Annotated in this window: 33 protein-coding genes and 1 riboswitch (1 of these 34 running past the window's edge); of the genes, 19 read left to right on the top strand and 14 right to left on the bottom strand. The window is 67.1% G+C overall.

Annotated features, from left to right (window positions below; all coding sequences use genetic code 11):
* Together PI990_RS19210 and PI990_RS19215 are read left to right on the top strand one after the other, a co-directional pair.
* Window positions 1-15,178, top strand: the 3' portion of a protein-coding gene (locus tag PI990_RS19210) for a retention module-containing protein (RefSeq protein WP_271658144.1). Its footprint begins 545 nt before the window's first position; the window shows 15,178 of its 15,723 coding nt (coding positions 546-15,723); its start codon lies off the left edge, out of view; the stop codon is at window positions 15,176-15,178.
* 136 nt (window positions 15,179-15,314) lie between these two features.
* Window positions 15,315-15,653: a tryptophan synthase subunit beta gene (locus PI990_RS19215; protein WP_271658145.1), complete on the top strand. Its 339-nt coding sequence runs from the start codon at window positions 15,315-15,317 to the stop codon at window positions 15,651-15,653.
* A gap of 41 nt (window positions 15,654-15,694) precedes the next feature.
* Here PI990_RS19215 and PI990_RS19220 read toward each other — a convergent pair whose 3' ends face one another.
* The 5 genes from PI990_RS19220 to PI990_RS19240 form a co-directional block, all read right to left on the bottom strand.
* Entirely contained in the window at window positions 15,695-15,913 is a 219-nt protein-coding gene (locus PI990_RS19220; protein WP_271658146.1) for a hypothetical protein, read from the bottom strand.
* A 63-nt stretch (window positions 15,914-15,976) separates the two neighbouring features.
* Window positions 15,977-17,926, bottom strand: coding sequence for a cyclic di-GMP receptor LapD (lapD, locus tag PI990_RS19225; protein WP_271658147.1), 1,950 nt, complete (start codon window positions 17,924-17,926; stop codon window positions 15,977-15,979).
* A 10-nt stretch (window positions 17,927-17,936) separates the two neighbouring features.
* Window positions 17,937-18,569, bottom strand: a complete 633-nt coding sequence (lapG, locus tag PI990_RS19230; RefSeq protein ID WP_021218073.1) for a cysteine protease LapG — start codon at window positions 18,567-18,569, stop codon at window positions 17,937-17,939.
* A 499-nt stretch (window positions 18,570-19,068) separates the two neighbouring features.
* The gene (locus PI990_RS19235; protein ID WP_271658148.1) at window positions 19,069-19,314 is read right to left on the bottom strand and encodes a DUF1145 domain-containing protein; all 246 of its coding nucleotides are present in this window, start codon (window positions 19,312-19,314) and stop codon (window positions 19,069-19,071) included.
* A 123-nt stretch (window positions 19,315-19,437) separates the two neighbouring features.
* Window positions 19,438-21,225, bottom strand: coding sequence for an alkyl/aryl-sulfatase (locus PI990_RS19240; protein ID WP_271658149.1), 1,788 nt, complete (start codon window positions 21,223-21,225; stop codon window positions 19,438-19,440).
* A gap of 96 nt (window positions 21,226-21,321) precedes the next feature.
* Here PI990_RS19240 and PI990_RS19245 point away from each other — a divergent pair, with 96 nt between their 5' ends.
* Window positions 21,322-22,227, top strand: coding sequence for a LysR family transcriptional regulator (locus tag PI990_RS19245; protein WP_271658150.1), 906 nt, complete (start codon window positions 21,322-21,324; stop codon window positions 22,225-22,227).
* Window positions 22,228-22,355: 128 nt separating this feature from the next.
* Here the strand turns inward: PI990_RS19245 and PI990_RS19250 are convergent, their stop codons facing one another.
* Window positions 22,356-22,892: a hypothetical protein gene (locus PI990_RS19250; protein WP_031287252.1), complete on the bottom strand. Its 537-nt coding sequence runs from the start codon at window positions 22,890-22,892 to the stop codon at window positions 22,356-22,358.
* 320 nt (window positions 22,893-23,212) lie between these two features.
* Window positions 23,213-23,312: riboswitch (guanidine-I (ykkC/yxkD leader) on the top strand.
* Window positions 23,313-23,378: 66 nt separating this feature from the next.
* Between PI990_RS19250 and PI990_RS19255 the strand changes: the two genes are divergently transcribed.
* From PI990_RS19255 to PI990_RS19295, 9 genes are all read left to right on the top strand, one after another.
* The gene (locus PI990_RS19255) at window positions 23,379-24,446 is read left to right on the top strand and encodes a putative urea ABC transporter substrate-binding protein (RefSeq protein WP_271658151.1); all 1,068 of its coding nucleotides are present in this window, start codon (window positions 23,379-23,381) and stop codon (window positions 24,444-24,446) included.
* A gap of 104 nt (window positions 24,447-24,550) precedes the next feature.
* Window positions 24,551-25,366 carry an ABC transporter permease gene (locus PI990_RS19260; RefSeq protein WP_263401918.1) on the top strand — a complete coding sequence of 272 codons (816 nt, stop codon included), beginning with the start codon at window positions 24,551-24,553 and terminating at the stop codon, window positions 25,364-25,366.
* Window positions 25,363-26,163: an ABC transporter ATP-binding protein gene (locus tag PI990_RS19265; RefSeq protein WP_271658152.1), complete on the top strand. Its 801-nt coding sequence runs from the start codon at window positions 25,363-25,365 to the stop codon at window positions 26,161-26,163. The genes PI990_RS19260 and PI990_RS19265 overlap by 4 nt, the downstream gene beginning before the upstream one ends.
* Before the next feature lie 13 nt (window positions 26,164-26,176).
* Window positions 26,177-26,905 (top strand): urea amidolyase associated protein UAAP1, encoded by a 729-nt coding sequence (locus tag PI990_RS19270; protein ID WP_184491786.1) that lies wholly within the window; start codon window positions 26,177-26,179, stop codon window positions 26,903-26,905.
* A 10-nt stretch (window positions 26,906-26,915) separates the two neighbouring features.
* Complete coding sequence (locus PI990_RS19275) at window positions 26,916-27,551, top strand: urea amidolyase associated protein UAAP2 (RefSeq protein WP_184491788.1); 636 nt, start codon at window positions 26,916-26,918, stop codon at window positions 27,549-27,551.
* 268 nt (window positions 27,552-27,819) lie between these two features.
* Window positions 27,820-31,461, top strand: coding sequence for an urea carboxylase (gene uca, locus PI990_RS19280; protein ID WP_271658153.1), 3,642 nt, complete (start codon window positions 27,820-27,822; stop codon window positions 31,459-31,461).
* A gap of 650 nt (window positions 31,462-32,111) precedes the next feature.
* Window positions 32,112-33,185 (top strand): DUF2157 domain-containing protein, encoded by a 1,074-nt coding sequence (locus PI990_RS19285; RefSeq protein ID WP_271658154.1) that lies wholly within the window; start codon window positions 32,112-32,114, stop codon window positions 33,183-33,185.
* Entirely contained in the window at window positions 33,182-34,009 is an 828-nt protein-coding gene (locus PI990_RS19290) for a DUF4824 family protein (protein WP_271658155.1), read from the top strand. The genes PI990_RS19285 and PI990_RS19290 overlap by 4 nt, the downstream gene beginning before the upstream one ends.
* Window positions 34,010-34,088: 79 nt before the next feature.
* Window positions 34,089-35,573 carry a sensor domain-containing diguanylate cyclase gene (locus PI990_RS19295; RefSeq protein WP_021218086.1) on the top strand — a complete coding sequence of 495 codons (1,485 nt, stop codon included), beginning with the start codon at window positions 34,089-34,091 and terminating at the stop codon, window positions 35,571-35,573.
* Window positions 35,574-35,610: 37 nt separating this feature from the next.
* On the opposite strand, the gene PI990_RS19300 is transcribed toward PI990_RS19295, so the two are convergent.
* The 4 genes from PI990_RS19300 to PI990_RS19315 form a co-directional block, all read right to left on the bottom strand.
* A complete protein-coding gene (locus tag PI990_RS19300) occupies window positions 35,611-35,799 on the bottom strand; it encodes a YjfB family protein (RefSeq protein WP_021218087.1) in 189 nt (62 codons plus the stop codon).
* 334 nt (window positions 35,800-36,133) lie between these two features.
* On the bottom strand, window positions 36,134-39,781 hold the full coding sequence (locus PI990_RS19305; protein WP_271658156.1) for a translocation/assembly module TamB domain-containing protein: 3,648 nt from the start codon (window positions 39,779-39,781) through the stop codon (window positions 36,134-36,136).
* Window positions 39,778-41,508, bottom strand: coding sequence for an autotransporter assembly complex protein TamA (locus PI990_RS19310; protein WP_271658157.1), 1,731 nt, complete (start codon window positions 41,506-41,508; stop codon window positions 39,778-39,780). The genes PI990_RS19305 and PI990_RS19310 overlap by 4 nt, the downstream gene beginning before the upstream one ends.
* A 37-nt stretch (window positions 41,509-41,545) precedes the next feature.
* Entirely contained in the window at window positions 41,546-42,199 is a 654-nt protein-coding gene (locus PI990_RS19315) for a GNAT family N-acetyltransferase (protein ID WP_271658158.1), read from the bottom strand.
* Window positions 42,200-42,333: 134 nt separating this feature from the next.
* On the opposite strand from PI990_RS19315, the gene xthA reads away from it, so the two are divergent.
* Window positions 42,334-43,146 carry an exodeoxyribonuclease III gene (gene xthA / locus PI990_RS19320; RefSeq protein WP_271658159.1) on the top strand — a complete coding sequence of 271 codons (813 nt, stop codon included), beginning with the start codon at window positions 42,334-42,336 and terminating at the stop codon, window positions 43,144-43,146.
* A 72-nt stretch (window positions 43,147-43,218) separates the two neighbouring features.
* Here xthA and PI990_RS19325 read toward each other — a convergent pair whose 3' ends face one another.
* Window positions 43,219-43,545 (bottom strand): YegP family protein, encoded by a 327-nt coding sequence (locus PI990_RS19325; protein WP_184491802.1) that lies wholly within the window; start codon window positions 43,543-43,545, stop codon window positions 43,219-43,221.
* A 301-nt stretch (window positions 43,546-43,846) separates the two neighbouring features.
* Between PI990_RS19325 and PI990_RS19330 the strand changes: the two genes are divergently transcribed.
* From PI990_RS19330 to PI990_RS19345, 4 genes are all read left to right on the top strand, one after another.
* The gene (locus PI990_RS19330; RefSeq protein WP_184491804.1) at window positions 43,847-45,217 is read left to right on the top strand and encodes a substrate-binding domain-containing protein; all 1,371 of its coding nucleotides are present in this window, start codon (window positions 43,847-43,849) and stop codon (window positions 45,215-45,217) included.
* A 521-nt stretch (window positions 45,218-45,738) separates the two neighbouring features.
* Window positions 45,739-46,734 carry a TerC family protein gene (locus PI990_RS19335; RefSeq protein WP_021221226.1) on the top strand — a complete coding sequence of 332 codons (996 nt, stop codon included), beginning with the start codon at window positions 45,739-45,741 and terminating at the stop codon, window positions 46,732-46,734.
* Window positions 46,735-46,740: 6 nt separating this feature from the next.
* On the top strand, window positions 46,741-46,947 hold the full coding sequence (locus PI990_RS19340; protein ID WP_021221225.1) for a hypothetical protein: 207 nt from the start codon (window positions 46,741-46,743) through the stop codon (window positions 46,945-46,947).
* 85 nt (window positions 46,948-47,032) lie between these two features.
* A complete protein-coding gene (locus tag PI990_RS19345) occupies window positions 47,033-48,061 on the top strand; it encodes a MerR family transcriptional regulator (RefSeq protein ID WP_271658160.1) in 1,029 nt (342 codons plus the stop codon).
* Window positions 48,062-48,132: 71 nt separating this feature from the next.
* Here the strand turns inward: PI990_RS19345 and PI990_RS19350 are convergent, their stop codons facing one another.
* Window positions 48,133-49,362 (bottom strand): acyl-CoA dehydrogenase, encoded by a 1,230-nt coding sequence (locus PI990_RS19350; protein ID WP_021221223.1) that lies wholly within the window; start codon window positions 49,360-49,362, stop codon window positions 48,133-48,135.
* Between the two features lie 161 nt (window positions 49,363-49,523).
* Between PI990_RS19350 and PI990_RS19355 the strand changes: the two genes are divergently transcribed.
* Both PI990_RS19355 and PI990_RS19360 read left to right on the top strand, forming a co-directional pair.
* On the top strand, window positions 49,524-50,459 hold the full coding sequence (locus PI990_RS19355) for a LysR family transcriptional regulator (protein WP_043244817.1): 936 nt from the start codon (window positions 49,524-49,526) through the stop codon (window positions 50,457-50,459).
* 21 nt (window positions 50,460-50,480) lie between these two features.
* A complete protein-coding gene (locus PI990_RS19360; protein ID WP_271658161.1) occupies window positions 50,481-52,562 on the top strand; it encodes a TonB-dependent receptor family protein in 2,082 nt (693 codons plus the stop codon).
* A 743-nt stretch (window positions 52,563-53,305) separates the two neighbouring features.
* Here PI990_RS19360 and PI990_RS19365 read toward each other — a convergent pair.
* Together PI990_RS19365 and PI990_RS19370 are read right to left on the bottom strand one after the other, a co-directional pair.
* Entirely contained in the window at window positions 53,306-56,368 is a 3,063-nt protein-coding gene (locus PI990_RS19365) for an efflux RND transporter permease subunit (RefSeq protein WP_271658162.1), read from the bottom strand.
* Complete coding sequence (locus PI990_RS19370; protein WP_271658163.1) at window positions 56,365-57,384, bottom strand: efflux RND transporter periplasmic adaptor subunit; 1,020 nt, start codon at window positions 57,382-57,384, stop codon at window positions 56,365-56,367. The genes PI990_RS19365 and PI990_RS19370 overlap by 4 nt, the downstream gene beginning before the upstream one ends.
* Window positions 57,385-57,671 lie beyond the last annotated feature (287 nt).

A 57,671-nucleotide genomic window follows, 5' to 3' on the forward strand; every position in this document is an offset into this window, starting at 1 on the left:
CAACCTGGTCACCGACGAAGACATCCCGCTCAGCGGCACCTTCACCAGCCGTGACGCCAACGGCGACCTTGTGACCTTTTCCGTCACCCGTGTACCGGCCAACGGCACCCTGGCGCTGAACCCGGACGGCACCTGGACCTACACCCCGGGCCAGGACTACAACGGCAGCGACAGCTTCGAAGTGACCGTGAGCGACAGCCGCGGCGCCTCCACCCCGCTGACCGTCAACGTCGGCATCAACCCGGTGAACGACGCCCCGGTCGCCAGCGGCACCTATGAAGCCAGCGTCGACGACACCGCCGCCGCCGATACCTTCGCCGACATCAAGGGCCAACTGACCGCCACCGACGTCGACGACACCGTTCTGACCTGGAGCGGCAGCGCCAAGGGCGCCTACGGCGAGCTCACCGTCAACGCCGATGGCAGCTACACCTATGTCGTCAATGCCGATGCCGTGAACGGCCTGGGCCTGGGCGAGAACGCCAGCGAGAACTTCACCGTCACCGTGAAGGACCCCTCCGGCGCTAGCGATACCCGCGTCATCACCATCAACTTCACCGGCACCAACGACACCCCGATCGCCACCGCTACCACCGCGGCCGTGACCGAAGACCAGAGCATCACCGGCAACCTGGTGGCCACCGACGCCGACAAGGGCGCGGTCCTCTCCTATGCGGTGGATGGCAAGGCCCCGGCCGGCTTCACCCTTAATGCCGATGGCTCCTGGGCCTTCAACGCCGGCGACGCCGCCTACCAGTCCCTGGCTGAAGGCGAGACCACCACCGTCACCATCCAGTACATCGTCACCGACGAGCACGGCGCCCAGGCCACCAACACTCTGACCGTCACCGTCACCGGCGTGAACGACCCGGCCATCCTCGGCAGCGCCAACGTGCAGCTGACCGAAACCAACGCCCCGCTGAGCACCGCCGGCACCCTGTCCATCAGCGATGTCGACAGCCCGAACACCTTCGTTGCCCAGAGCAACGTTGCCGGCACCTACGGCACCTTCAACATCGACGCCAACGGCAACTGGAGCTTCGTCGCCAACTCGGCCTTCAACGAGCTGAACGTCGGCCAGTCCTACAGCGAATCCTTCAAGGTCGTCTCCGCCGACGGCACCGAGACCAGCGTCACCGTCACCATCAATGGCACCAACGACGCGGCCGTCCTCAGCAGCGCCAACGTGCAGCTGACCGAGACCAACGCCCCGGTGACCGCCAACGGCACCCTGACCATCAGCGACGTCGACAGCCCGAACACCTTCGTGGCGCAGAACAACGTCGCCGGCAACTACGGCACCTTCAGCATCGGCACCGACGGCAAGTGGACCTTCGTCGCCAACTCGGCCTTCAACGAGCTGAACGTCGGTGACAAGCGCACCGAAAGCTTCGAGGTCTCCGCTGCCGACGGCACCAAGACCAGCGTCACCATCACCATCAACGGCACCAACGATGCCCCGGTGGGCGTGGCCGACAAGATCACCCTGGACGAAGACACCACCGCCACCGGCAATGTGCTGAGCAACGACACCGACGTCGACAGCAGCAGCCTGACCGTCACCAAGTTCAGCCTGACCAACCTGCCCTTCGTCAGCTTCAAGGCCGGCGAGACCGCCGACCTGGTCATCGGCAAGCTGACCATCAAGGCCAACGGCGAATTCACCTTCGTGCCGGCCAAGGACTACAACGGCCCGGTGCCGTCCATCACCTACACCCTGAGCGATGGCAGCGCCACCAGCACCGCCACCCTCACCTTCGACATCACCCCGGTCAACGACGCCCCGGTCAACACCGTGCCCGGCGCCCAGAGCCTGAACGAAGACAGCAGCAAGAGCTTCAGCCTGCTGACCGGCAACAGCATCGCGGTCCGCGACATCGACGGCGACCAGCTGACCACCACCCTTTCCGTCGAACACGGCGCGCTGACCCTCGGCCCGCTGAGCGGCGGCGTTTCCTTCAGCGGCAACGGCACCGGCAGCATCACCCTGGTGGGCAGCCAGGCGGCCATCAACGCCGCCCTGCAGGGCCTGAAGTACGTTCCGGCCAAGGACTATAACGGCCAGGACACCCTGACCATCAACACCACCGACGGCAAGCTGAGCGACAGTGACAGCGTCACCCTCACCATCAAGCCGGTGAACGACGCGCCGGTGGCCACCCCGACCACCGATGCCACCACCGAAGACGCCCCGGCCATCGGCGGCAAGCTGGCCGCCACCGACGTCGACGGCGACACCCTGACCTACAGCGCCAAGGGCACCCTCCCCGGCGGCTTCACCCTGAACACCGATGGCACCTGGACCCTGGACCCGAGCCACGCCGACTACCAGCACCTGGCCGAAGGCGCGTCCACCACCCTGACCATCAACTTCACCGCCACCGACGGCAAGCTGTCCAGCAGCAGCACCCTGACCATCACCGTCACCGGCGTGAACGACAAGCCGACCATCACCGCCGCCACCGCTGCCGCCAGCGAAGGCGACGGCCAGATCAACGGCCAGATCGCCGCCAATGACGTCGACGACGGCGCGGTCCTCGCCTTCAGCACCACCACCAATATCGCCGGCCTGACCCTGGGCAACGACGGCAAGTGGACCTTTGACGCCAGCAACGCCGCCTACGACTACCTGAAAGGTGGCGAGCAACTGGTCATCAAGGTGCCGGTCACCGTCACCGACGAGCACGGCGCCAGTGCCGACAGCACCCTGACCATCACCCTCACCGGCACCAACGACGCACCGGTGGCCAATGCCGTCAGCGCTTCGGGCAACGAAGACCAGGCCGCACGCATCCAGGTGAACCTGTCCGGCAGCGATGTCGACGGCAGCGTCACCGGCTTCACCATCGGCTCCGTGCCCGCCAACGGCACCCTGTACGCCGGCGCCAACGGCGGTACCGCCCTGAAGGCCGGCGACAGCGTCACCGGCCCGGTGTACTTCGTCCCGGCCAAGGACTGGAACGGCACCACCACCTTCGAATACAGCGCCGTCGACAACAACGGCGCCGTTTCCGCCGACAAGGCCACCGCGACCATCACCGTGGCCCCGGTCAACGACCGCCCGGTCGGCGTCAACGACAGCGTCACCCTGAACGAAGACCAGACCGCCACCGGCAACGTCCTGACCAACGACAAGGACGTGGACGGCGATACCCTGGTGGTCACCAAGTTCAACATCACCGGCTTCCCGCTCGTCAGCGCCAATGCCGGCGGCACCATCGACCTGCTGGGCACCGGCAAGCTGACCATCAAGGCCAACGGTGACTTCACCTTCGAGCCGGCCAAGGACTACAACGGCCCGGTCCCGAGCGTCACCTACACCCTGAGCGACGGCAGCCTCACCAGCACCGCCACCCTCAAGTTCGACATCACCCCGGTCAACGATGCCCCGGTCAACAGCACCCCGGGCGCCCAGACCCTGGCCGAGGACGGCAGCAAGGTCTTCAGCCTCTTCGGCAACAACAGCGTCGCCGTGAGCGACGTGGACGGCGACAAGCTGACCACCACCCTCAGCGTCGACCACGGCGTGCTGAGCCTCGGCCCGATCCTCGCCAACGGCCTGACCTTCAGCGGCAACGGCACCGGCAGCATCACCCTGTCCGGTAGCCAGGCGGCCATCAACGCCGCCCTGCAGGGCTTGAAGTACGTCCCCGCCGCCAACTACAACGGCCAGGACACCCTGACCATCAGCACCAGCGACGGCAAGCTGAGCGACACCGACAGCATCACCCTGAACATCACTCCGGTGAACGACGCCCCGGTGGCCAGCGCCAGCAGCGCCACCACCGTCGAAGACGCCCCGGCCATCGGCGGCAAGCTCGATGCCACCGACGTCGACGGCGACACCCTGACCTTCACCCTGAACAACCCCGCCCCGGCCGGCTTCAGCCTGAACGCCGACGGCACCTGGACCTTCGACCCGAGCAACGCCGCCTACCAGGCCCTGGGCCAGGGCGAGCAGTTGATCATCCAGATTCCCTTCACCGCCACCGACGGCTCGCTGTCCAGCGGCAACACCCTGACCATCACCGTCACCGGCGTGAACGATGTGCCGGTCGTCAGCGGCGCCATCACCTACGGCACCAACGAAGACGCCGCCGGCCAGGTGATCGACCTGCTGGCCAAGGCCAGTGATGCCGACGCCAAGGACGTGCTCAGCGCCGTCAACGTCAGGGAAACCAGCGGCAACGACGCCGCCGGTGTCACCGTCCAGGGCAACACCCTGGTGGTCGACCCGTCCCGGTACAACTACCTGGCCAAGGGCGAGAGCGTCGTCCTGACCTACGAATACCAGGTCAGCGACGGCAAGGGCGGCCTGGTCACCACCAGCGCCACCGTCACCATCGACGGAGTCAACGACGCGCCGGTGGTCAGCAGCGCCATCGCCGTGGACAGCAACGAAGACGCCGCCTCCTTCAGCGTCGACCTGCTGGCCAACGCCAGCGATGTCGACCTCAGCGACGTGCTGGGCATCAGCAACTTCAAGCAGGTCGGCAGCGGCGACGCTTCGGGCGTGACCCTCAGCGGCAACGGCCTGCAGGTGAACCCGAACGCCTACAACTACCTCGCCGCCGGCGAGAAGCTGGTGCTCACCTACAGCTACGACGTGGTCGACAACAACGGCGGCGTCACCCCCACCACCGCCACCCTTACCATCGAGGGCCGCAACGACGCCCCCGTACTGGAAAGCACCGTACAGAGCGGCAGCATCACCGAACGCGCCGACGGCGTGCCCGGCGAGAACGCCGGCAGCCTGACCGCCAGCGGCGACTTCGGCTTCAGCGACGCCGACCTGAGCAACACCCACACCGTGGGCACCGAGCTGGTCAGCGCGAAGGACGGCAACGGCCAGAGCGTCAACGTGCTGGGCAACCTCAGCGCCAGCATCAGCGATGCCGCCCAGGGCGACGGCCAGGGCTCCGTGCACTGGAACTACAGCGTCGCCGCCGGCGCGCTGGACTACCTGGGCGCCGGCGAGACCGTGACCCTGGTCTACCGCGTCACCGTCACCGACAGCAGCGGCGCCCCGGTCTCCCGTGACGTCACCATCACCCTCACCGGCAGCAACGACGCCCCGGTGGTGAGCGGTGTCGCCACCACCCTGACCCACGAAGACGCGTCCGCCTACAGCCTCGACCTGCTGCAGCACGCCTCCGACGAAGACGCCAACGACGTTCTCAGCGTCGGCAACGTCCAGCAGGTGGGCAGCGGCGATGCGTCCGGCGTCAGCTTCGACGCCGCCAGCAACAGCCTGAAGATCGACCCGTCCAAGTACGACTACCTGGCCGTGGGCGAGAAGGTCGTCCTCACCTACAGCTACGAAGTCAGCGACGGCCACGGCGGCGTCACCAGCGCCAACGCCTCGATCACCATCGAGGGCCGCAACGACGCCCCGGTGGTCACCGACACCAGCGTCACCGTCGATGAAGAAAGCACCGGCACTCCGCTGAACATCGCCGCCCCGACCGACGTCGACACCAGCAACGTCCTGACCATCACCGTCAGCGGCCTGCCCACCGTCGGCACCGTGACCCTGGCCAATGGCACCCCGGTGACCAACGGCCAGACCCTGACCAGCGCCGAGCTGCAGGGCCTGAAGTACAACGGCCCGGCCGACTACAAGGCCGGCGACCCGGTTGGCGACTTCAAGTACAGCGTCAACGACGGCACCACCACCGTCGAAGGCAAGGTCACCCTGGGCGTCAACCCGATCAACGACGCGCCCGATGCCAACGACGACTTCGGCGTCATCGCCGGCCTCAAGGGCAACTACTACGCCTACCGTGAAGGCACCGACGGCGGCAACCTGGAGAACCTCGCCGGCGTCACCGCCTTCATCGCCGGCCGCACCCCCAGCGCCACCTTCACCGCCACCCAGCTCAACTACGGCAACGGCGTGTCCACCGACCTGGGCGGCGACCAGCAGCTGCAGAAATTCCTCGGCGCCGATGCCGGCTCCCTGAACACCGACCCGGCGAACAGCTCGGACGCCATCATCCAGCTCACCGGCCAGATCAGCCTCGCCGCCGGCACCTACCAGTTCAAGGTCACCGCCGACGACGGCTACAGCATCGTCATCGACGGCAAGGTGGTCGCCGAATTCAACGGCAACCAGGGCCCGACCGCGCGCGAATCGGCCACCTTCACCATCACCGAAAGCGGTGCCCACAACATCCAGATCGTCTATTGGGACCAGGGCGGCCAGGCCCAGCTCAAGGTCGAACTGCGTCCGGAAGGCGGCAGCTACACCGTGGTCGGCGGCAGCCAGCTGACCCAGGCCGGCAACGACGTACTGACCACCAACGAAGACCAGCCGCTGACCATCGAGCCCTCCACCCTGCTGGGCAACGACACCGATGTCGACGGCGACAGCCTCACCATCATCAGCGTCCAAGGCGCCAAGAACGGCACCGTGGAACTGGTCAACGGCAAGGTGGTGTTCACCCCTGCGCCGAACATCAACGGCACCGGCTCCTTCACCTACACCGTGAGCGACGGCCATGGCGGCACCGATACCGCCACCGTCACCGTGGGCGTCAAGCCGGTGAACGATGCACCGGTGGTCGACAGCACCTCCCTCACCGTGGCGGAGGAAAGCGTCGGCACCAACCTGGGCCTGAAAGCCCCGACCGACGTGGACGGCAACCCGCTGACCATCAAGGTCGCCGGCCTGCCGACCCTCGGCAGCGTGACCCTGGCCGACGGCACCGCCCTCACCAATGGCCAGACCCTCACCAGCGCCCAGCTGCAAGGCCTGAAGTACAACGCCCCGGCCGACTACAGCGCCGGCCAGGCCGTTGGCAGCTTCACCTACAGCGTCAACGATGGCACCGCCACCGTCAGCGGCCAGGTCGCCCTGGGCGTGAACCCGGTGAACGACCTGCCGGTGATGAACAACGCATTCGTCAACGTGGACGAAGACAGCAGCCTCACCAGCCAGCTGAACGCCACCGACGCCGACGGCGACACCCTGACCTACAGCCTCAAGTCCGGCACCAGCAACGGTACGCTGGTACTGGATACCGCCACCGGCGAGTACACCTACAAGCCCAACGCCAACTACAACGGCCCGGACTCCTTCACCGTCACCGTCAACGATGGCAAGGGCGGCGTGGTCGACGCCGTGGTGCGCATCACCGTCAACCCGATCAACGACGCACCGACCGCCAACCCGGCCAACCTGAGCGTTGCCGAAGACACCCCGGTGAGCGGCAAGGTGGATGCCCACGACGTCGACGGCGACACCCTCACCTACCGCATCGCCAGCGGCAACGGCCCGCAGAACGGCACCCTCACCCTCTACACCGACGGCAGCTACACCTACCGGCCGAACAAGGACTACAACGGGCCCGATGCCTTCACCGTCACCATCAGCGATGGCAAGGGCGGCACCACCACCAGCCTCATCAGCATCGACGTGACCCCGGTCAACGATGCACCGGTCACCGCTGACCAGGCCAAGGAAACCGACGAAGACCAGAGCGTCAGCGGCAAGATCGTCGCCACCGACGTGGAAGGCGACAAGCTGGCCTACGTCATCCAGTCCGGTGTCGACCACGGCTCGCTGCTGCTCAACACCGTCACCGGCGAGTACACCTACACGCCGAACAAGGACTACAACGGCAACGACACCTTCACCATCCGCGTCTATGACGCGAAAGGCGCCTACGCCGACTCCGTGGTGAGCGTGAAGATCAACCCGGTCAACGACGCACCGGTGAGCAGCCCGTCCAGCATCAGCACCAACGAAGACACCCCGATCGACGGCCAGATCGTCGCCCGCGATGCCGATGGCGACGCCCTCACCTACAGCATCGCCAACGGCAACGGCCCGCAGCATGGCACCGTCACGCTCAACGCCGACGGCACCTACACCTACAAGCCGGGCAAGGACTTCAACGGCAGCGACGCCTTCACCGTCACCATCGACGATGGTCACGGCGGCACCACCACCAGCCTGGTCAGCGTCACCGTCAAGCCGGTCAACGACGCCCCGGTCACCGCCGACCAGGCCAAGGAAACCGATGAAGACCAGAGCGTCAGCGGCAAGATCGTCGCCAGCGACGTGGACGGCGACAAGCTGACCTACGTCATCCAGGCCGGCGTCGACCACGGCTCCCTGCTGCTCAATACCGTCACCGGCGAGTACACCTACACGCCGAACAAGGACTTCAACGGCACCGACACCTTCACCATCCGGGTCTACGATCCGAAGCTCGGCTATGCCGACTCCGTGGTGTCCATCAAGGTCAACCCGGTCAACGATGCACCGACCAGCAGCCCGTCCAGCGTCAGCACCGACGAGGACACCCCGGTCGAAGGCAAGGTCACCGCCCGTGACGTCGACGGCGACACACTCACCTACAGCATCGCCAACGGCAACGGCCCGCAGCACGGCACCGTGACCCTCAACGCCGACGGCACCTACACCTACCAGCCGGCCAAGGACTTCAACGGCAGCGACGCCTTCACCGTCACCATCAGCGATGGCAACGGCGGCACCACCACCAGCCTGGTCAGCGTCACCGTCAAGCCGGTCAACGACGTGCCCGTCGCGCCCGACAGTACCGCCAGCGTGGACGAGGACGGCACCCTGATCAGCCGCATCACGGCCACCGACGTGGACGGCGACAGCCTCACCTACACCCTGAAGACCGGCACCGCCAACGGCAGCCTGGTGCTCAACCCGAACACCGGCGAGTACACCTACAAGCCCAACGGCGACTACAACGGGCCGGACAGCTTCGTGGTCACCGTCAGCGACGGCAAGGGTGGCGTGGTCGATACCGTGGTCAACATCACCGTCAACCCGGTCAACGATGCCCCGACTGCGGCCAACGACACCGCCAGCACCCTGGAAGACACCGCCGTCACCATCGACGTGCTGGCCAACGACCGCGACGTCGACGGCGACAGCCTGACCCTGATCGGCGCCAACGCGCAGCACGGCAGCGTCAGCATCGTCGACGGCAAGCTGGTCTACACCCCCACCGGCGACTACAGCGGTGCGGACACCATCACCTACACCGTCACCGATGGTAAGGGCGGCAACAGCACCGCCACCGTCCAGGTCGGCATCCAGGCCGTGGCCGATGCCCCGAACCTCGGCGCCCAGGCCCCAAGCGGCAACCCCGCGGCCACCGGTCTGCTGCAACAGAGCTGGAACAACCTGCCCCTGGGCAGCGGCGGCAACGGTGCCAACCCGGCCACCCTGAAGAGCACCATCGACGCCGCCGGCACCCCCGCCAGCAGCGGCAACCTGGCCGATGCCCACATCGACAGCGTCAACGCCGGCGTGGCCAACAAGCTCAGCGGCCTGATCTACCTCGAAGCCGGTCAGACCTACACCTTCAGCGGCTCGGGTGACGACAGCGTGCTCGTCTCCGTGGGTGGCACCACCGTGGCCAACGCAACCTGGGGCGGCTCCACTGGCCAGTTCAGCGGCAGCTACACCGCCCAGGAGAGCGGCTACTACACCCTGGACATCTACCAGCACAACCAGAGCGGCCCGGGCACCCTGGACGTCAACGTCAAGGTCGGCAACGGCCCGGTGCAGGACCTGTCCAGCGCCAACGTGCAGCTCTACACCAAGCCCAGCGACCTGGCCGGCAACGGCCTGCACCTGTCGGAGCTGCATGGCAGCGACGGCAAGGGCTACTACCAGCTCTACAACGTCAACGAAGGTGACGAGGACAGCAGCATCCCGCTGTCGCGCCTGACCGCCTCGCTGAAGGACACCGACGGCTCGGAAAGCCTCTCCGTGGGCATCTCGCAGATCCCCGAGGGCGCCACCCTGACCGACGGTGTGAACAGCTTCACCGCCACCAGCGGCAGCACCAGCACGGACATCAGCAGCTGGAACCTGGGCAACCTGAGCATCACCCCGCCGGCCAACTACAACGGCACCTTCGACCTGAAGGTCACCGCGACCGCTACCGAAGGGGCCAACGGCGACAAGGCCAGCACCAACCTGACCCTGCCGGTGACCGTGCACGCCGTGAATGACGCGCCCACCAGCGCCGACAACACCGTCAACACCAACGAAGACACCCCGCGCAGCTTCACCAGCGGCGACTTCGCCTTCAACGATGTCGATACCGGCGATAGCCTCAAGGGCATCCGCATCAACAGCCTGCCGGCCAGCGGCAGCCTCAGCCTGGGCAACGAAGCCGTCACCGTCGGCATGATCATCACCGCGGCGCAGATCGCCTCCCTGGTCTACACCCCGGCAGCCAATGCCAACGGCAACAGCAGCTTCAGCTTCTCGGTGCAGGACCAGAGCGGCGCCTTCTCCACGTCCAACACCATGACCATCCAGGTCGCGGCGTTGGACAGTGCCCCAGGCCTGGCCAACAGCACCGTGAGCTTCGCCGAGAACATCGCCTCCGGCAGCACCATCGCCGACCTCAGCGACCGCTTCACCGGCACCGACCAGGACCGTGATGGCGAGCCGCTGTTCTACAGCATCACCGGTGGCAACGACGCTGGCCTGTTCAGCATCAACTCCAGCACCGGCGTGATCACCCTCGCCAACGGCAAGACCCTGGACTACGAGACCGCCACCCAGCACCAGCTGCAGGTCAGCGCCACCGACGGCAAGACCCCGGTCACCGCCACCGTCACCATCGACGTCACCAACGTCAACGACAACGGCGTGGTCATCAGCGACAGCAACGCCGCGGCCAACACGGTTGCCGAGAACGCCACCAACGGTTCCACCGTCGGCCTGACCGTACTGGGCACCGACGGCGACGCCGGCGCGACCATCACCAAATACGAGCTGACCGACAACGCCGGTGGCCGCTTCGCGATCAACGCCACCACTGGCGTGGTGACCGTGGCCGATGGCAGCAAACTCGACTACGAGGCGGCTACCAGCCACAACATCACCGTCAAGGTCACCAGCTCCGATGGCAGCACCAACACCCAGGTGTTCACCATCAACCTGAGCAATGTGAACGACAACGGCGTGGTCATCACCGACAGCAATGCCGCGGCCAACACGGTTGCCGAGAACGCCACCAACGGTTCCACCGTCGGCCTCACCGTACTGGGCACCGACGGCGACGCCGGCGCGACCATCACCAAGTACGAGCTGACCGATAACGCCGGTGGCCGCTTCGCGATCAACGCCACCACTGGCGTGGTCACCGTGGCCGATGGCACCAAGCTCGACTACGAGGCGGCTACCAGCCACAACATCACCGTCAAGGTCACCAGCTCCGATGGCAGCACCAATACCCAGGTGTTCACCATCAACCTGAGCAATGTGAACGACAACGGCGTGGTCATCACCGACAGCAATGCCGCGGCCAACACGGTTGCCGAGAACGCTGCCAACGGTTCCACCGTGGGCCTGACCGTACTGGGTGTGGACGGCGATGCCGGCACCACCATTACCAAGTACGAGCTGACCGACAATGCCGGCGGCCGCTTCGCGATCAATGCCACCACCGGTGTCGTCACCGTGGCCGATGGCACCAAGCTCGACTACGAGGCCGCCACCAGCCACAACGTCACCGTCAAGGTCACCAGCTCCGACGGCAGCACCAATACCCAGGTGTTCACCATCAACCTCAGCAACGTGAACGACAACGGCGTGGTCATCACCGACAGCAACGCCGCCGCCAACACCGTTGCCGAGAACGCCACCAACGGTTCCACCGTCGGCCTGACCGTACTGGGCACCGACGGCGACGCCGGCGCGACCATCACCAAATACGAGCTGACCGACAACGCCGGTGGCCGCTTCGCGATCAACGCCACCACTGGCGTGGTGACCGTCGCCGATGGCAGCAAACTCGACTACGAGGCCGCCACCAGCCACAACATCACCGTCAAGGTGACCAGCTCCGACGGCAGCACCAATACCCAGGTGTTCACCATCAACCTGAGCAATGTGAACGACAACGGCGTGGTCATCACCGACAGCAACGCCGCCGCCAACACCGTTGCCGAGAATGCCGCCAACGGCAGCACCGTCGGCCTCACCGTACTGGGCACCGACGGCGACGCCGGCGCCACCATCACCAAGTACGAGCTGACCGACAACGCCGGTGGCCGCTTCGCGATCAACGCCACCACCGGTGTGGTCACCGTGGCCGATGGCACCAAGCTCGACTACGAGGCGGCCACCAGCCACAACATCACCGTCAAGGTCACCAGCTCCGATGGCAGCACCAACACCCAGGTGTTCACCATCAACCTGAGCAATGTGAACGACAACGGCGTGACCCTCAGCGACTCCGACAGCGCCACCAATACCGTGGCCGAGAACGCCGCCACCGGCACCCGCGTGGGCGTCACCGCCCTGGGTGTGGACGGCGATGCCGGCACCAGCGTGACCTACGCGCTGACCGACAACGCCGGCGGCCGCTTCGCGATCAACGCCACCACCGGTGTCGTCACCGTGGCCGATGGCAGCAAGCTCGACTACGAGGCCGCCACCAGCCACACCATCACCGTGCTGGCCACCAGCTCCGACGGCAGCACCCAGTCGGCGACCTACTCCATCGCCGTGACCAACGTCAACGAAGCCCCCGTGGTGGTCGCTGGCGCTGCGGTCACCGGCAACGAAGACACCAACTACGTCTTCAGCTGGAGCGACTTCAAGGTCAGCGACGTGGACGCCAACAGCAGCCTGTCGATCAAGGTCGAGAGCCTGCCGGGCGAAGGCAAGCTGCAGGTCAAGGTGGGCAACACCTGGACCGATGTCAGCGCCAACACCACCGTCACCAAGTCGGTGATCGATGGCGGCGGCCTGCGCTTCGTGCCGGATTCCAACGAATCCGGTCACGACAGCTTCAGCAACACCGGTGTCGGCCTGAACAAGCAGACCTACGCCGAGTTCAAGTACAGCGGCAGCGACGGCTCCCTGAGCACCGCCAGCAGCACCATGAGCATCGACATCGCGCCGTCGGCCGACGTCCCGACGCTCACCGTGAAGTCGGCGGCCGCTGCCAACCTGTTCACCACCACCTGGGAAAGCGCGCCGAACAGCGACAGCACCTCCCAGGACGTCACCAGTGCCACCTTCGAGAACTGGAACCTGGTCACCACCGGCGATGTACGCAGTGGTGGCAACAACGTGTTCGAAGTCTGGGCCAACGGCGACAGCATGCAGAACCAGGCCGGCAACATGGTCACCGTCAAGCTGCAGGGCACCGGCAACAACGACGCCCTGGAGCTCAACGACGCCAGCGGCAGCATGTCGCAGACCCTGGGCGTGACCCGCAACGTCACCACCGAGGTCGGCAAGGTCTACGAGCTGAACATGGACTACGCCGGCCGCCTGGGCTTCGACACCAGCTTCACCAAGATCGCCGTCTACCTCGGCAATACCCTGGTGGGCGAATACGCCTCCACCAGCAGCCAGACCAGCCTGAACTGGGAGAACATCCACTTCAGCTTCGTCGGCACCGGCAATACCGAGGCCCTGACCATCAAGCTGGCCGGCACCTCCACCGACTCCAGTGGTCGTGGCGCGCTGATCGACAACATCACCCTCACCTCGTCCCAGGGCGTGGTGGCCGGCGATGGCGGCGTCAGCGGCAAGACCAGCATCGCCCTGGCCAACTACATCGGCGGCGCACTGACCGACACCGACGGTTCCGAGAGCCTGAGCTACCAGCTGAGCAACCTGTCCAACGGTTCGACCATCGTCGTCGGCGGCACAACCCTCAGCGCGGTCAACGGCGTGTACACCCTCACCGCTGCCCAGTTGGCCACCGCCAAGCTGCAGGTCTCCGGTGACGTGCGCGGCGACATCGGCCTGGACGTCAAGGCGGTCAGCACCGAACCCAACGGCAGCACTGCCAGCACGGCGTCCCAGCACCTGACCCTGAACATCGTCGATGGCGGCGTGGAGCACACCAGCTACACCACCAACACCATCACCATGGCCGACGCCACCGGCACCACCAGCCTGAGTGGCGGCTTGACCGGCGAGTACTGGGGCTACAGCGAGAACGGCACCAGCCGGCCGAACCTCACCACCCTGAGCCAGGTCGAGAACTACATCGAGGGCCGTTCCGGCAACAACAGCAGCCTGGTGGGTTCCAACACCAACGCGGCGAATGGCTCGGTCAACGCCACCTTCATCGCCAATGTCATCGACTACGGCCTGAAGAACGGCAGCCCGGTGTTCAGCGACGACCTCGGTGACAACCGCACCGTCACCAGCGGCACCACCATCGGCTCGTCCAACAACAGCCAGAACAACCTGTACGACTTCCTCACGGCGGCCAGTACCGGCAACGTCACCAGCCTCAAGGCCGGCGGGGCGAACCTGGGTGACACCAGTGACGCCATCATCCGCGCCCACGGCTTCATCGACGTCGGCAACGGCGGAACCTACGACATCCGCATCACGGCGGACGACGGTTACCGCCTGCTGATCGACGGCCAGGACGTCGCCAACGCTGACAAGATCCAGTCCACGACCACCGACACCTACAAGAACGTCAGCCTCACCGGCGGCTTGCAGGCGCTGGAACTGCTGTACTGGGACCAGGGCGGCTCCGCCACCCTGAAGATCGAGCTCAAGCCCAGCGGCAGCGATGACTCGGCGTACAAGACCCTCGGTACCGGCGATTACCAGCTGTTCCAGGCCACCACCCTGTCCAGCGGCCAGGAATTCGTGGAAACCAGCACCGGCTGGGCGGTTCACACCATCCAGACCACCACCGGCACCGAAGCCAGCGACCTGATCAATGGCAGCAAGTACTCCGACATCATCAACGGCGGCAACGGCCACGACGTGCTCTACGGCAACGCTGGCAACGACCTGCTCAACGGTGGTGACGGCAACGACCTGCTGATCGGCGGTATCGGCAACGACACCCTCACCGGTGGCGCAGGCGCGGACGTCTTCATGTGGAAGGCGGGCGATGTCGGCAACGACGTGATCAAGGACTTCAACGCCACCCAGGGCGACCGCATCGACCTCAGCGACCTGCTGCCCGATGCCGCGCACTCCGGCAACCTCCTCGATTACCTCAAGGTCGACACCGCCACCAGCACCCTGCAGGTGAGCACCACCGGCAACATCAACAGCGGCGCCGATGTGACCATCAAGCTCGAAGGCGTGGACCTGACCCAGTACGGTTCCACCTCCTCGCAGATCGTCAGCTCCCTGGTGGCCGGCTCCGACCCGCTGGTGAAAACCGAGCACCACTGATCCACCGACAACGCCCCTCCCCGTCGCCGTGCACCGGCGGCGGGGAGGCGGCCGGTTCGCTTTCCCCATGTTCCCCACTGGCCTGCGCGTGTAGATTGGCGCAGGTCTTTTCATGTCCTCAGAAAGGGGGTACCCCATGCTTTACGTTCAGCAAGACGGCCAGGGTCAACTGGTGCGCGTGGAAGCGGCAGAGTTCGAAGGCTTCACCGGCATGCTCCCCGCCGATGACCAGCTCGTGCTCGCCTGGTATTCCAACCAGACCGTCGAAGCCAGCCTGATGCAGCTCAAGCAGAGCGACCAGGAAATGATCCGGGTACTGGAAGACCTCATCGGCCTGCTGATGACCAAGGGCGTGATCCGCATCACCGACCTGCCCCAGGCCGCGCAATCCAAGCTGCTCAGCCGTAACCAGGCACGCGAGGCCCTCGGCGGCCTGAACCGCCTGATCAACGACGAGGAGTCCGGCGTCATCTGACCCGGCCCCTGCCTCCCCCTTTGCCGCCGCTGCGCCGGGCCCTACACCGGCAACGGCACATCCGCGCCCACCAGCCCCTCTTCCTGTAGTGCCAGCCAGAACGCCCGAGGCACCTCGGCCTGCAGTTGCCCCATGTACTGCACCGGGCGTGCCGGTGTCGCGGTGCCGGGAATCACCGACAGGGTGGCGTCGATCTGTTCTTCGGTGAGTGCATGGGCCTCCTGACGCCGTGTTCTGGCGTAGGTCAGGGGACCGGGCAAAGCGCGGGATGGTTCAAGGCAACGGCCGGAAGGCGGGGCCGTGGCGCCCGCCTCCGCCCGGGATCAACGCCAGGGGGCGGGAGCGCCGAACAGCTGGCCCTGGGCACCCTGGATGCCCATTTCCTGCAGCACCCGCAGCTCGCCCTCGGTCTCGACGCGCTCGGCGATCAGCGGCAGGTCGATGCTGTGGGCCGCGCGCTGCATGGCCTCGATGAACAGGCGCTTGTCGTTCTCGGTGTCGATGGCGCGGATGTGGCTGCCATCCACCTTCAGGTAGGCCAGGCCCAGGCGCGCCAGGTTGCCGATCATGCTGAAGCGACCGCCGAAGTGCTGCAGGCTGAGGGCGAAACCCAGCTCGCGCAGGCGCCGGGTCAGGCTCTCCAGCACCGCCTGCTCGGGCAACTGGTCTTCCTCCAGTTCCAGGGTCAGGCGCGGGCCCAGTTGCGGATGCTGACGCAGCAGGTCGAGGGCACGGTTCAGCGCCTTCTCGTCACGCAGCAGCGCGCCGGACAGGTTCAGCGCCAGGGGCTGGTCGTGGCCGGCCATCTGCGCCAGCACCAGTTCCAGCATCACCAGGTCAAGGCGCGTGGACCAGCCGAAGCGCTCCAGCCAGGGCAGGAAACGCCCGGCGGGGATGCTCTCGCCCTGCTCGTCCGGCAGGCGCGACAGCACCTTGTAATGCAACACCCGCGACGGCTCGCGGCTGGCCACCACCGGCTGGAAGAACAGCTGGAAGCGCCCCTGGGCCAGGGCCTTGTCCAGCAAGGCGTGCCAGGCGTGACGGTCATCGCCGACATTGCCGGCGCGGGTCTGCTCGATGCACGCCCAAGCGCGGTCGGCCTGGCGCTCGGCCTGGGCCAGGGCCTCGTCGGCGAGCATCATCAGGTCCTGCTGCGACTCGCCCGGGGCGAAAGGCACCAAGCCGATATGGGCCACGGGATGGGTGTCGGTGGCACCGGTGCTGGCCAGGCTGCCGAGGGCGCCATCGAGGCGGGTGGCCAGTTGCTCGGCCTCCTCGCGCACCAGGCCCGGCGCCAGCAGGATGAACTCGCCACCGCGGCTGCGCGCCAGCAACTGGCCGGCGCCCTGCCCCGCGCTGTTGCGCACGAGCTGCTCGGCCACGGCCTTGAGCAACTGGTCGGTGCGCTGGCCACCCAGGCGCTGGTTGAGGCCGGCCAGGTCGTTGACCCGCAACAGCAGCAGGTAGCCGCTGCTGGCCTGGTCCTCGGCACTCAGGCGGGCACTGAGCTGCATCTCGAAGTAACGGCGGTTGCCCAGGCCGGTGAGGCTGTCCTGGTAGGCCTCGTCGCGCAGGCGCTCGCTGCGCTCGGCCTGCTCCTGGAACAGCGCCTTGAGCTTCTCCACCATCTGGTTCATCGCCTGCACCACACGGCGCAGCTCGGGGGTGCGCGGCAACTGCGGCAGGCTGAGGAATTCGCGACGGGCGATGGCGTGGGACTGCTCCACCATGTAGTCCAGCGGGCGCAGTTGACGACGCAGCAGCACCGCACCGAGGCCGGCGCTGACCAGGCCGCACAGGGCCAGCCAGCCGAGGCTGCCGAGGGCGCTCTGCCACAACTTGGCGATGGCGAACATCGGGTGGCTCTGCACCTCGACCCGCGCGGCCTGGGTCCAGCCGCGACTGACGATGGCATCACCGCCGGCCGACTCCAGGCCGATCAGCGACACGAACCACTGCGGCACCTGGGCCGCCACCGCATCGGGCACGCCGGTGCGCTCCACGATCACCTTGCCGGTGGCCATGTCGATCACACGGATGCGCTCGAAGTAACCGCTGTCGAAGATCGAGCTGACCATCAGCTCGACCATCGCCGCATCGTCGATGTGCGGCGTCAGCGACAGGCCCAGGGCCGTCGCCGCGTCCTGGGCATGGGAACGCAACTGGTTGACGTACTGCTCGCGCGAGCTTTCCAGGCTGACCATGAAGCTGCCGCTGAAGGCGACGACCAGGAACAGGCAGATGGCGATCAACAGCTGTTTGAACAGGGACATCTCGACTCCGCTATTCGCTCGTGGGAAAGCCTTCGGCTTTCATCTTTTTCAACAGGTCCTGCCAGCGGGACAGACGCTTGGCGTCGCCCACCTTCTTGCCGCCGCCCTGGTTGGTCAGCCACAGGCCCTCACCGTTGAAGGCGTAGACCGGCAACAGGTCACTGCGCTGGGACGCCGGCAGGATGCTGCCGATCAGGTTGTCCAGCACCAGGGGCACCGCGTCGGGTTTCTCGTAATAGGTCAGCACCATGTGCGCCTGGTTCAGGCGCAGTGCCTTGACGTAGGTGATGCGCAGCTTCTCCGCCGGCACCCCCAGGTGACGCAGGCTGATGTACTTGGCGATGGCGTAGTCCTCGCAATCGCCCGCCCCGCGGCGCAACGCCTCCACCGGTGTCGCCCAGTAATCCACCTGGTTCCACAGGGCGAGGTCATCGGTGAAACGCAGCTTGGCGTTGAAGAAGCGATTGACCTCCTTCAACTGCTCCGCCTCGCTGGCGCCCGCCTGGCTGGCCAGCAGGCGCTGCCAGTCATCGATGCGCTGCTTGCCATCGCCCAGGGGGCCATAGAGGGATTCGGCGCGACGGCTGATCAGGGTGAAATCCCAATCCGCCTGCAGGGCACCGGCCAGCAAGGCGAACAGCAACAGCAGCGCCGGGCCTATAACCCCCGGCCTACCCGTGCTTCGCCATTTGCCGATACCGCTGAGCAAAATCCGATTTCCTGCCAATGGAACCGCCGGGCGGCCCCGATAACGAGGCGCGAATGGTGCGGGCTGGCAGCAGAAAAAACAATGGCACAGTGCCCCTATCCGACCTGCGCCGTGCGCAACGCAATCGGGGTTTCAGTGCCATCGGAAAACAGGGAGCCCCGTAGGTCGGGCTGAGGTACGAAGCCCAACGCAGCAGGGTCGGGTGAGGCGATCATCAGAAGAACGTGCAGGGCCGGACACACCGATCGGTGGAGGTAAAAAGCGACCTCCACCCTACGACATGCACAACACCGTGCCGGTGTAGGTCGGGTGCAACCCGACAAGGGTTTCGCACAACAACATCGCGGGTTTCACCCGCCCTACCGCCGTACTCCAACCACCGTGCCGGCCGGTGCGTAGCCCGGGCTTCAGCCCGGGAACGGTGGAGGCAGGATCAGCGCAGCCCGCGCAGGTGCAGGAAGCCGAACAGCAGCACCTGGGTGCGCTCCAGCCAGGGGAAGGGGCGGGCCTTGAGCTTGCGGTTGAACAGCGCAGCCTCGAGGACGTGGACCAGCAGCATCACGCCGGCCACCAGCAGCAGGGGGTGGTGCAGCGGCTCGCCGAAGGGGTAGATGACGTTAAGGATCGCCACCAGCCAGAACATGGCCAGGGCACCCTTGGCGAACGACAGGACGTGCATAGGGGTTCTCCATTGCAAGGTTGAGCCTTGCAGTGTGCCGTCTCCGGCCGCGCGCGCCTTCCGCACTTTCGTTTGGCCGGCGCGCGCGACGGTGGGTCAGCCCGCCTGCGCGCTCGGGGTGGGTCAGCGCACCGTCAGGGCGATGGGGGCGTCCTCGAAGTCGAAGCAACCGAGGAAGGTCTTGATGTCCAGCAGGTTGCCGTCGACCTTCACGTCGCCCAGCAGCGCGCCCTTGAGCAGGCCGTTCTCGCCGCTGATCACGGTGTCGAGGTAGGTCTTGTCGAAGGTCAGCTTCAACGTGGTGCCCTCGGGGATGCCCGGGTGCATCTCCACCACGCCGCGGCGTATCTCCAGCGCCCACTGCTCGTTGATATCGGGGAAGACGAAGCCCAGGGTGAGGTTCACGTCGGCGCTCTTCTCCGGGTCGATGCGGGTGACCCAGTTCTGCAGGAAGATCCGCGCCGGCAGGTTCTTCAGCATGTCCGGCGAGAGGAAGGCGTTGCGCAGCCCCTGGGACAGCTGCAGCGCGGCATCGCCCTCGAGCTTGCCCTCCAGCTCCATGGCGCTCATCAGGTACCAGTTGCGCCAGTTGATGTTCATGCTGGCGTAGCCCAGGCGGCGGAAGCTGCGGGCCTTGATGTCGCGAGCCAACTTGTCGTCGTGGTCGACGCGGATGGCGTAGCTGGCCAGCTCGGCCGCCCATTGCCAGTCCCCCTTGAGGTAGGCGTCGCCGGCGGCCAGCAGCAGCTTGTCACGCCCACCCATGAGGGCGATCAGGCGCTTGGCCTTCTCCGCCGGCGGCGTCGGGTCGAGGTCCACCGGGTCGCCCTGGAACCAGCCCAGGTAGCCCTGGTAGATCTGCCGCACGCTGTGCTTCACGGTGCCGTAGTACTCGCGCAGGTAGGGCGTGTAACCGGCCAGGTGCGGCGGCAGCTTGACCTTCTCCACCAGCTCGTCCGGGGTCAGGCCCTTGTTCATCCAGCGCACGGTCTGGTCGTGGATGTAGGCGATGGCGTCGCGGGTCATGCGCAGCACCTCCTCCACCTTGTCGCGGCCGGACACCGGCTGGCCGTGCAGCGGCACCATGTAGTCGGCCTTGAAGGCACGCAGCTTGTCGAGGCTCTGCACCCACACCACCGGGTCGCGGAACTTGGTGCCGCGCAGGGTGTGGACGTTGGGCAGGGTCGGCCCCTGGGTCACCTCGGCGCTGATCAGCACGCGGTTGTCCGGCAGGTAGAGGACGATCTCGTCCGGCGCCTCGCTGGGCACATGGAGGAGCTGCACCTTCAGCCCGGCGATGGTGGTATCCAGGGCTTCCTTGAAGGTGACGGTCGGCGCGATGAAGGTGGAGGCGCCGGGATGGGCCAGCGGGCCGAGGCCGGCGTTCATGTCGCGCTTGTCGCTGTCCGGCAGGGCCGCGCCGAAGCTGTAGCCCGAGCGCATGCCGAGGATCGGACCCACCAGCGCGCCCTGGGTCACCACGTTGTCCAGCAGGGTTTCCTGGGCGTAGATCTGCACCTCGCCACGCTTCACCTGCTCTTCGCTGACGAAGCCCTTCACGCCGTTGATGTGGTCCGGGTGGAAGTGGGTGTAGACGATGGCCTTGATCGGCTTGGCGCTGATCTTGCGGAACTCCGCCAGCACCTTGCGCGACTGCTCGGCGGACTCGCCCGTGTCGACGATGATCAGGCCTTCCGGCGCTTCGATCATCACGCTGTTGGCCAGGTTCCAGCCCACCGCCGACCAGACGTTGTCGGCGATCTTGTAGACCTTCTCGTCAAAGTGCCGGGTGTGCTCGGCGAGCTCGGCGTTGATGCTCGGCTCCAGGGTCTCGTCGGGCAGCGCGGCGTCGGCGCCGAATGGCAGGGCGGCGGCCAGCAGCAGGCCGCCGAAACGGGTGGTGATGCGCATGGTGTCGGCTCGTTGTTGTTATGGGAGCAGACAGGCTGGCAGGCACCGATCAATAATTCCAATGCATTCCTCTGCCGAAATCGATGCGGGATACGCATGAACGACCTACGCCAGCTCCGCCACTTCGTCGCCCTCGCACAACACGGCCACTTCGCCCGTGCGGCGGAGGCCGTCAACCTCAGCCAGCCGGCCCTCAGCCGCAGCATCCAGGCCCTGGAGGCCAGCCTCGGCTGCAGCCTGCTGGACCGCGGCCCCCGGCAGATCGCCCTCACCGCCCACGGCCGATTGGTGCTGGAGCATGCCCAGCGCCTGCTGGATGGCCGCCGCGCCCTGCACAGCGCCGTGGCGCAGCTGGAGAACCTCGACAGCGGCGAACTGCGCCTGGGCGCCGGCCCCTACCCCGCCGCGCGCCTGGTACCGCGTACGCTGGGCCGCTTCGCCGGGGCCCACCCGGGCGTGCAGGTGCAGTTGCGCATCGAGGATTGGCACAGCCTGCGCAGCCAATTGCTGGGGGACGCCATCGAGCTGTTCGTGGCGGACGTGCGCGAGTTCGAAGGCGACCCGCTGCTGCACATCACGCCCCTGCGCCGCCACGCCGGCACCCTCTTCTGCCGCCCCAGCCACCCGCTGCTGCAACGCCCCCACCTGCGGGTCGAGGACCTGGCCGTCTACCCGCTGGCCGGCACCCAGTTGCCCGTCGAGGTGGCGCGCACCCTCGGCGCGCTGAACAACAAGGCGCAACCGCTGGGCATCGAGTGCGACAACTTCATGGTGCTCAAGGCCCTGGTGGCCGACAGCGAGGTGATCAGCATGGCGCCCTGGGACGTACTGGCCGAAGACGTCGCGGCCGGCCGCCTGGCGGTGTTGCTGCCGGTGGACAACCTCGACGCCCGCTCGGCCTATGGCATCGTCAGCCACGCCGGGCGCAGCCTGTCACCGGCTGCGCGGGCGATGGTGGAGTACTTGCTGGAAGAAGACGCCCAGCCCATTACCGGCTACTGACAACTATCTGCGTTGCCATCGCTGCGTTGAAAACAGGCTCAAGAGGCTCATTTACGGCGCGTAAACTCCGCTCTCTCGCCCGTTTTCGCCTTGCGCTGGCTTCCTCGCCTAGGTTTCAGTGCTCTGCTTTAGCGACGATTCTGCTGCGACCAGTCACTGCGGTGCGGGCGGATGGGGTTTTCGTGGGGGCGCACCTGGTAGGCCGGCGGCACGGCGTAGCTGGGGCGACCGCCGCCCTGGTTCCAGCCCTGTTGCGGCGGGCGGTTGCCGCCCCAGTTCTGCAGGCGCGGGGTGTAGTCGTGGCGGCGCTCGTTCCAGTCCGGGCGCGGCGGGTTGCGGTTGTCCCAACGCCGCGAGTCGTGTCGGTTGTCATGGCGATCGTCGTGGCGGTCGTAGCGATGGTCGTTGCGCCCGTCGTAGCGGCGGTCATGGCGCGGCGGCTGGTAGGGCTGCGGGCGCACCTGGTAGTAGCGCTGCGGCTGGTAGATGCGCTCGGTCCGGTAGTAGTAGGTCGGAGAACCCTGGTAATAGGCCGGCTGCTGCACGACATAGCCACCGCCGCCATAGCTGCGCGGGTAGCCACGGTAATCGTCGTCATAGTCGTAGACGGCACAACCACCCAGGGACAGGCCCAGTACTGCGATCAACATCGTTCGATAGGACATGGCGGCCTCCTTCGACCGCTGGGACGGCGCCAACGAATGTCGGCACCCGGGATTTCTCCCACAATCTTCGACACCGTTTCACACGGCCGGTGTGCATCCCTCCGTCGGCAAAATCCATTTCCAGTTATTACCGCGCACCAGCATGAAGCGCCCCGCCCCAGAGACGGGCACGGCGCGCCCCTGCACACCGCTGGCATTCACCCCACCCTCCTCCACAACGCCCGCCACCAGTGGCTCGCGTCGGGTTGGCACGGCCTTCGCTAAGGATCAGGCGTGCAGGAGCAACCCGGTGGAAGCCGGGGTCCGCGGCACCACCATTTGCAATGGCTGGCTAGGGTTCCGGCTCGCGAAAGCGGGTGGCTGGTCCGAGAGCCGGCGACCTCCTCCGAGGTTACACGGCGGGACAAAAGCCCGGGAGAACGCGCCCCTGCATGCAGGGAAGTGCCGCGCCGCTCCCGCTGTCCCTAACCGAACTGGAGGTCATCCATGCGCAAGCCCCGTCTGTTCGCCGTACTCGCTGCCGGCCTAGCCGCCGCCATCAGCTTCAACTCCAACGCAGCGCAGAAGGACAGCTTCAACGTCTGCTGGACCATCTATGCCGGCTGGATGCCATGGGAATACGGTGCCACCCAGGGCATCGTCGACAAATGGGCGAAGAAGTACGGGATCGACATCCAGGTCACCCAGCTCAACGACTACGTCGAGTCGATCAACCAGTACACCGCCGGCCAGTTCGACGGCTGCACCATGACCAACATGGACGCCCTGACCATCCCCGCTGCCGGCGGCGTGGACAGCACCGCGCTGATCGTCAGCGACTTCTCCAATGGCAACGACGGCATCGTGCTCAAGGGTGAAGGCAAGACCCTCGGCGACCTCAAGAGCCTGCCGGTGAACCTGGTGGAGCTGTCCGTCTCCCACTACCTGCTGGCCCGCGCCCTGGAGCGCGCCCACCTGGCCGAGAAGGACGTGCAGGTGGTGAACACCTCCGATGCCGATATCGCCGCCGCCTTCGACACCGACGAAGTGCAGGCGGTAACCACCTGGAACCCGATGCTCGCCGAGATCAAGGCCAAGCCCGGCACCAGCCTGGTGTTCGACTCCAGCAAGGTGCCCGGCGAGATCATGGACATGATGGTGGTGAACACCGAGACCCTGAAGGACAACCCGGCCCTGGGCAAGGCGCTGACCGGTGCCTGGTTCGAGATCGTCGCGCTGATGAAGGCCGGCAGCGCCGAGAGCACCGCCGCACTGACGCACATGGCCAAGGCCTCGGGCACCGACCTGGCCGGTTACCAGGCCCAGCTGGACGCCACCCGCCTGTTCGCCACACCGGCCGAGGCCCTGGAGTTCGTCACCAGCCCGAAGCTGCCGGCGACCATGGACAAGGTGGCCACCTTCTCCTTCGCCCACGGCCTGCTGGGTGAAGGTGCCAAGGATGCCCACGCGGTGGGCATGAGCTTCGCCAAGGGCGTGGTCACCGGCGACAAGGCCAACGTCAAGCTGCGCTTCGACCCGACCTACGTGCAGATGGCCGCCGAAGGGAAGCTCTGACCGCCGACACGGTTCCGTAGGTTGGTGCCAAGCGCAGCGCGGCCCAACGTTGGGCCTCGTTCCTCGGCACCAACCTACCCGCCCCCTATCACCGAGACCTCGCCATGCGCCTGATCAACCGCCACCCGGACCGTGCAGGAAGGCTGCTGCTGATCCTGCTGCCCTTCGCCCTGCTGCTGTTCGCCTACTTCACCGGATCGGCGGCGCGGCTCACGGAAAACCCCAACGACAAGCTGCTGCCCAGCGCCACGCAGATGGTCGACGCGGTGCAACGCCTGGCCTTCACCGAAGACAAGCGCAGCGGCCAATACCTGTTCTGGCAGGACAGCGCCTCCAGCCTCAAGCGCCTGGCCATCGGCCTCGCCGTCGCCGCCCTGCTGGGCCTGTGCCTGGGCATCGCCGCCGGCACCCTGCCGCTGTTCGGCGCGCCGTTGTCGCCGCTGCTCACGGTGCTGTCGATGGTGCCGCCGCTGGCGATCCTGCCGATCCTGTTCATCGTCTTCGGCCTCGGCGAGCTGTCCAAGGTGATGCTGATCGTCATCGGCATCACCCCGGTGCTCGCCCGCGACCTGGAGCAGCGCGCCCGGGAGATCCCCCGCGAACTGCTGATCAAGGCGCAGACCCTGGGCGCCAACACCTGGACCCTGATCCTGCGCGTGGTGCTGCCGCAGCTGCTGCCGCGCCTGCTCATCTCCCTGCGCCTGGTGCTGGGCTCGGCCTGGCTGTTCCTCATCGCCGCCGAGGCCATCGCCTCCACCGACGGCCTCGGCTACCGCATCTTCCTGGTCCGCCGCTACCTGGCCATGGACGTGATCCTGCCCTACGTGGTGTGGATCACCCTGCTCGCCTGGCTGATGGACCTGGGCCTGCGCCAGCTCACCCGCCTGGCCTTCCCCTGGTACGAAGGAGCCAAGGCATGAGCGCCTTCATCGAAGTGAAGAACCTGTGGCAGGAATACGGTGAGCAGGTGGTGCTGGAGAACCTCAGCCTGAGCGTCGCCGAAGGCGAGTTCTGCACCCTGGTCGGCGCCTCGGGCTGCGGCAAGTCCACCTTCCTGCGCATGCTGCTGGGCCAGGAAACGCCCAGCCGTGGCCAGCTGCTGCTGGACGGCCAGCCCCTGGTGGCCGAGCCCGATGCCAGCCGCGGCGTGGTGTTCCAGCGCTACTCGGTGTTCCCCCACCTCTCGGTGCTGGACAACGTCGCCCTCGGCCTGGAGCTGCCCCGCGCGCCGCTGTTCGGCCGCCTGTTCGGCGGTGCCCGTCGCGCCGCCCGTGAACAGGCCGCCGTGATGCTGGAGAAGGTCGGCCTCGACCACGCCCTCGGCAAGTACCCCGCGCAGCTCTCCGGCGGCATGCAGCAGCGCCTGGCCATCGCCCAGGCGCTGGTGATGAAGCCCCGCGTGCTGCTGCTCGACGAGCCCTTCGGCGCCCTCGACCCGGGCATCCGCAAGGACATGCACGAGCTGCTGCTGGGCCTGTGGCAGGAAACCCGGCTGACCGTGTTCATGGTCACCCACGACCTGGCCGAAGGCTTCACCCTCGGCACCCGGCTGATGGTCTTCGACAAGGTCCGCCATGACCCGCAGGCGCCCGGCGCCTATGGCGCACGCATCACCTACGACATCCCCCTGAACAGCGACCGCCGCGCCGCGCGCGCCGCCGTCGAAGCCCTGCCGGAGCGCGTCACCCGCGCCCTGCAGCCCGCCCCGGCCCATTGAAAGGAGCCCGACCATGACCGCATCCCTGGCCCTGCGCCCCACCCTTTATGAAGAAACCGTCCCCGGCGGCGGCCACACCTCCTTCGTCCTCAAGCGCGGCCAGCTGCTGCGCATCAGCGACATCGAAGGCGGCGCCAACGTCAGCCTGCTGCTGTTCAACGCCGCCGAGAAAAGCGAGCGCCTGAACCTGCCGGACAGCCTCAAGTGCCAGCACACCGCCAAGCTCACCGCCGGCCACTGCCTGTACTCGGACATGGGCCGCGTGCTCGCCGCCATCACCGCCGACAGCTGCGGCTGGCACGACAGCTTCGGCGGCGTGCTCAGTGCCAATGAAGTGCAGGAGAAATACGGCGCCGGCCGCTACCAGGAACTGCGCAACGGCTTCTTCCGCAACGGCGTCGACAACCTGCTGGTGGAGATGGGCAAGTGGGACCTGAACCTGCAGGACCTGCTCATGTGCCTGAACCTGTTCAGCAAGGTCACGGTGGACGCCGACGGCTGCTTCCACTTCCAGCCCGGCCACTCGAAAGCCGACGACTACGTCGAGCTCTACGCGCCGATGGACAGCCTGGTGGTGCTCACCGCCCTGCAGCACCCCATGGACCCCGACCCCGTCTACGCCCCGAAGCCGGTGAACCTGAGCTGGCACAAGGTCGAGAGCGACGGCATCAGCGTGCTCTGCCGCACCTCGCGCCCGGAAAACGGCCGCGGCTTCCACAACACCGAACGTCTGTACATCTGAGGGCTGCCCGATGAACCCCACTCCCAGCGACAAGCACCCCGAAGCCGCCGTCTACACCGCCGTGATCGCCGCCGGCGAACCCTTCATGACCGAAGTGAAGGCCGGCCAGACCCTGCGCCTGCTCGACCTGGAGGGTAACCAGGCGGTGGACACCCTCTTCTACAGCGCGCGCAACCCGCGCGAGCGCTATGACGTGCAGCGCACCCTGCGCAAGCAGAACCGCGTCTACCTCAGCGCCGGCAGCGTGCTCTATTCGAACCTCGGCAACCCCATGCTGAGCATCGTCGCCGACACCTGCGGCCGCCACGACACCCTCGGCGGCGCCTGCGCCCAGGAAAGCAACACCGTGCGCTACGCCCTGGACACCCGCTACATGCACAGCTGCCGCGACAACTTCCTGCGCGCCAGCCTGCATGACGGCCGCCTGGCCAAGCGCGACATCAGCGCCAACATCAACTTCTTCATGAACGTGCCGGTTACCCCCGAAGGCGGCCTCACCTTCGAGGACGGCATCTCCGCCCCCGGCAAATACGTCGAGCTGGTCGCGCACATGGACATCATCGTCCTCATCTCCAACTGCCCACAGCTGAACAACCCCTGCAACGGCTACAACCCCACCCCGGCGCAGGTGTTGGTATGGGAGTGAAAGAGCAGCTGGAAGCGGGAAGCCGGAGGCAGGAAGCCTTTCGGCGCTGGCTGTTCCGCCTGTGCCAGAGCCGCTCAGGGCAATGCCTGCAAACACCGCCGAAAAAATCGGAGCCGACGCTCTAGCTTCTGGCTTCTGGCTTCTGGCTTCTGGCTTCTGGCTTCCAGCTTCCAGCTTCCAGCTTCCAGCTTCCAACTGATGCTCCGCGGACGACCGTGGCGCAGACCCAATTCCGGCGGGACGGCCCGCCACCCATGAGGCCGACCTCATGTTCGAGAAATTGCTGATCGCCAACCGCGGCGCCATCGCCTGCCGCATCCTCCGCACCCTGCGCCAGCTCGATGTGCGCGGCGTTGCCGTGTACTCCGAAGCGGATATCGCCAGCCTGCACATCCAGCAGGCCGACGAGGCCCATAGCCTGGGCGAAGGCCCGGCTGCGAACACCTACCTGGTGGTGGAGAAGATCCTCGCCGTGGCCCGCGACAGCGGCGCCCAGGCGATCCACCCCGGCTATGGCTTCCTCTCCGAGAACGCCGCCTTCGCCGAAGCCTGCGAGGCGGCCGGCATCGCCTTCGTCGGGCCGACGCCGCAGCAGCTGCGGGTGTTCGGCCTCAAGCACACCGCCCGTGCCCTGGCCAAGGCCCAGGGCGTGCCCATGCTCGAAGGCACCGAGCTGCTGGAAAGCCTCGACGCGGCGCTGGTGGCCGGTGAACAGGTGGGCTACCCGGTGATGCTCAAGAGCACCGCCGGCGGCGGCGGCATCGGCATGCGCGTGTGCCGTTCGGCCAGCGAGCTGAGCGAGGCCTTCGACGCGGTGAAGCGCCTGGGGCAGAACAACTTCAGCGACGCCGGGGTGTTCATCGAGAAGTACATCCAGCGTGCCCGCCACCTGGAAGTGCAGGTGTTCGGCGACGGCCGTGGCGAGGTGATCGCCCTTGGCGTGCGCGACTGCTCGGTGCAGCGGCGCAACCAGAAGGTGCTGGAGGAAACCCCCGCGCCCAACCTGCCCGCCGGCATGGCCGAGGACCTTTGCGCCGCCGCCATCCAGCTGGCCAAGGCGGTCAGCTACCGCAGCGCCGGCACCGTGGAATTCGTCTACGACAGCGAGGCCGAGCGCTTCTACTTCCTCGAAGTGAACACCCGCCTGCAGGTGGAACACGGCGTTACCGAACAGGTCTGGGGCGTCGACCTGGTGCGCTGGATGGTCGAGCTGGCCGCCGGCACCCTGCCCCCGCTCGCCGAGCTGGCCCGTGGCCTTGCGCCCAGCGGCCACGCCATCCAGGCGCGCCTCTACGCCGAGGACCCGGGCCGTGACTTCCAGCCCAGCCCCGGCCTGCTCACCGCCGTGCACTTCCCCGAGGCGGACGGCCGCGCCCTGCGCATCGACACCTGGGTGGAAGCCGGCTGCGAGATCCCGCCCTACTTCGACCCGATGATCGCCAAGCTGATCACCTGGGCAGCGGACCGCGATGAGGCCAGCGTCGCCCTCGACCGCGCCCTGGCCGACACGCAGCTCTACGGCGTGGAAAGCAACCGCGACTACCTGCGGCAGATCCTGATCGACGCACCCTTCGCCAGCGGCCAGCCCTGGACCCGCTGCCTGGAAAACCTCGCCTACCGCGCCCACACCTTCGAAGTGCTCGGCGCCGGCACCCAAACCACGGTGCAGGACTACCCCGGCCGCCTCGGCTACTGGGCCGTGGGCGTGCCGCCGTCCGGTCCCATGGACAGCCGCGCCCTGCGCCTGGGCAACCGCCTGCTGGGCAACGAGGAAGGCGCCGCCGCGCTGGAAATCACCATGAGCGGCCCCAGCCTGCGCTTCAACACCGACGCGGTGGTGGCCGTCACCGGCGCGTCGATCCCGCTCACCCTCGACGGTCAGCCGCAACTGCTGAACACCGCGCTGCGGGTGCCAGCCGGTTCTATCCTGGCCCTCGGCACCATCGCCGGCGCCGGTGCACGCAGCTACCTGTGCCTGCGCGGCGGCCTGCAGCTGCCGGATTACCTGGGCAGCAAGAGCACCTTCACCCTCGGCCAGTTCGGCGGCCACGGCGGCCGCGCCCTGCGCGCCGGCGACGTGCTGCACCTGCTGCCCCTGGCCGACCATGCAGCCGGCGCCAGCCTGCCCGCCGAGCTGTGCCCGCCGCTGCCGGCGCTGCGCCGCATCCGGGTGATCTACGGCCCCCACGGCGCGCCGGAATACTTCACACCGGCCTCTATCGAGACCTTCTTCGCCACCGCCTGGGAAGTACACTTCAACTCCAGCCGCACCGGCGTGCGCCTGATCGGCCCGAAGCCGGAATGGGTGCGCGAGAGCGGCGGCGAGGCCGGCCTGCACCCCTCCAACATCCACGACAACCCCTACGCCATAGGCGCGGTGGACTTCACCGGCGACATGCCGGTGATCCTCGGTCCGGACGGCCCCAGCCTCGGCGGCTTCGTCTGCCCGGTGACCATCATCGAAGCCGACCTCTGGCAACTCGGCCAGCTCAAGGCCGGCGACAAGGTGCGCTTCGAGCCGGTGGATATCACCACGGCGCGGGAATTGGCCCAGGCACGCAACCGCGAATGCACCACCCTCTGCACGAGCGAATTCATTCGCGATGCGGGTAGCAGCCAAATCGCGGATGAATCCGCTCCTACAAGTACGGCCGAGCTTTCGAGCCCCATCGTCCTCGACCTGGGCCAGGACGCCACACGCCTGGTGGCCCGCCTCTCCGGCGACACCCACCTGCTGCTGGAGATCGGCGCGGCGGAGCTGGACCTGGTGCTGCGCTTCCGCGGCCATGCGCTGATGCAGGCACTGGAGGCCGAGGCGCTGGCTGGCGTCATCGACCTGACCCCGGGTATCCGCTCGCTGCAGGTGCACTACCAGCCGGAAACCCTGCCCCTGGAGCGCCTGCTGCAGGTGGTCGCGGGGCTCTGGGACGGCGTCTGCGCCGCCGGCGACCTCGCCGTGCCGTCGCGCATCGTCCACCTGCCGCTGTCCTGGGACGACCCGGCCTGCCAGCTGGCCATCGAGAAATACATGACCACCGTGCGCAAGGACGCGCCCTGGTGCCCGAGCAACCTCGAGTTCATCCGCCGCATCAACGACCTGCCCAACCTCGACGAGGTGCAGCGCACGGTGTTCGACGCCAGCTACCTGGTGATGGGCCTGGGCGACGTCTACCTCGGCGCGCCGGTGGCCACCCCGCTGGACCCGCGCCACCGCCTGGTAACCACCAAGTACAACCCGGCGCGCACCTGGACGGCGGAGAACTCGGTGGGCATCGGCGGCGCCTACATGTGCGTCTACGGCATGGAAGGCCCCGGCGGCTACCAGTTCGTCGGCCGCACCCTGCAGATGTGGAACCGCTACCGCGACGTCGCGGCCTTCGACGGCAAGCCCTGGCTGCTGCGCTTCTTCGACCAGATCCGCTTCTACCCGGTGAGCGCCGAGGAGCTGCTGCGCATCCGCCGCGACTTCCCCCTGGGCCGCTTCCCGCTGCGCATCGAACACAGCGAACTGCGTCTCGCCGACTACCAGGCCTTCCTCGCCACCGAAGCCGAGGGCATCGCCACCTTCCGCGCCCAGCAGCAGGCGGCGTTCAACGCAGAGCGGGAACGCTGGATCGCCTCCGGCCAGGCGCATTTCGACAGCGAGGAGCTGGCACCGGACCTGGGCGAAGACGCGCCCCTGGGCGCCGGCCAGCACGCCATCGAAAGCCATATCGCCGGCAACCTCTGGCAGGTGCAGGTGGAGACCGGCGCCAGCGTCAAGGCCGGCGACGTGCTGGTGATCCTGGAGTCGATGAAGATGGAAATCCCCCTCACCGCCCCCCGCGACGGCGTGGTCCGCGAAGTCCGCGTGCAACCCGGCTCCCCGGTGCGCGCCGGGCAGCGGGTGGTGGTGATGGAAGAGGCGTAGGGGCCACACACGGGCCCCCTTTCGGGTTTCGCTTCGCTTTTCGCCATCCTACGGAAGCGACTGTGCCCCGAGCGTGATGCGCACATCGATGAAGGTTCTGGCGATGATGTTGGAGCAGCGGCCAAATGCCCCTTTCAGGAGGCCGAGCGAATCGTCGTGTAAGGGGTTGAGCGACATGGATGTCGCGAGAGCCGCGATGGGCCAAGGATGGCCCTTCGCGGCGTGCCCCTGGAACGATGATGGAGCGAGGGAAGTCTGGCGAAGCCGGACCCGTATGCAGGGGCGAGCGCTTTTGGTTCCTTTTAAGGCGATTGTTAAAAGGGACTCGCCCGGGGGGCGAAACCAGAAATATCAGCAAAACTCGGCAATCAGCTGGGCTCAGTTCTTCTAGCAACACTTAACGCAGACATAGCCAATTCATTCGCCAAGCGGTGCATGGCACCGCCTCTCCCCGAGCAGAGCTCGCCCCTGCAAGATAGCGCCGGGGCATGTCCCACCGAAAAGCGGGCGACTGAAGTCGCCCCTACAACAGACCCCCTCTCCACGTCGTCCGTAAAGCGACCTGTATCGCGCCCCGGCACGCTGCGCATTGCCCATCCACCGCGACGGTTCTAGAGTGCGAGGCGGCAACGCACGCAAAAGGACCCGCCATGCAGCCGCAAAACCGCGACCAGGCGCAGCAACGCGCTGACGACATCCAGGCCTTCCAGCGTGAAGCGGAACGCCTGCGCCAGGAGCAGGCACTGCCCCTGGACGACGCGCAGATGGCGCGCCTGGGCGAGCACCATCGCCGGGTGCTGGCCGATTTCCACGGCCGCTTCGATATCGACCCCGACAAGCAGACCCGCGGCCTGTCCCTGAGCATGCGCATCGCCTCGCTGCTGGGCGCCCTGGCCCTGGGCGCCAGCCTGCTGTTCTTCTTCTACCAGTTCTGGGGCCTGCTGCCGGAAAGCGCGCAGGTGCTGATCCTGGGCGGCGCGCCGCTGCTCGGCCTGGCGCTGACCTGGCAGGTGCGCCGCCGCGACCCGTCCGGCTATTTCAGCAAGCTGGCGGCGATGCTCACCTTCGTCGCCTTCGTGCTGAACCTGGTGATGCTCGGGCAAATCTTCAACATCACCCCCTCCGACCGTGCCTTCCTCGCCTGGGGTGCCTTCGCCCTGCTGCTGGCCTATGGCTGTGACGCACGCCTGCTGCTGGTGGCCGGGCTGATCTGCCTGATGGGCTTCGTCTCGGCACGGGTCGGCAGCTGGGGCGGCTGCTACTGGCTGCAGGTGGGCGAGCGCCCGGAAAACTTCATCCCGGCCGCGCTGGGGGTGTTCCTGATCCCGCAGTTCATCTCTCAGGCGGGCTACGCCGGCTTCGCCGCCACCTACCGCCTGGTGGGGCTGATCACCCTGTTCCTCACCCTGCTGATCCTCGCCAACTGGGGCAGCGGCAGCTACCTGCCCGGCAGCCACGACCTGATCGAGGGCGGCTACCAGCTGGCCGGCTTCGTGCTCGCGGCCCTGGGCATCTGGCTGGGCACCCGCCGCGACTGGCCCGAAGTGGTCAACGGCGCCCTGACCTTCTTCATCATCTTCCTCTACACCAAGCTCTTCGACTGGTGGTGGGAGCTGATGCCCAAGTACCTGTTCTTCCTGCTGCTCGGCCTGATCGCCGTGCTCATCCTGTTGGTGCTGGGCCGCCTGCGCCGCAGCTGGCTCAATGGGGAGGAACGCCCATGAAGCTCTTCGACCGCCGCTATGCCCTGCCCGCCGCCCTGGCCCTGGTGCTGGCCACCAATGCCGTAGTGTTCGGCGGCGCCTGGTACAACCGCTCCGGCGAGCCGGACAGCAGCCTGCGCCTGAGCGAACGGGAAGTGCACCGCGACTACACCAGCTTCGGCTGGGGCAGCGATGAAAACAGCGCCCTGGCCCTGAGGCTGGACTGGCGCGTACTGCCGCTCAACGACGAGGACGAGCCATACCGGGGTGAATGGCTGGAGAACGACCGCCTGGTGGAGCTCGGCTTCCCGCCCTATGACCCGGCCGCCAATGAAATAGACCTGAACACCCATGAAGCCTTCCTGGTGCTGGAACTGGACGGCCCGGCCCGGCAGCAGGCGCTGCAGCGCGCCGAACAGCGGCTGCGAAAAGCCACCGAGGCCCTGGCCCGCGACCCGGGCGACAGTGAACGCAAGGAGCGCGAGTCGGACGCCCGCAAGGCGCTGGAGCAGGAACGTGATACCGCCAGCCGCCTGTTCGTGGTCGACGTCGGCCTGGACGCCGAAGCCCTGCGTGCACGCCACCCCGACCGCCAGCGACAGGCGGTGGTGCGTGGCGAAGTCTATGTCTGGCTGCGCACCGACGACGGCAAGACGCGCATGGTGGGCGAGATTTCGCGGCTCGCGGTGCCGGCCGTGCAGGTGCCCCTCCACTGGCGTGAGGCGCTGGACAGCCAGTTGCGCGACAGCGCCTACATGCCGCCCAACGGGCCGCTGGAACTGCAACTGAATTACGGCAAGCGCCTGGAGCCCTGGATCAGCGAGGTGGTGGTGCCCAAAGGCTGAAATGCCGGGCATATCCCCCGTGACGCCGCCCTGACGAGTGGCTAGCATAGTGCCACTTGACCAGGGACCTCCTCGCCCGATGCCTTCCAGCCCACGCTCCAGAAAGACCCAGCACCTGCTGGTGGTGTTGCTCGTGCTGCTGCTCGCCAGCGGCTTTCTCGTCACCTCGCTGGTGAGCTACTACGCCTCCCTGGAATCGATCCGCGACAGCATCGTCAACACCGAGCTGCCGCTGACCTCGGACAACGTCTATTCCGAGATCCAGAAGGACCTGGTACGACCGATCCTAATCTCCTCGATGATGAGCCGCGACACCTTCCTGCGCGACTGGGCCATGCAGGGCGAGCAGGACCCGGGGCAGATGACCCGCTACCTGCGCGAGGTGCAGGAGCACTACGGCGCCTTCACCAGCTTCTACATCTCCGAGCGCACCCAGACCTACTACCAGGCCAAGGGCGTGCTGAAGAAGGTGAGCGAGGACGAGCAGCGCGACGTCTGGTACTACCGTGTGCGCGACATGAAGGAGCCCTACGAGATCAACGTCGATGTCGATATGGCCAACCAGGACCGCATGACCATCTTCATCAACTACAAGGTGCTGGACTACGACGGCCGCTTCATCGGCGCCACCGGCGTGGGCCTGACGGTGGATGCGGTGGTCAAGCTGATCGACGCCTACCAGGAGCGCTACGAGCGTTCCATCTACTTCGTCGACACCACCGGCAAGCTGGTGCTGACCAGCGCCCAGGGCGGGCCGATGGGGGCCACGGTCGGGCAGAACCTGGCGGATATCGACGGCATGCGCGACCTGGTGGCCAAGCTGCCGCGCCCCCAGGGCGGCGACTTCACCTGGAATGAACAGGGCGACAGCCACTACCTTAACGTGCGCTTCATCCCCGAGCTGGACTGGTACCTGTTCGTCGACAAGGCCGAGGACGGCGCCCTCTCGCACATCCGCAACACGCTCTACCTCAACCTGTTCATCTGCCTGGTGGTCACCGCCGTGGTGCTCACCCTGCTCAACCTGCTGGTGCGCCGCTACCAGGTGCGCATCGCCGCGCTGGCCACCACCGACGTGCTGACCGACCTGCCCAACCGCCGCGGCTTCGACATCCTCGCCGGCCAGGCGCTGCAGGAAGCCCGCCGCGAACAGCGCCCGCTGACGGCGCTGCTGCTGGACCTCGACCACTTCAAGGTGCTCAACGACACCTATGGCCACCTGGCCGGCGACCATGTGCTGCATGGCTTCGCGCAGAACCTCAAAGCCGGCCTGCGCCAGTCGGACATCATCTGCCGCTGGGGTGGCGAGGAGTTCATCCTGCTGCTCAAGGACAGCGGCAGCGCCACGGCCTTCCTGCTGGCGGAGAAGATCCGCGAGCAGGTGCAGGCGCAGCACTACCCGTTCGAAGGCAAGGAGTTGCAGGTGACGGTGAGCATCGGCCTGGCCGAGATGCACCCGGACGACACCCTGCACAGCCTGATCGCCCGCGCCGACCGCGCCCTTTATCGGGCCAAGCAGTCAGGGCGCAACCGTGTGTGCAGCGAGCCGGGTAACGGCGACTGAGGAAAGCGGACGGATCGGGGACGCCGAGCGCAGCGGCTCAGGCCATTACGTCGATGGTGTTGCCGAGGTTCGGCGGGTTGCTGGAAACCGGCGATGGCACCGCCTCCAGCAGCGCCAGGGCGCTCTGGGATTGAATGTCCATCGACTGCTTGAGCACGGCGACCTGCACCTTCATGGCGAGTTGGGCGGAGCTGGCGTCGGAGATGGAGGCGGCGGAAACTTCCACGCGTTTCGATTCCCGGAGAGGTGGGTTCGGTATGGATTCTGAGGCCCATCGCCGCCCCTGAAAAGCACCGTCAGTCGCCTGAAACCCGCGCCGTTGCGCTTGCGGCAACCCTCCAGCCTCCCCAAAGCACAGAGCCGTAGGATGGGTAACCCATCATGGGCCGCGCCGATCCGCATGGGTTTCGCTCCGCTCTACGCCATCCTACGAAAGTCCGTGCGCACCACGTGGCGGTGCGGTGGGCGAAGAAAGTTGGAGCAGGGTTCCGCTTCGCTCACCAACAGGGCCGCTCCGTTGCCCATGGGCGAATGAATTCGCCCCTACGTCCCCTGCCCCATCAGAAGTCGCGCTTGTAGAACAGGTCCAGGGAGCTGGCGAGGCCGCTGGCGGCTTCGATGTACAGGCGCTTGGTGAGTTCGTAGCGCAGGGCGACGACGCTGGTGGGTTCGAGCACGCCGAGGCCGTAGCGGATGCTGAGGCGGTCGGTGAGCACGCCGGTAGCGCCGTCGTCGCCGATCTGGAAGTCCTTGAGGCCGAGTTTCTGCGCCAGTTCGCTGGTCAGCGGCGCACTGCCGGACAGGCCCAGCGCCAACGCGGCCTGGCCCAGGGCGTTGCCGTCGCTGCCGCGCTCCAGCGGGCGACCCAGCACCAGGTAGGACAGCGCCTGTTCCTGGCTCATGGCCGGGGTGGAGAAGACCTGGGTGGTGGGTTCGTCGGCACGGCCGTTGAGGCGGATGCCGGCGGTGACGTCGCCGATCTTGCGGATCGCTTCCACGTCCAGGTAGGGCTGGTCCAGCGGCCCGGCGAAGAGCAGGCGCGCGCGGCGCAGGTCCAGACGCTGGCCGTAGGCGCGGTAGCGGCCGTTCTTCAGGTTGAGCTCGCCGCGCCCGGCCAGGTTGTCGCCCACCTTGAGGTGGCCGGCCAGGTCGGCGGTGAGGCCGAAGCCGCTGAAGGACAGGCGCTCCTGGCCCACCTCGACGTCGATGTCCATGGCCAGCTGCAGCGGTGCCTGCTCCTCCTCCCGCTCGCCCACCAGGTGCGCATCCGGCGACACCTTGACCGCCTGGGGCGGCAGCTCGCGGATCTTGATCTGGCCACGGGGCACCCGCACCTTGCCGGTGAGCGCCAGGCGCTGGTCGGCCAGGCGCACCCGCAGGTCGGGGTCCACTTCCAGGTTGGCGTAGGGCTCCACCACCACCGGCAGCGAACTGCCACGGACCGCCAGGTCCATCTCCAGGCCCTGGCTCCAGGCCAGGGTGCCGGAGAGGTTGCCGTTGCCTTTCTCGCCGCTGCGCCAGGCGCCGCTGAGTTCCAGGCTCTCGCCGGCGATACGGGCATCCAGGTTCAGGTCTTCGATGCGGGTGGGCAGGTCGCCGCCGGCCAGCTTGCCGCCGTGCAGGCGCACCTGGCCCAGCACATTGGGCGCCAGCAGGGTGCCGCCGAGGGTGCCGGCACCGTCCAGCTGGCCTTCCAGTTCCTCGACACCGGCGACGAAGGGGCGCAGCACGGCGAGGTCCAGCCCTTCCAGGCGGAAGTCGCCGGACAGCGGCTTGCGCAGCGGGCGCGGGTCGAGCCGGGCGTCCACCTGCAGGCGGCCGAGGCGCTCGCCCTGGAACAGCAGGCGGCTGTCGATGCTCTGCGGGCGCAGGGTGCTTTCCAGGCGCATGGCCTGGTAGGGGAAGTCGACCCATTTGCCGTCCTTGCCCTCCTCGCGCAGGCGCAGCACGCCGTTGCTGGCATCCAGCTGCACGCGGCCGCTGGGGCCGCGCGCGGGCAATTCGAGCTGTACATCGCCGTCGAGCGTGCCGTGCCAGGCGAAATCGTCCGGCAGCCATTCGGCCAGGCTGTCGAGGGGGAAGTCGCGCAGGCGGTAGTCGAGCTTCGGCTCGGGCAGCAGGCGCTGGTAGCCGCCACAGAGGCTGGCGGGGCCGGAGCGCCAGCAATGGGCGCCCAGTTCCAAGCGACCGTCGGCCAGGCGTTGCAGCTTCGCGGGTTGCTCCAGGCGCCAGTCCTGGCCGCCGCTTTGCAGTTCGCCACGGCTCAGGCGGCCGCGCCAGTCGCCCTTGTCCAGCAGGCCGTCGAGGGCCAGTTGCAGGTCGAGCAAGGGGCCTTGCAGGCGCGTTTCCAGCTGCTGCCGCTGCTTGTCGCCCGAGGCCTTGAGACTGAGGTCGCCCAGGGCCTTGTCGCCGGCCTGGAGCTGGCTGGCGTCCAGCTGCAGGGTGCCGTTCTGCCGTGCATCCAGCCGCGCCTGCAGGGCCAGCTGGCGCAGGCGCTGGTCGCCCATGCCCAAGCGATCGCCCTTGAGGTCCAGCTGCCCCTGGGGGGCGTCGGCGCTGCCGGCCACCACCAGCTTGCCGGTGAGCCCGCCGAACAGGCCGGGCCAGAGCTGGCCCAGGCGGCCAAGGGCAATGTCCAGCTGGCCGTCCAGGCGCTGGTCGAGGCGGCCCTTGCCATCGATGCGGTTGTCGCCCAGGCGGACCTGCAGCTGATCCAGGTCCCAGCGCTGGCCGGCGCCTTCGGCCACGGCCTTGAGCAGCGCCGGCTGGCCGCGCAGCTGGCCCTTGAGATCGAGATCGGCCTTGAGTTCGAGCTGCTGGCGGAAGCGGCCCTTGCTCGCCAGGGTGCCGGCCAGGCGGCCCGGTAATTCGGCCAGCCAGTAGGCCGGGTCAAGGTCGCTCAGGGTCAGTTCGCTGTCCCAGTCGACGCCGTCGGCGAAGCCCAGCTGCAGGCGGCCACGGGCCTTGCCCTGCCCGGCCTTCAGTTGCAGGTCGGGCAGCTCGACGCGGGCCAGGTCGCCCTGCAGCGGGCTGGCCAGGCTGAAGTCGCCTTCCGGCCCCTTGAGCGCGGCGTCGAAGCGGCCCTGGTAGCGGCCCTCGCTGAAATGCACCTCGCCGTCCAGGCGTTGCAGCGCCACGGGCGGCTCCTGCTCCTGGGGGTAGAGGCGCTGCCAGGGGAAGTCGCGCCAGGCGAGCTGGGCGTCGATGGCCAGGGCCTGCTGCCAGTCGATGCGCCCCTGCAGCTGCACGCTCTGTTCGGCGGCGGCGCTGAGCAGCAGGCGCTGGATCTCGGCCCCGGCGGCGGTGACCTTACCGGCCAGGTCGAGGGCGACATCACCGCCCTGCCCCGGCAGGTTGGCGCGGCCCTGCACCGTGTAGCCCTGTTGCAGGTCGCCCTTGGCGTCCAGCTCCACGCGTTGCAGGGTGAGGGTGTCCGGCAGCCCGGCTTGGGCCTTGAAGGCGGCAGCGCGGATGCGCGCGCTGGCGGGCAGGTGCGGCGCCAGGGGCTGCAGCTGGCCGTCGAGGGTGGCGGCCAGGTAGCCGCTGCTGGTCGCCTGGGCAGTGAGGGTGCCTTGCAGGTCGCCTTTCGCCTCCAGGGCCAGGGACCAGGGCTGGCCGTCGACGGCGGGCAATTGCAGGCTGCCGCTGGCCTCGATCGGCCAGCCGTCACGGGGTTGCAGGGTGCCCTGGAGTGCCAGGGCCAGGTCGCCGTGGCGCAGGCTGGCTTCGTCTATATGCAGGCCGTCGCCCAGCCATTGGGCGCGCAGGTGCAGGCCGCTGAGCTGTTCGCTGCCGTCCAGCTCGAAGCGCTGCACGCGCACTTCGCCCAGGCGGATCGCCAAGGGCAGTTCCAGGGCCGGCAGTTGCAGCGGCTCATCGGAGGTCTCACCGCCCGGGGCCAGGCTCAGGGCCACGTCGTCGGCCGTCAGCGTGTCGATGCACAGGGTCAGCTGCAGCAGGCAGCCTGGCGACCATTCCAGCACCGGCGCGGTGATCGACAGGCTGTCGCCCGCCTGTTGCCAAGCCAGGCGCTCGGCGCTCCAGCGCCCGCCAAGCGTGCCGCTGAAGCCTTCCACGGTGAGGCCCGGCACCCTCGCCAGCAGCCAGCGCCCGCCGGCTTCGCTGAACAGCAGCGCACCGACACCCGCCAGCGTCAGGACCAGCACGCCGGCCACCGCGAACAGGCCGAGCCGGAGCCCGCGCCTCACAGTTCGGGGCCCATGGAGAAGTGGATGCGGAAGCCGCCGGGGTCGTCCAGCGCCTTGGCCAGGTCGAGGCGGATCGGCCCCACCGGCGACACCCAGCGCACGCCGATGCCAGCGCCGGTCTTCATTGCCGCGTTGAGCGAGTCCATGGCGTTGCCGCGGTCGACGAAGGCGGCGATGCGCCAGCGCTCGGCCACCGGGTATTGGTATTCGGCGCTGCCCACCACCAGGTAGCGACCGCCGACCTTGTTGCCCTGGCGGTCCTCGGGGGACAGGGTCTGGTAGTCATAGCCGCGCACGCTCTGGTCGCCACCGGCGAAGAAGCGCAGCGACGGCGGGATGGCGCTGAAGTCGGTGGTGGCGATGCCGCCGACCTGGGCCCGGGCCAGCACCCGGTGCCCGCCGGGCAGGGTGTAGAGCCCCTTGGCCAGGGCGCTGGCGTAGGTCATGTCGGCGTCGGAGAGGATGCCCTCCTTGGCCGCGCGCAGGTCCACCTGCAGGTGGTAGCCCTGGCTGGGGTCGAGACGGTTGTCGCTGCGGGTGACGCTGTAGCCGATGCCGGGGATGAGGAAGCTGCTGCGCCCGTCCGGGCTGCCGTCGCCGAAGTCATAGCTCTCCTGCTCCCAGCGCAGGGAGACGACCCGCTGCCAGTCATCCGGCAGCTTCGATTGCCACTGGGTGCCGAGGGTGAAGCGGCGGCTCTCGACGTCCACCAGTTGCTCGCGCTGGAAGCCGCTGGTGAAGCGCAGGCTGTCGGTCAGCGGCGGGTCGAGGGGAATCTCGTACCAGGCGCCGACGTTCTGCCGCGACGCGGAGACTTCGGTCTCGGCGCCCAGGCGATGGCCCTGGGGGTTGACCCAGTGGCGCGTCCAGTTGGCCCGCGCGCGCGGCCCGACGTCGGTGGAGAAGCCGACGCCCAGCCCCATGGTGCGCGGCTTCACCGCGCTGAGCTGGACCTTGACCGGTATCCGCCGGCCCTCCCCCGGGTCGGGCAGGGCATCCACCCGCACCTCGTCGAAGTAGCCGCTGGCCTGGAGGTTCTGGTTGAGCTTGGCCACCAGGTCGGCGTCGTAGGGGGTGTTGGCGGCGAAGGGCACCAGGCGCGCGAGCAGCGCCTCGTCGAAAGGGGTATCGCCCTGGAAGCTGACCCGGCCCAGGTCATAGCGCGGACCGCTGGCGTACACCAGGTCGATGTCGGCGATGCCGGCGCGGGGGTCGATGTCGAGGCGCTGGGAGAGGAACTTGCCATCGAAGAAGCCGTAGCGCAGGGCCTGGTTCTGGATGAGCTTCTTGGCATCTTCATAGGCGCCGTGATTGAGCGGCTGGCCGGGCTGCAGCGCCTTGCTTTGGGGCACGCGGAACGCCTTGAGGACACCCGCTTCGCCCTCGATGCGCACCTGCACGTTGCGCAGGCGCACGGGTTCGCCGGGCACGACCTCCAGCTGCAGCTTGGGGTCGTTGCCGGAAAGTACACGGCTGTCGATCTCCGCCTGGTAGTAGCCGAGGGCCTGGACAGCTTGCTGCGCCTGGTCCTCGGCGGCACGGCGATAACGCCGCAGGGCGGTTTCATCACGGTCGCCAAGGCTGCCGATGAAGGCCTCGATATTGGCCTTCAGGGCAGCATTGGCGGGGGTCACCTTGACGTCCAGCGAGGCCTTGGCCAGCGCGGTCGAACAGAGACACGACAATCCGAGCGCGAGTAGCCCACGCAATCCTTGGCACCAATTCATTCGCGGGATGCTAGCACGTGTTGCCTACAGTCTCGTCCTACGCGTTCGCTTGCAGCGCCGGCGTCGGATTGGGATGGAAGAACACGTGTTCCAGCACAGGCCCCAGCGCAACCTCGCCGATCTCCTCGTAGCCCTGGCGCTTGTAGAAATCCAGGTAGCGGGCGTTGCCGGTGTCCAGCACCACGCCCTGGGAGCCGGCGTCCTCGGCGCACCAGTCGTGCAGGGCCTGCAGCAGCTTCTCGCCCAGGTGCTTGCCCTGGAACTCCGGGTGGATCCCCAGCAGCGGCAATACGTGGTAAGGCCCCGGCGGCAGGCAGGCGAGCACCGCGTCGTGGTACTCCAGGTAGCGCTTGGTGCAGCGGAAGCCGGTGGTCATCAGCATGCGCAGGCGCCAGCCCCAGCTTTCGGTGATGTCCAGCCGGCGTTGCGGCGGTGCGATCAGGGCGATGCCCACCAGGCGGTCCTCGATGAGCAGGCCGATGGCCGGCAGGTCTTCGAGGAAATGCTGCTGCACCAGCTCGCGCACCGTGGCGCGCACGCGCTGGTCGTAGCCGGCGCGCTCGGCCTCGAAGAGGTAGGCGAAGGTGGGTTCGTGGCGATAGGCGTGGTAGAGCAGCGAACGTGCCTCGCGGGCATAGCCGCCGTCGAGCATGCGGACTTCAATCGGCGCGGTGGGGACGTATCCAGGCATTCACGGTGACCTCGTTTGTTATGTGGTTATCAGGCCCACAGGCAAGGTAGCACCGCCCCCAGGGCCTCGCCACACGGGTGGCAGGGCGTGCCGACGATGGGCTAGGATCGGCGTTTTTCCAGGATGGCTCCGTCATGAAGATCGTTTCTTTCAATATCAACGGCCTGCGTGCCCGTCCTCACCAGCTCAAAGCGTTGATCGCCAAACACCAGCCGGACGTCATCGGCCTGCAGGAAACCAAGGTCTCCGACGACCAGTTCCCCGAGGCGGATATCCGCAAGCTCGGCTACCACGTGCACTACCACGGGCAGAAGGGCCACTACGGCGTCGCCCTGCTTTCGCGCCAGGAGCCGCTGTCCCTGCACAAGGGCTTCCCCAACGACGACGAGGAATCCCAGCGCCGCTTCATCTACGGCACCTTCGCCGATGAACAGGGCAACCCGGTGACGGTGATGAACGGTTACTTCCCCCAGGGCGAGAGCCGCGACCACCCGACCAAGTTCCCGGCCAAGCAACGCTTCTACGCCGACCTGCAGGAGCTGCTGCTGGGCAACTTCAAGCCGGATCAGCCGCTGGTGGTGATGGGCGACATCAACATCTCGCCGGAAGACTGCGACATCGGCATCGGCGAGGACAACCGCAAGCGCTGGCTGAAGACCGGCAAGTGCAGCTTCCTTCCGGAAGAGCGCGAGTGGCTGGCGACCCTGAAGAGCTGGGGCCTGGTGGACAGCTTCCGCCACCTCAACCCCGAGGTGAACGACCGCTTCAGCTGGTTCGACTACCGCAGCCGCGGCTTCGAGGACGACCCCAAGCGCGGCCTGCGCATCGATGTGATCCTCGCCACCAGCCCGCTGCAGGCACGGATCAAGGACGCCGGCATCGACTACGACCTGCGCGGCATGGAGAAACCCTCCGACCACGCGCCGATCTGGCTGGAACTGAGCTGATCGCGCCGGGTTTCCCGGCAATCAGGCACAAAAAAGCCCATCTCGCGATGGGCTTTTTGCTATCCGCCGGGCTTAGGCCAGCTCGACCTTGGGCGTGGTGCCGAGGGTCATGATCGTCTCGATGGCGGCGTCGAGGGTCGGCTCCGAATCGTAGAGGTGGCTTTCGAGGATCACCTCGCGACCGGCCTTGAGGCGGAAGTAGTTCTTGCCACCCGTGGCCATGCGGCGCTCATAGCGCTCCTCATTGGCGCAGTGGTTGCGGAACAGCGCGATGGCACTTTCGGCGCTGTCCCGGCAGGGGTAGCGGCCGCTTTGCAGCACGACCTGCGCCTCCCGGGTCTTCAGGCGGAAGCGATATTCACCGTTGCCGTACTTCTTCAGCTCGAACCAGCCAGCCATTTCCAACTCCTTAGTCACAGATGGATGCCCCAAAAAGCGGGGCTTGGTGCCTGGCACGGGCGGACGAGGGACGCTTGAGCTTCCTTGCCTGCCGCCCGGCCAGACAAAGTTGCGAACCATACCGATGGCCGCGCGAGCGGTATGTCGGGGTGCCCGGGCAGCCGTCGTAGGCCCTGGTCCATACGCGGGGCGGGAAAGGTCCCGAGGCCCATTGCAGAGCGCTTTGTAATATCTCCGTCACTTCGCTGACTTAATCTCGCGGCACTTCCCAGTCACCCCTAGCGATAAGGCCCGCCGCATGATGCGCGACCTCAGTGAACGAGATATCTGGAGCCGGACCCTCAGCATGCTGCTGCTCGGTTTCGTCTGCTACGCCCTGCCCTGGTCGGTGTTCGCCGCCCTGCCCCTGCCCGCCGACAAGAGCCCGGCATTGCGCATCCAGGGTTCCAACACCATCGGCGCCAAGCTCGGCCCGGCGCTGGTGCGCGGCCTGATGGAAGAGGAAGGCCTGGGCGGCATCCGCCAGGAGCCCGGCACCCAGGAAAACGAAGTGCAGTTGGTAGGCCGTGCGCCCAACGGCCGCGACGTGCGCATCACCGTGGCCGCCCACGGCTCGGGCACCGGCTTCGTCGCGATCAAGGACGGCAGCGCCGACCTGGCCGCCGCCTCGCGCCCGATCAAGGACGCCGAAGCCAGTGACCTCTCGGTGTTCGGCGACCTCAAGAGCCGCTACGGCGAGCATGTGATCGCCATCGACGGCCTGGCCATCATCGTCAACCCGGGCAACACCCTGGCCAGCCTGGGCACCGAGCAGCTGGCACGCATCTTCGCCGGCGAGGTGAAGACCTGGGAGGAGATCGGCGGCAAGGGCGGTGCCATCCACCTGTACGCCCGCGACGACAAGTCCGGCACCTTCGACACCTTCAAGGAACTGGTGCTGGCCGCCCACGGCAAGAGCCTCGCCGCCAGCGCCAAGCGCTTCGAATCCAACGACAAGCTCTCCGAAGCCGTCAGCGCCGACGCCGCCGGCATCGGCTTCGTCGGCCTCGCCTCGGTGGGCAAGTCCCGCGCCGCCTCCATCGCCGATGGCGAGTCCCAGGCCATGGCGCCGTCGGTGACGCAGATCGCCACCGAGGACTACCCGCTGTCGCGCCGCCTGTTCTTCTATATGAAGCCCGGCGAGAAGAACCCCTGGGCCCAGGCCCTGGTGCGCTTCGCCCAAGGCCCGCGCGGCCAGGCCATCGTCGCCCAGACCGGCTTCGTCGCGCAGACGGTGCAGGCGGTGAAGGTCGCCGCCCAGCCCGACATGCCCAAGGACTACCAGCAGCTGGCCCGCGACGCCCAGCGCCTGTCGGTGAACTTCCGCTTCCAGGAAGGCAGCGCCAACCTCGACAACAAGGCCCTGCGCGACGTGGAGCGCGTGCTGGACTACCTCAAGGAGAGCGGCAAGCTGTCCAACCAGGTGACCCTGGTGGGCTTCGGCGACCCCAAGGCCGACCCGGGCCGCGCCGCCCTCCTCTCCAAGCTGCGCGCCATGGCCGTGCGCCGCGAACTGGCCAAGGCCGGCGTGTCCTTCCGCGAGATCACCGGCCTGGGCGATGAACTGCCGGTGGCCGCCAACAGCGAGGAAGGCCGCATCAAGAATCGCCGGGTGGAAGTCTGGGTCTACTGATCGGATCGATATCCAGCGTCATGGTCGCCCCTGTCCGGTTCGCTCCGTACAGGGCCGGTTTCAACCGCGATGCCCGGGACGAGCCGCTTTTCGCGAATGAATTCGCTCCCGCGGGGATGGCGGCGCTGCGCGCCGCTTGGCGACTGAAGTCGCCCCTACAATCGCCCTTACGAATGCCCCACGCCGGACATGACCGATGTGTAGGGTGGAGGTCGCTTTTTACCTCCACCAGACGGAGTCCTGCGCGGCACGTCACCGTGCCTGGAACGCCGCATCGATGAACCTCGTGGAAGGCCGGGCACCTCGTCCCGGAAAGCACGGCTGAACATTCCCTTCGCACTCCCCGCCCCCTCCGCAGTCGATAACCTTGACCGCGCGCAACGAAATGAAACGTTGCCGGTTTTACCGGCGATGCCGCTGCGCTAGCCTTCCCTTATGTGACGCCGGGCCCCTCTGACGGTTTGCACCCGCCATGTCGGAGTCACTGTTGAGCATTCAACACGACAAGCAAGGAGGGGCTCATGTCAGCTCTGCACACGTTCCTGTTCGCCGACTTCCTCGGCACCGCCACCTGGCTGTGGCTGGTGTTCCTGGCCATCGTCTTCGGCCTGCTGGTGTTCGACCTCGGCGTCCTGCACCGCGACCAGCATGAAATCGAGATGCGCGAGAGCCTGCTGCTCTACAGCGGCTACTTCTGCGTGGGCGTCGCCTTCGGCGGCTGGGTCTGGTACGAGCTGGGTTCCCAGGCCGCGCTGGAGTTCTACACCGGTTTCCTGGTGGAGCAGTCGCTGTCCATGGACAACGTCTTCGTCATGGCGATGATCTTCGGCTTCTTCGCCATCCCCCGCCGCTACCAGCACCGGGTGCTGTTCTGGGGCATCCTCGGGGTGATCGTGCTGCGCGCGCTGATGATCGGCCTGGGCACCGCGCTGGTGAAGGAGTTCGACTGGATCCTCTACATCTTCGGCGCCTTCCTGCTGTTCACCGGGGTGAAGATGCTGTTCGCAAGGGAGGACGCCGAGCGCGACCTCTCGCAGAACCCCGTGCTGAAGTTCGTGCGCAAGCACATGCGGGTCACCGATGACCTGCACGGCGCGCACTTCTTCGTGCGCCTGCAGAACGCCTCCGGGCACCACCTGCTCTGGGCCACCCCGCTGTTCCTCACCCTGGTGCTGATCGAGCTGGCCGACCTGGTGTTCGCCGTGGACAGCGTGCCGGCGATCTTCTCCATCACCCAGGACCCTTTCATCGTCTACACCTCGAACATCTTCGCCATCCTCGGCCTGCGCTCGCTGTACTTCGCCCTGGCCGCGCTGATGCACCGCTTCGTCTACCTGAAGTACGCCCTGGCACTGGTGCTGATCTTCATCGGCGGCAAGATCTTCCTGCACGGTTTCATCGGCAAGATTCCCGCGCTGATCTCTCTTGGCGTAACCTTTGGCCTGCTTGCCGGTGGCGTGCTGCTGTCGCTGTTCAAGACCCGCGACCGCCCCCAGGCTTCATCAGCCGGAGACTGAGAATCGATGCGAGACGTGCAGATCGTAGTGCTCGAACAACGGGGTCGAGTGATCTGGCAGGTAAAGATGGGACAACGCGGGGTGAGCTTCCACGAGGAGCTCGCCGCGCGCACCTTCGCCGCCCAGCTGCACATGCGCCTGGAGTGGCTGCGCCAGCAGCGCGACGCCGCGCCGCCCCTTTCTCACGAACCCTCCCTGCCTCACCAGGATTGAATCAGGATTGATTCCAGCCCTCGCTTGACCCTCACGCAACGTCAGGCCCGAGGATGCCGCCAGGCACGCGAGGAGACACAAGGACATGTCATTGAAAGTCGGTGAACTGGCCAAGCGCTGCGGGCTGACCGTCCGCACCCTGCACCACTACGACCAGATCGGCCTGCTCCGCCCTTCCGCGCGCTCGGGTTCCGGTTATCGCCTCTATGGCCGCTCGGACATTGCCCGTCTCCACCAGATCCAGGTCCTGCGCAAGCTGGGCCTGTCCCTGGCGGAGATCGGCGGGTGGCTGGACGAGGCGCCGGTATCGCTTTCCCCCCTCATCGAGCAGCAGATCCACCAGCTCGACCGGGAGATCGCCCACCGGCAGCTTCTGCGCGAACGCCTGGCCACCCTCGGTGGCCAGCTGAAGAGCGGCCAGGAGCCGGAGCTCTCCGAATGGCTCACCACTCTGGAGTTGATGAATATGTACGACAGCTATTTCTCCCCGGAAGAACTGCAGCAACTGCGCCTGTATGCGGACGAGGCGCGGCGGCGCGAATGGGCCGGGCTGGTGGCCCGGGTCCAGGCGCTGATCGCCCGGGGCGTACCACCGCAAGCCGAGGAGGCGCAGGCGTTGTCGCGTACCTGGATGACCATGCTGGAGGCGGACACCGGCGCCAACCCGGTGCTGTTCGCCAAGCTCAATGCCATGCACGAGGCGGAGCCGGCGCTGCGCGAGGAAACGGGCATCACCCCGCAGACCATGGCCTATGTGGTCCAGGCCTTCAGCGAAACCAAGATGGCGATCTACCAGCGCCACCTGACGCCCGAGGAGTTCGCCTACCTCAAGGCCAACTACGGCAAGCGCATGCACGAATGGCCACCGCTGATCGCCGAGGTGCAGCAGCAGATGGAGTCCGGCGCACCAGCCGATGCCCCGGCGACCCTGGCCCTCGCCCGGCGCTGGCTGGAGCTGTTCCGCTCCTACGCCGGTGACGACCCGCGCACCCAGCAGAAGATCCGCCAGGCGCTGGTGAGCGAGCCGGAACTGCGCCACGGCTCCTGGGCCAGCGATGCACTGCTGGACTACCTGCGCCAGGCCATGGGCCACCTAATGGCCGCCCGCGGCTGAGGCCTTCCCCCCTGAAACGAAAGAGGCCCGCACGGTTTCCCGTGCGGGCCTCTTTATTACTGCGTGGGTGATCAGTGACCGCTGCGCAGCATTTCCTTCGGTACGTACTTGCCGATCTCGAACTTGCCGATAGCCGCGCGGTGCACTTCGTCCGGGCCGTCGGCCAGGCGCAGGGTGCGCTGCATGGCATACATGTAGGCCAGCGGGAAGTCGTTGGAGACACCGGCACCGCCGTGGATCTGGATGGCGCGGTCGATCACCCGCAGGGCGACGTTGGGTGCCACGACCTTGATCTGGGCGATCTCGCTCTTGGCCACCTTGTTGCCCACGGTGTCCATCATGTAGGCCGCCTTCAGGGTCAGCAGGCGGGCCATGTCGATCTCCATCCGCGAGTCGGCGATCTTGTCGATGTTGCCACCCAGGCGGGCCAGCGGCTTGCCGAAGGCGGTGCGGCTGACGGCGCGCTTGCACATCAGTTCCAGTGCGCGCTCGGCCATGCCGATGGAGCGCATGCAGTGGTGGATGCGGCCTGGGCCGAGGCGACCCTGGGCGATCTCGAAGCCGCGGCCTTCTCCGAGCAGCACGTTCTCGTAGGGCACGCGCACGTCTTCGAAGAGCACTTCGGCGTGGCCGTGGGGGGCGTCGTCGTAACCGAACACCGGCAGCGGGCGGAGGATCTTCACCCCGGGGGTGTCCACCGGCACGAGGATCATCGAGTGCTGCTGGTGGCGCGGCGCGTCCGGGTTGGACAGGCCCATGAACACGAGGATCTTGCAGCGCGGGTCGCAGGCGCCGGAGGTCCACCACTTGCGGCCGTTGATCACCCACTCGTCACCCTGGCGCACGGCGCGGGCTTCCATGTTGGTGGCGTCGGACGAAGCCACGCCCGGCTCGGTCATGGCAAAGGCAGAGCGGATCTCGCCGCGCAGCAGCGGCTCCAGCCATTGCTTCTTCTGTTCTTCGTTGGCGTAGCGCACCAGCACTTCCATGTTGCCGGTATCCGGCGCGGAGCAGTTGAACGGCTCCGGGCCCAGCAGCGAGCGGCCCATGATCTCGGCCAGCGGTGCGTATTCCATGTTGGTCAGGCCCGCACCGAGTTCGGACTCGGGCAGGAACAGGTTCCACAGGCCTTCGGCCTTGGCCTTGGCCTTGAGCTCTTCCATGATCGCCGTGGGCTGCCAGCGATCACCCTCTGCGACCTGTTGCTCGAATACCGGCTCGGCCGGGTAGACGTAGGTGTCCATGAACGCCGTTACGCGTTCACGCAGTTCCTGGACCTTGGGGGAGTAGGCGAAATCCATGCGGAGCTACCTTCTGACGGATGTTTTCTGGGTACGGGTGAGGTGTGGAAATGATGCTAGAACAGCGATTAAGATTTATCTAACCTATTTTCACCGTGTATAAACATTCATCACCGATATATGATCCGCCCATAAAAACAGCCTACGGAGTGCACTCGGACATGAATCTGAACAAGGTCGACCTCAACCTCTTCATCGTCTTCGATGCCATCTATACCGAGGCCAACCTGACCCGTGCCGGGCAGATCGTAGGCATTACCCAGCCCGCCGTTTCCAACGCCCTCGCCCGCCTGCGCGAGACCTTCAACGACCCGCTCTTCGTGCGTACCGCCCAGGGCATGGTGCCCACGCCCATGGCGCAGAACATCATCGGCCCGGTGCGCAACGCCCTGCAGCAGCTGCGCATCTCGGTGCAGGAGAGCCGCACCTTCAACCCGAGCCAGGCCAACAAGACCTACCGCATCAGCATGACCGACCTCACCGAGACGGTGATCCTCCCGCCGCTGTTCCAGCGCCTGCGCCGGCTCGCCCCCAACGTGCAGATCGAGAGCTTCCTGGCCAAGCGCCGTGAAACCACCAAGGAGCTGGCCGCCGGGCGCCTGGACTTTGCCGTCGACGCGCCGCTGAACACCGACCCGCAGGTGCGCCACGTCAAGCTGATGGAAGACCGCTACGTCTGCGCCATGCGCCGTGGCCACCCGCTGGCGAAGGAGAAGATCAGCCTCGACGAATACCTGTCGCTGACCCACATCCATATCTCCAGCCGCCGCAGCGGCCTCGGCTACATCGACCTGTCCCTCGGCAAGATGGGCATCCAGCGCAAGATCGCCCTGCGCTCCCAGCACTACCTGATGGCCTCCACCGTGATGCAGAACACCGACATGGCGATGACCGTGCCCGAGCGCTTCGCCCGCCGCCACGAGCTGCACTACGTCGAGCTGCCGGTGAACGACGTGCCCTCCCTGGAAACCCACCTCTACTGGCACGAAAGCACCGACCAGGACCCGGCCAACCGCTGGATGCGCGAGCAGATGATCGAGATCTGCCAGCAGGTTACCGCCCAGGAGCAACGCGCGGAAAAAGCCGAGAAAGCCTGACCCGCCACGCAAGGACGCCCCATGCCGACCTACCGTTCTGCCTGGGCGCTGTCCCTGGCGCTCACCCCGCTGGCCCAGGCCGAGACGCTGCAGGTCGAACCGCTGGTGATCACCGGCAGCCGCTACCCGGCCAGCGGCTTCGAGCTGCCCTTCTCCGTCGACCGCATCGAGCGCGAACAGGCCAGTTCCGGCCAGCCCGGGGTCAACCTCTCCGAAGCGCTCAACGCCGTGCCCGGCCTGGTGGTGCAGAACCGCCAGAACCAGGCGCAGGACCTGCAAGTGTCCTCGCGCGGCTTCGGCGCCCGCTCGGCCTTCGGCATCCGCGGCATCAAGCTGATCGCCGACGGCATCCCTGCCTCCAACCCGGACGGCCAGGGCCAGGCGGCCACCTTCGACCTCGACACCCTCGACCATATCGAGGTACTGCGCGGCCCCTTCGCCAGCATCTATGGCAGCAACGCCGGCGGGGTGATCCAGGTGTTCTCCCGCGACGGCCAGGGCGCGCCCAAGATCTCCAGCGAAACCTCCCAGGGCGCCTGGAGCACCTCCCGCACCCGAGTCACCGCCGAAGGCGGCAACGACAAGGGCGGCTTCCTGGTCAACCAGTCCCATTACGAAAGCGACGGCTACCGCAAGCACAGCGCCGCGACCCTGGACAAGAGCTTCGCCAAGCTCACCCTGTACCCGGACGACGACAGCAAGCTGGCGCTGACCTTCAGCCAGCTGAACCAGAACGGCACCCAGGACCCGCTCGGCCTGACCTGGGCCAGCTACCAGGCCGACCCGCGCGGCGTCGCCGATGCGGCGCTGAACTACGACACGCGCAAGACCATCGACCACCGCCAGGCCGGCCTCAACTACGAGCGCGCCTTCGCCGCCGGCACCTGGCAGGCCACCTTCTATGGCGGCACGCGGCGGGTGATCCAGTACCAGGCGATCCCCTCGACCGCCCAGGCCAGCCCGCGCAGCGCCGGCGGCGTGATCGATTTCGAGCGCAGCTTCCACGGCGCCAGCACCCGCTGGCTGCAGGACTTCGACCCCGGCCTGGGCAACCTCACCCTCACCACCGGGGTGGACTACGACCAGGCCAGCGACGACCGCCAGGGCTACGAGAACTTCGTCGGCAGCCAACTGGGCGTGCGCGGCAACCTGCGCCGGGACGAGCGCGACGAAGTCAGCAGCATCGCCCCCTACCTGCAGCTCGGCTGGCGCCTGGGGGATTTCAACCTGCAGGGCGGCCTGCGCTACAACGAAGTGGCGTTCGACGTGGACGACCACTACATCCGCCCCGGCAACGGCGACGACAGCGGCTCGGTCACCTACCGCGACCTGACCCCGACCCTGGGCGCCAGCTACGCGCTGACCCCGGAACTGAACCTCTACGCCAGCTGGGGCAAGGGCTTCGAGACGCCGACGCTCAACGAGCTGTCCTACTCCGGGCCCGGCGACAGCTTCGGCTTCGACCTGGGTGCGGCCACCAGCCGGCAATACGAAGTGGGCCTCAAGAGCCTGGTCGGCGAAGCCACCCGCCTCAACCTGGCGCTGTTCCGCATCGACACCGAGGACGAGCTGGTGGTGGATGCCGCCAGCGGTGGCCGCACCCGCTACCAGAACGCCGCCCGCACCCGGCGCCAGGGGCTGGAGCTGTCCGTGGACAGCGCGCTCAGCGAAACCCTGCACACCCGCCTCGCCTACACCCGCCTCAGCGCCACCTACGACCAGGGTTTCACCAGCGGCGGCCGCGACATCCCCGCCGGCCGCCACCTGCCCGGCGTTCCCGCCACCAGCCTCTGGGGCGAACTGGAATGGCGCCCGCGAGCGGGCATCAGCACCGCGCTGGAAGGCCTCTACCGCAGCAAGCTCTATGTGGAAGACAGCAACAGCGCCCGCCCGGCCCCCGGCTACGCCCTGCTCAACTGGCGCGCCCGCTTCGAGCAGAAACTCGAACGCCTGACCTTCAGCCAGACCCTGCGCCTGGCCAACCTGCTGGACCGCCGCTACATCGGCTCGGTCATCGTCGGTGACGGCAACCAGCGCTACTACGAACCCGGTCCGGGGCGCGCCTGGTATGTCGCGGCGGGTGTGGAATACGCGTTCGATTGAAGGGTCCGCAATCCGTCGGGTTGCACCCGACCTACGGCCCGAGGGAGTCCAGCTGTAGGAGCGAGCCCTGCTCGCGAACACCGTGCCCCGTAGCCCGGGCTTCAGCCCGGGGCGCTCCCCCTCGGCTACGGCTCAGGGCATGAGCACGTGCTGATCCCGACTCCGCTTGGTGGAGGTAAAAAGCGACCTCCACCCTACGCCCGTTGATAGTCGGTGCCACGGCAAGAGCGGGCGAATGAATTGGCTATGTCTGCGTTAGCTGTTGTGGTTTTAATGCAGGCGCTCAAGCACGGCCATTTCCGGGCGTCCAAGAGTTCGTACCACCTCCACCGCATGGGTTTCGCTTCGCTCTACACCATCCTACGAAAGCCCGTGCGCACCACATGGCGATGCGCTGGACGAAGAAAGTTGGAGCAGCCGCCAACGCCCCTCCAGGAGGCCGAACGCAGTCGTTGCGCCGGGGGACGAGCGGCATGGATGCCGCGAGAGGCGCGCCAGGCCATGGATGGCCCATCGCGCCGGCCCCCAGAGCGACGATGGAGTGAGGGAACCCCGGCGAAGCCGGGGCCGGATGATGGGGCAAGCGTTTTTGGTTCCTTTTTTGGCGATTGAAAAAAGGGACTCGCCCGGGGGGGCGAAACCAGAAACATCATCAGAGCTCGGCAATCAGCTGGGTTCAATTCTTCTAGCAACACTTAACGCAGGCATAGCCAATGAATTCGCCCCTACAAGCCCATGGGGCATCACGCCAGCGCCGGCTCCTCCAGGCGCATCGGCCGCCACTGGCGCAGCTTGCGGTACAGGGTCGGCACCACGAACAGGGTGAAGAAGGTGCCCACCAGCAGGCCGCCGACTATCACCATGCCGATCTGCTGGCGGCTCTCGGCGCCGGCACCGGTGGCGATCGCCAGGGGCAGCGAGCCAAGAACCATGGCACCGGTAGTCATGAGGATCGGCCGCAGGCGCTGCACCGAGGCTTCCATCACCGCCTCGTCCAGGCTGCGGCCCTCGCGCAGCAGCTGGTTGGCGAATTCGACGATGAGGATGCCGTGCTTGGTGATCAGGCCGATGAGCGTGACCATGCCCACCTGGGAATAGATGTTCAGGGTGCCGCCGAACAGCTCCAGGGCGAGCAAGGCGCCGGCGATGGAGAGCGGCACGCTGAAGAGGATGATCAGCGGGTCGACGAAGCTTTCGAACTGCGCCGCCAGCACCAGGTAGATGAACACCAGGGCCAGGGCGAAGGTCAGCGCCACCCCGGCGCTGGATTCCTTGAAGTCGCGGGAGGTGCCGGTGTAGTCGAACTGGGTCTCCGGCGGCATCACCTCGCGGGCCATGCGCTCCAGGTGGGTCAGCGCCTCGCCCAGGGTGTAGCCGCTGCCGACGTTGGCGCTGAGGGTCACAGCGCGCAGCTGGTTGAAGTGGTTGAGCTCGCGCGGCGACACCGTCTCCTTCACCTCGATCAGGTTGGAGAGCTGCACCATGCTGTCGTCGCGGCCGCGCACGTACACGCGGTTGAGGTCGTCGGGGTTGCTGCGGTCGACGTTGGCCAGTTGCACCAGCACGTCGTACTGCTCACCGTTCTGCTTGAAGCGGGTCACCTGGCGGCTGCCGAACAGGCTCTCCAGGCTGCGGCCGATGGTGGCGACGTCGGTGCCCACGGCGGTGGCCTGCTCGCGGTTGACCGTGACCTTGAGCTGCGGGGTGTTGAGCTTGAGGTCGGTGTCGATGCTCTCCAGCCCCGGGTAGTCGCGGATACGCTCCAGCAGCGTGTCCACGTATTGCTGCAGCTCGGCGTATTCCAGGGACGAGCGGATGACGAAGTTCACCGGCTGGTTGCGCGCGCTCTGCCCCAGCGGCGGGCGGTTGACCGGGAAGGCGCGTACGCCGGGGATGTCCTGCAGCTTGGGCAGGAGCTCGTCGCGGATCTCGAACTGGCTGCGGCTGCGCTTGTCCCAGTCCTCCAGCTTCATGAACGACAGGCCCTGGGCCACCGTGGGGAAGCCCACCACCACCATGTAGCGGTTGGTCTCGGGGATGGATTTGTAGGCGTCCTCGAGCATCTTCGCGTAGCGGCTGGTGTACTGCAGGGTGGCGCCGTCCGGGCCGTTGAGGGTGCCGACTATGGTGCCGGTGTCCTCGGTGGGCGCCAGCTCGCTGCGCAGGCCGGTGAACATCCAGGCGCACAGCAGCAACACGCCGACCAGGAAGATGGCAATCAACACCCAGGCCCGCAACACCCGTTCCAGCAGGTGGCGGTAGCTGTAGGTGAGGCCATTGAGGAAGCCTTCGATCAGGTTGTAGACGCGGCCGTGGCGGTGATCGGGCCGGTGCGGCTTGAGCAACTGGCCGCACATCATCGGCGACAGGGTCAGGGCGACAAAGCCGGAAACCAGCACCGCCCCGGCCAGGGTCCAGGAGAACTCGGTGAACAGCTTGCCCGAGGTGCCCTGCATGAAGCCGATGGGCGCATAGACGGCGGCCAGGGTCAGGGTCATGGCGATCACCGCGAAGGCGATCTCGCGGCTGCCCTTGAAGGCCGCCTGCACCGGCGACAAGCCCGCCTCGATGTGCCGATGGATGTTCTCCAGCACCACGATGGCGTCGTCCACCACCAGGCCGATGGCCAGGACCATCGCCAGCAGCGTGAGGGTGTTGACCGTGAAGCCCATCAACGCCATCAGCGCGCAGGCGCCGATCAGCGACACCGGGATGGTCACCAGCGGGATCAGCGTCGCCCGCAGCGAACGCAGGAACAGGAAGATGATCAGCACCACCAGCACCACCGCCTCCCAGATGGTGGCATAGACGTTGGAGATGGATTCGCGGATGAACAGCGAGTTGTCGTTGGCGATGGCCATCTGCATGCCCTCGGGCAGCAGCTCGCGCACATCCGGCAACGCGGCGTTGAGGCCGTCGGAAATCTCCAGCGGGTTGGCCGTGGCCTGGCGCACCAGGCCGAGGGACACCGCCGGGCGGCCGTTGAAGCGCACCAGCGAGCGCTCGTCGGCGGCGCCGATCTCGGCATGGCCCACGTCGGACAGGCGCAGCAGGTAGCCACGGCGGTCGTCGATGATCAGGTCGTTGAATTCCTCGGGGGTCTTCAGGTCGGTTTCCGAGAGCACGCTGAACTCGCGCTGCACCGACTCGATGCGCCCGGCGGGAATCTCCACGTTCTGCCGGCGCAGGGCGTCTTCCACGTCCTGCACGGTGAGGTCGTGGGCGGCGAGCTTCTCCGGGTCGAGCCAGATGCGCATGGCGTAGGTACGCGCGCCGCGGATCTGCACCTCGGAGACGCCGGGGATGGTCTGCAGGCGGTCCTGCACCACCCGCTCCAGCACGTCGGTGATCTCCATCGCCGAGTGCTGCTCGCTGTAGAAGGCGATCCACACCACCGGCTGGGCGTCGGCCTCGACCTTCTGCACCACCGGCTCGTCGATCTCGGTGGGCAGCAGGCCGCGTACCCGGCCGAGGCGGTCGCGCACGTCATTGGCCGCTTCATCGGCGTCGGTGCCAAGGCGGAACTGCGCGGTGATCTGGGTGTTCTCGGAGCGGCTGATGGAGGACACGAAGTCCAGCCCCTCGATGCCCGAGAGCACATCCTCGATGGGCTGGGCCACCTGGGATTCCATGATCTCCGGGCTGGCGCCGGGGTAGATGACGTTGACCGTGACGATGGGCACGTCGATGTTCGGGTACTCGCGCACCGTCAGGCGCTGGTAGGCCATCAGCCCCAGCAGCACAACCACCAGGGAGAGGACGGTGGCGAATACCGGGCGACGGATGCACAGGTCGGAAAGGGTCATAGCTCACCCCGCGCCACGCTGCGCACCTCCTGCCCGGGCCCGGCCTTCTGCCAGCCCGCGGTGATCACCTGCTCGTTGCCCTGCAGGCCCTCGCGCACCTCGGCCTTGCCGCGCTGGCGCTGGCCGATGCGGATCTGCCGGCGCTCCACCTTGCCGTCGACGACGATGGCGACGAACAGCTGCTGGCCCACGGGGATCACCGCTTCCTCGGGAATCAGCAGCGCGTCGGGGCGCTCTTCGAGGATGACCGAAACCTTGACGAACTGGCCGGGCTTGAGGCGGTGGTCGGCGTTGCCGATCTGCGCGCGGATGGCCTGGCTGCGGCCGACTTCGTCCAGGCGCGGGTTGAGGGCGATGATGCGGCCACGGAAGCGCTCACCCAGGTAGGCGTCGACGCTGATCTCCACGGTCTGGCCGACATGCACCTGGGCCACGGCCTTCTGCGGCACACGGAAATCCACCTTGAGCGGGTCGAGCACCTCCAGGTTGACGATGTCCTGGCCGGGGCTGAGGTAGTCGCCGGTGCTCACCTGGCGCAGGCCGAGGAAACCGTCGTAGGGCGCGCGGATCTGGGTCTTGTCGAGGCGCGCCTGGGCCAGGGCCAGGCTGGCACGGGCGGCCTGCTGCTGGGACTGCGCCTCGTCCTGGGCCTGGGCGTTGCTGGCGCCGCGTTTGAACAGCATCTGCGCGCGCTGGTAGCTCTTCTCCGCCAGCTCCAGGTTGGCCCGGGCCTGGTCCAGTTCGGCGCGGGCGATGGCGTCGTCGAGGCTGACCAGCAGGTCGCCGCCCTTCACCGGCTGCCCTTCCTTGAAGTGCAGGCGGGCCAGGCGCCCTTCGATCTCCGGACGGATGGTCACCGACTCGTCGGAGCGCAACGAGCCGAAGGTCACCAGCTCATCCCGCACCAGCGCCCGCTGGGGCTCGGCCACCTCCACCAGGGGCGGATTGGCGGCGAAGGCCGGACAGGCGAGCAATCCACACAGCAGCAACGGCCAGGCACGGCGACGAGCGATCATCAACAGCCTCTTTTCGAGTCGTTCTTGTCGGAAATGAAAAAGTCTACCGGGAGTATCGGCGGACTTTTGTCAGGGGCAGGTAAAGATAGATGCAGTCTGTGACGCTTTGTATCGGGGTTGATGCATTTCGGAGGCGGGCCAGGAAGCGTGGGAGCGGTTTCAACCGCGATGCCCGGTACGGGCCCTTGTTCGCGAGTAAAAATCCACGTTCTTAAAACGTGGCATTGCTTTTGGCCCCCTAGAAAGGGGCGCAATCAGACATCGGAACATGCAGCCGCCACTCACTC

Origin of the sequence: Pseudomonas sp. TUM22785 (assembly GCF_028198105.1) — a bacterium.
Classification (GTDB): domain Bacteria; phylum Pseudomonadota; class Gammaproteobacteria; order Pseudomonadales; family Pseudomonadaceae; genus Metapseudomonas; species Metapseudomonas solani.

Excerpts from the sequence above, each read along its gene's own strand:
- PI990_RS19215 (WP_271658145.1), top strand. The coding sequence starts at position 15,315 with ATGCTTTACGTTCAGCAAGACGGCCAGGGTCAACTGGTGCGCGTGGAA.
- lapD (WP_271658147.1), bottom strand. The coding sequence starts at position 17,926 with ATGTCCCTGTTCAAACAGCTGTTGATCGCCATCTGCCTGTTCCTGGTC.
- PI990_RS19235 (WP_271658148.1), bottom strand. The coding sequence starts at position 19,314 with ATGCACGTCCTGTCGTTCGCCAAGGGTGCCCTGGCCATGTTCTGGCTG.
- PI990_RS19240 (WP_271658149.1), bottom strand. The coding sequence starts at position 21,225 with ATGCGCATCACCACCCGTTTCGGCGGCCTGCTGCTGGCCGCCGCCCTG.
- PI990_RS19245 (WP_271658150.1), top strand. The coding sequence starts at position 21,322 with ATGAACGACCTACGCCAGCTCCGCCACTTCGTCGCCCTCGCACAACAC.
- PI990_RS19250 (WP_031287252.1), bottom strand. The coding sequence starts at position 22,892 with ATGTCCTATCGAACGATGTTGATCGCAGTACTGGGCCTGTCCCTGGGT.
- PI990_RS19255 (WP_271658151.1), top strand. The coding sequence starts at position 23,379 with ATGCGCAAGCCCCGTCTGTTCGCCGTACTCGCTGCCGGCCTAGCCGCC.
- PI990_RS19260 (WP_263401918.1), top strand. The coding sequence starts at position 24,551 with ATGCGCCTGATCAACCGCCACCCGGACCGTGCAGGAAGGCTGCTGCTG.
- PI990_RS19265 (WP_271658152.1), top strand. The coding sequence starts at position 25,363 with ATGAGCGCCTTCATCGAAGTGAAGAACCTGTGGCAGGAATACGGTGAG.
- PI990_RS19270 (WP_184491786.1), top strand. The coding sequence starts at position 26,177 with ATGACCGCATCCCTGGCCCTGCGCCCCACCCTTTATGAAGAAACCGTC.
- PI990_RS19275 (WP_184491788.1), top strand. The coding sequence starts at position 26,916 with ATGAACCCCACTCCCAGCGACAAGCACCCCGAAGCCGCCGTCTACACC.
- uca (WP_271658153.1), top strand. The coding sequence starts at position 27,820 with ATGTTCGAGAAATTGCTGATCGCCAACCGCGGCGCCATCGCCTGCCGC.
- PI990_RS19285 (WP_271658154.1), top strand. The coding sequence starts at position 32,112 with ATGCAGCCGCAAAACCGCGACCAGGCGCAGCAACGCGCTGACGACATC.
- PI990_RS19290 (WP_271658155.1), top strand. The coding sequence starts at position 33,182 with ATGAAGCTCTTCGACCGCCGCTATGCCCTGCCCGCCGCCCTGGCCCTG.
- PI990_RS19295 (WP_021218086.1), top strand. The coding sequence starts at position 34,089 with ATGCCTTCCAGCCCACGCTCCAGAAAGACCCAGCACCTGCTGGTGGTG.
- PI990_RS19310 (WP_271658157.1), bottom strand. The coding sequence starts at position 41,508 with ATGAATTGGTGCCAAGGATTGCGTGGGCTACTCGCGCTCGGATTGTCG.
- PI990_RS19315 (WP_271658158.1), bottom strand. The coding sequence starts at position 42,199 with ATGCCTGGATACGTCCCCACCGCGCCGATTGAAGTCCGCATGCTCGAC.
- xthA (WP_271658159.1), top strand. The coding sequence starts at position 42,334 with ATGAAGATCGTTTCTTTCAATATCAACGGCCTGCGTGCCCGTCCTCAC.
- PI990_RS19325 (WP_184491802.1), bottom strand. The coding sequence starts at position 43,545 with ATGGCTGGCTGGTTCGAGCTGAAGAAGTACGGCAACGGTGAATATCGC.
- PI990_RS19330 (WP_184491804.1), top strand. The coding sequence starts at position 43,847 with ATGCGCGACCTCAGTGAACGAGATATCTGGAGCCGGACCCTCAGCATG.
- PI990_RS19335 (WP_021221226.1), top strand. The coding sequence starts at position 45,739 with ATGTCAGCTCTGCACACGTTCCTGTTCGCCGACTTCCTCGGCACCGCC.
- PI990_RS19340 (WP_021221225.1), top strand. The coding sequence starts at position 46,741 with ATGCGAGACGTGCAGATCGTAGTGCTCGAACAACGGGGTCGAGTGATC.
- PI990_RS19345 (WP_271658160.1), top strand. The coding sequence starts at position 47,033 with ATGTCATTGAAAGTCGGTGAACTGGCCAAGCGCTGCGGGCTGACCGTC.
- PI990_RS19350 (WP_021221223.1), bottom strand. The coding sequence starts at position 49,362 with ATGGATTTCGCCTACTCCCCCAAGGTCCAGGAACTGCGTGAACGCGTA.
- PI990_RS19355 (WP_043244817.1), top strand. The coding sequence starts at position 49,524 with ATGAATCTGAACAAGGTCGACCTCAACCTCTTCATCGTCTTCGATGCC.
- PI990_RS19360 (WP_271658161.1), top strand. The coding sequence starts at position 50,481 with ATGCCGACCTACCGTTCTGCCTGGGCGCTGTCCCTGGCGCTCACCCCG.
- PI990_RS19365 (WP_271658162.1), bottom strand. The coding sequence starts at position 56,368 with ATGACCCTTTCCGACCTGTGCATCCGTCGCCCGGTATTCGCCACCGTC.
- PI990_RS19370 (WP_271658163.1), bottom strand. The coding sequence starts at position 57,384 with ATGATCGCTCGTCGCCGTGCCTGGCCGTTGCTGCTGTGTGGATTGCTC.